Below are 56,872 nucleotides of genomic sequence, written 5' to 3'. Positions count from 1 at the left end.
CAGCCGGCCACATGACCGGCGAGCACCTGGGAGGGCGTGTGGTCGCCGAGCTTGATCCGGGACCAGCCGGTCGCCGAGGCGAGGATGAGGGCCAAGGCCGCACCGAACACCGGGACGGGTGCCAGCAGGGCCAGGCCCACGTAGGCCGCGACGGCGGAATGCACGGAGAGTTTCCAGACCAGGTTCGCGGCCAGGCAGATCAGCAGCCCAATGAACACGCCGCCGATCTCGCCGAAGAGGATGGCCGGGGCACCCAGCAGGAGCAGGACCAGCGCGCCAACACCGATGGACACCGCCGACGCCGCCTGGATCGGGGCGCGCTGCGAGCGCACCCCCACGTGGTGGTCGGTGACGGAACCGCGGGCCTTGAGCCAGAGAATTCCGCAGAACGGCAGGCCCACGGTGAAGACAGCCGCCGTGATGCCCTGCAGCCAGGTCACGTCCGGACGAAGCAGCGGCTGCAGCAGCAGCAGGATTCCCACCAGCACGGCCGGGGCCGTGGTTTCGGTGACGATGCGCGCCAGCCGCAGGGACGCTGACGCGGACTGGCCGGCTGCGGCCTGCTGGGTTTCTGGCATCCGTCGATTCTACGGTGAGCCGGTTGCCCTTCAGCGCGTCAGCCAGCTGCGGCTGCCACGAATCCCAGCTGCTTGTCCACGACGTTTGCCAGCGGCTTCCCCGCCAGGTACGCCCGCAGGTTGGCTTCGAACTGCGCGGCCATTGCGGGCAGGTGCGAACAAGAATCCCCGGACAGGTGCGGAGTGATCAGCACGTTCTCCAGGCCCCAGAGCGGGCTGGACTGGGGCAGCGGCTCGGGGCTGGTTACGTCCAGCACCGCCCCGCGGATGCGGCCGTCCCGCAGCATGCCCTCCAGGGCGCACTGCACCACCAGCTCTCCGCGGCCCATGTTCACCAGCACGGCGGAGGGTTTCATCGCCGCCAAAACCTCGGCGTTGAGCATGCCCCGGGTGTCTTCGGTCAGCGGCGCGACGAGCACAATCCAGTCGTAATTCCCCGCCACCGCGGCGAAGTCCGCGCTGGCGTGAACGGCACCAAAGTCCGCATCGCCGTCGCGCGCTGTCCGTCCCAGACCGTCGGCTTCGATGCCGACGGCGCGCAGCAGCCGGGCGGTCGACCGTCCGATGCTCCCGGTTCCGGCGACCAGCGCCCGGGTTCCGCCCAGGTTGGAGGTGCCGAAGTGCTGCCAGCGCCGTTCCGCCTGGTTCAGGCGCGCCTGCGGGAAGTTCTTGGCGAAGTGCAGGATCCCTGCCAGTGCGTATTCGGCCATGGCGGCGTCGAAGATCCCGCGGGCGTTCGTGACGGTGACATCAGAGGCGGCAAGTTCCGGGAACAGCAGCCGGTCCACCCCGGCGGCGGGCAGGTGCACCCATTTCAGGGCATCGGCCCGGTCCCAGCCCGCGCGCAGGCCGTCGGCGAAGTAGTTCCACAGGTACACAATCTCCGTGCCGGGCAGTGCGGCAGCCAGCTCATCGGCGTCGGCGGCCAGCCGTACGTCGGCGAGCTCGCGCAGGTTGTCGAGTCCCGTGACCTCGCGGTTGCCGGTAAGGATAGTCAGCACTGGTTTAGCCATGCGCTCAGGCTAGGCGATCGGCGCCGTCCGGCCTGCATCCGTTACGGCCGTGCCGCGCTCCGGCGATACCCGGTCAGGCCAGAACGTGGTGCCGGCCGAGCGGCAGCACCAGCGGCTTTCCGGAGGCCGGGTCGGTGATGACCCGGTTCTCCAGTCCGTAGACCTCACGGACGGTGTCTTCGGTGAGTACTTCGGCGGGCGTGCCGGCGGCGAGGATCTTCCCGCCGGCCATGGCCACCAGGTGGTCGGCGTAGCGGCCGGCCAGGTTGAGGTCGTGCAGCACCATGACGATCGTGGTGCCGCGGCTGCGGTTCAGGTCGGTGAGCAGGTCCAGGACTTCCACCTGGTGGCTCACGTCCAGGAACGTGGTGGGTTCGTCGAGCAGCAGCAGGTCCGTCTGCTGGGCCAGGGCCATGGCGATCCAGACGCGCTGGCGCTGCCCGCCGGAGAGTTCATCCACGGAGCGCTCGGCCAGCCCCGCGGTTTCGGTGGCGTCCAGCGCGGCGGCGACGGCGGCGTCGTCCTCTGCGTTCCACCGGGCCAGGAGCTTCTGGTGCGGATGCCGCCCGCGGCCCACCAGGTCCGCGACGGTGATGCCTTCGGGCGCCACCGGGGACTGCGGCAGCAGGCCCAGGGTGCGGGCCAGCTGCTTGGGCGGTATCCGGTGCACCTCCTTGCCGTCCAGCAGTACGTGCCCTTTCTTCGGCGCGAGCAGCCGGGACATTGAACGCAGCAGCGTGGACTTGCCGCAGGCGTTGGCGCCGATGACGGCGGTGACCTGCCCCGGCGGAACCAGCAGGTCCAGGGACTCGATGACCGTGCGGTCTCCGTAGCCAAGGGTGAGGCCTTCGACGGCGAGGGTGTGGGCAGCGGTCACAGTGAGGCTCCTGCGCGGTTGACGCGGACAATGAGGTAAACGAGGTACGGGGCGCCGAGCACGCCGGTCACCACTCCCACCGGGAAGCGGGTGCCGAAGGCGTATTGCCCGCAGAAGTCGGCCACCAGGACCAGCAGCGCACCGACCAGTGCGGCTGGGACCAGCAGGGACGGGCCGGGTCCCACCAGCCGGGCGGCGATCGGCCCGGCGAGGAACGCGACGAACGCGATGGGTCCGGTGGCCGCCGTCGCGAAGGAGATCAGCAGCACCGCGGCAACAATGATCACCAGCCGGGTGCGGCCCACGCGCACGCCAAGGGCCGAGGCGGTGTCATCGCCCAGCCGGGTGGCGCCGAGGTTGCGGGCCTGACCCAGCAGCACGGGTCCGCAGACCAGCAGCGCGGCGAGCACGGGCAGGGCCTGGTTCCAGGAGGCGCCGTTGAGGCTGCCGGTGAGCCAGCGCATGGCTTCCTGCAGTTCCCAGTCGGGCGCCTGGTTCAGGATGTAGGCGGTGACGGATTCGAGCATCGCGGCGATGCCGATGCCCACCAGAATGAGCCGGGTGTCCGCGACGCCTGCTTTATAGGACAGGGCGTGGACCACCAGCGCGACGGCGAGCCCGGCGGTGATCGCGAACAGGGACACCGAGGCTCCGCCCAGGCCCAGTCCCACGATCGCGAAGGCCGCACCGGCTCCGGCCCCGGAACTGATGCCGATGATGTCCGGGCTGGCCAGCGGGTTGCGCAGCATGGTCTGGAAGGCGACGCCGGCGAGGCCGAAGCTGGCTCCGGCGAGCACTGCCAGGGCGGCGCGGGGAAGGCGGAGGCGCCCGACGGCGAAGGAGGCACCGGCCACGTCCTCGCCGAACGCCACGCGCAGCACGTCGCCGAGCGGATAGAAGGTACGGCCGGCCATCACGCTAAGCGCAAAGACGGCAAGGATTAGGAGAGTCAGGAACGTGACGACGGTGCGCAGCCGGACGCCGCGGTTGCGGCGGCCGCGGACGACGGCGGCGATCGTCGTGCTGCTGCCTTCCCGGTCTGGGGCGTTCGGGGCTGCAGTGTCCGGGGATGTGGAGGAGGGAACGTTCACAGGGCTCGGACTTTCTGCCGGCGGACAATCCAGATGAAGAACGGGGCGCCGATCAGCGCGGTGATGATGCCGACGTCGATCTCCGCCGGGCGGGCCACGATCCGGCCCAGCACGTCCGCGGCGGTGACCAGTGCCGCGCCGGCGACCGCGGAGAACGGCAGCAGCCAGCGGTGGTCCACGCCGGTAAGCAGCCGGCAGGCGTGCGGCACCATCAGGCCAACGAAGGCAATGGGTCCGGTGACAGCGGTGGACGCACCGCACAGCAGGACGGCGCCCAGGGCTGCGGTGCCGCGGGCCAGGGCCACGCGTTCGCCGAGTCCGGCGGCGAGCTCATCGCCCAGGGCCAGGGAGTTCAGCGAGCGGGCCGTGACCAGGCAGACCAGGAATCCGACGGCCAGGAACGGCAGCACCTGCCCGATAGCATCGAAGGTTCCGCCGCCCACGCCGCCGATCTGCCAGGACCGTACTCCCCCGGCGAGGTCGTTCCGCGGGAGCACCACGGCGGAAATGAAGGAGGCCAGGGCCGCGGAGATGGCGGTTCCGGCGAGCGCGAGCTTGAGTGGGGTGGCGCCGCCGCGCCCCAGTGAACCCACGGCGTACACAAACAGTGCGGTGATTCCGGCACCCAGGATCGCGATCCAGACAAAGCTGTTCGCGGCGGTCAGCCCGAAGAACGCCATACCCACCACGACGGCGAGCGAGGCCCCCATGTTCACGCCCAGGATGCCCGGATCGGCCAGCGGATTGCGGGTCACGCCCTGCATCACCGCTCCGGCGACGCCCAGCGCGGCGCCGGCGAGCACGGCCAGCAGCGTGCGCGGAATCCGCTTGGCTACGGCTGCTTCGCTGAAGCCGTCCGCCGAGCCGCCCAGTGCGGCAACAATGTCCGCCCAGTCGACGTCGCGCGCCCCCACCGTGACGGAGGCCAGCATCAGCAGGCCCAGGACAACGACGGCGGCGGCGAGCCAGAGGGCGCGCAGCCGCCCCGGGCGGCGCCCCGCGGGACCGGAAGCGAGGGACTCCGGGGAGTCCTGGGTTCCGGATGCGGGGGCAGCGTTCGGGGCGGCTGGGCTGGAGGGGTGCGTCACTTGGCGGCGTCGGCTGCTTCTGCGAGCACGGTCAGGTAATCGTCGAGCACCCAGCTGATCGCCAGCGGGGTGGGGTTGGCGGCGGTGCCCAGCGGGTTGTCACCGGGCAGGGTGACGATCGCGCCGTTGGCGACGGCCGGGATCTGGGAGAGCAGCGGATCGGATTCGAGTGCGGTGACCAGTTCCTCGCCGCCGTAGGTGACGATGATGTCCACGTCGGCGAAGGCATCGGCCTGCTCGGCGCTCTGCGTGAGGGAGAACTTCTCGGTTTCGGCGGAGGCCTTGGCGATGCTTTCTGCCACGCTCATGCCCAGGTCTTCGAAGAACAGGGTGCGCGGATCGTGCGTGGTGTAGAAGCTGACTTCGCTGAGGTCCGTGGTGTCAACGTGGGTCATGAACATGGCGGACTTGCCGGCCAGCGCCGGGAACTTGGCAGCGGCGTCGGTCATTTCCTGCTCCAGGTCAGCGACCAGCTGCTCGCCTTCCTCGGCCAGGCCCAGCGCGGTGGAGTTGTATTCGACCATTTCGCGCCAGGAGGTGCCCCAGGCGGTTTCCGGGTAGGCCACCACGGGAGCGATTTCGCTCAGGGTGTCGTAGTCCTCCTGGGTCAGGCCGGAGTAGGCGGCCAGGATGACGTCCGGCTGGGTGTCGGCCACGGCTTCGAAGTCGATGCCGTCGTTCTCGTCGAACAGCACGGGTGCGTCGCCGCCGAGTTCGTCCAGCTTTTCCTCGACCCACGGGAGGATGTCGTCGCCGTCGTCGTCGCCGAAGTTCGCGGCTGCCATGCCCACAGGCACAATGCCCAGGGCCAGCGGCACTTCGTGGTTGGCCCAGTTGACGGTGGCTACGCGCTCGGGCTTTTCGTCGATGACGGTGGTGCCGAGGGCGTGCTCGATGGTGATGGTTTCCCAATCGCCCTCGGATGCGGCCTGGCTTTCCGGCGGGGTGGAGGAGCAGGCGGCGAGGGATGCGGTGAGCAGGGCGGCGGCTGAGAGCGCAGCGAGTTTGGAGGAGCGCAAGAGTCGTTTCCTTTGATGCAGGTTCGGGCCGGTCCCGATTGGGGCCGGCGGAAGCCTTCCTGCGACGCTCCGGATACGTACTTAGGTCAGGCTAACCAAGGACAGCCTAAGCTGACCAGCGGCGGGTGCGCAATTTGGTTACAAAAAGGTGGCCTAATTAGCGAAATGTTGGGTTTGGGCCCGTACCCCTTTCCCTGGCATCGGCCTATAGTTTCGGGAAATCACTTTTCTGTGAGGAGCCGCCGTGAATCCGTATGAACCCGTTCCTCCCGCTGCACTGAAGGACCTTGCCGAGCGCCTGGCACGGTTCCGTCCGGTGCCTGAACCCCGCATGTTCAACCGCAGCCGCGAGTCGCTGGGTTTCGGCGGAGAGCAGCTCACTGAACTGGTGGAGTACTGGCGGAACGGATTCGACTGGCCCGCGCAGGAGGCCTGGATTTCGGCGCTGCCCTGGGAGCAGACGGAGCGCTCGACCGTGCCCGTGCGGGCTGTGGTGTCCCGCGCCAAAGCCGCCTACGGGTCGCCGTCGTCGCCCGTTGTGCTTTTGCTGCACGGCTGGCCGGATTCCGTCCTGCGGTTCCAGCGGCTCTTTCCGCTCATGACGGACCTGACCTATGTGGCGCCGGCGCTGCCCGGGTACCCGTTTGCCGCTCCCGTGCCGGCCGGCGGGATGTCCACGGTGGAGATGGCCGATGCGATTGCCTCGGCGATGTCCGAGTTCGGGTTCGCCCGCTACGTGGCGTCCGCCGGGGACGTCGGTTCCGATGTGGCGGAGGCGCTGGCAGTGCGGCATCCCGACGTCGTGACGGCACTGCATCTGACGGATGTGTCCCAGTACCACGTCAACCTCGCGCCGCCGGAGGACATGGACGACGCCGAGCGGGAGTACGCTGCCCGGGCGCGGCGGTGGCAGGGGGCCGAGGGCGGGTATGCGCATGAGCAGTCCACCCGGCCTGTGACGCTTGCGGCGGGGCTTGGGGATTCACCGGCCGGACTGGCGGCCTGGATTGGCGAGAAGCTGGTCCGCTGGACGGATTCGGACGGGACGCTGACGAACGCGTTCAGCCTGGATGAGGCGCTGACCTGGATCAGTGCGTACTGGTTTACCGGGTCGATCGGGACGTCGTTCGCTCCCTATGCTGCGGGCCGTCCGACGGGCTGGGCGCGGATCGAAAGCCCGACCGTGTTCACGCTGTTCCCGAAGGACCTGGTGAACGCACCGCGGCAGTTCGCCGAGCGGTATTTCAATGTTGCGGGGTGGACCGAGTTTGAGAGCGGCGGGCATTTTGCTGCGTGGGAGCGGCCGTCGGAGTATCTGACTGGGGTGCGTGCGGCGGTGGAGATGGGGTTTGGGTAGTTTTCCGGCCGCTTTCGCTGCCGGTTTATGCTTCTGCTGCCGGTTTACGCTCTTGCTGCCGCTTCTAGCCTGCAGCAAAAGTGCGAAGCGGCAGCAGAAGTTCGAACGGGTCGGTCACGGCAAACAGAAAGCGCTGCCGGGCCGCCCCGTGATGGGACGACCCGGCAGCGACGAGGGAACTAGACCTCCGTGGTCACCTTCCACGACGAGTGGATGTAGTTTGACCACGCCCGGCGTCACCTAAGCAAAGGGTCTGACAATCGAAGGTCATGAGCTCTCGCCGAACGTAAGTGGAGCAGACCGCGGAGGTTACCGCCAAGTGTCCGCACCGCATGAGGTGCCTGCTACTCGCGGGTTTCGCTGATCGGTCAAGAACCCGGACCGGATTTGCTGCCGTTCCGCACTTCAGCTGCCAGTTCGCGGTTTTGCCACCGGTTGGAAACGGCAGCAGACGTGCAAACTGGTCGATTTTCGGCAGAGCGCGACTCAGCCGAAAGACGTCACTCAATCCCGTCCCGGATGATCGGGCAGGTCATGCAATGCCCGCCGCCCCGGCCGCGGCCCAGCTCGGCTCCGACAATGGGGATCACCTCGACGCCGGCGTTCCGAAGCGCAGCGTTGGTCTGGGTGTTCCGGTCATAGGTGAACACCACTCCCGGCTCCACGGCGACGGCATTGTTCGCGCTGTCCCACTGCTGGCGTTCGGTGGCGTGGTAGTCCCCGGCGGTCTCCACGAGGCGCAGCTGCTTGTAGCCCATGGCTTCGGCCACTACGTCCACGAAGCGGCGGTCCCGCTCGTCCCGGATTTCGAGGCCGGGGGCCTTGTCCGAGGGGTGGATGGTGAAGGGGTGGATGCCGTCCACGATCGCCGGATGGATGGTGGCCAGGTCCCGGTCCGCGAAGGTGAACACGGTATCCAGGTGCATGGCGGCGCGCAGTTTCGGCATCCCGGCGACCACGATCCGTTCCGCTGCCTCCTCCGCGAAGAGAGCCTGCGCCAGCTGGGTGATTGCCTGCCGGGAGGTTCGCTCCCCCATACCAAGCAGCACGGTGCCGTTGCCTACGGGCATGACGTCGCCGCCTTCCAGGGTGGCCTGGCTCCAGTCCTGTTCGGCATCGCCCCACCAGATCTTTGATCCGGTGTAGTCCGGGTGGAACCGGTAGATGGCCTGCATCAGCAGGGTTTCGTCGTGCCGGGCCGGCCAGTACAGCGGGTTCAGGGTCAGTCCGGAGCCAATCCAGCAGGTGGTGTCCCGGGTGTAGAGGGTGTTGGGCAGCGGCGGCAGCAGGTACTCGGGCCGGCCCTGGGATTCCCGGATGAGACCGACGTAACCGCTGCGGTAATCGACGGGAAGGTCCGACGTCGTCAGGCCACCAATGAGGTACCGCGCCAGTTCCGGTCCGGAGAGTGAGTCCAGGAAGGCGCGGGTGCCGACGACCAGGCCCAGGCCCACGCGATTGGCGATGATTTTGCGGTCCAGCAGCCAGGTCCGCGCGTCGGGCAGGTCCATGGTCTGGCCCAGCAGGTCATGGAGTTCGACGACGTCGACGCCGCGGCTGGTCAGCTTGGCAACGAAGTCCGCGTGGTCGCGCTGGGCGTTCTCCACCCACAGAACGTCGTCGAACAGCAGGTCTTCACGGTTGGTGGGGGTCAGGCGTTCGTGGGCCAGGCCCGGTGCGCAGACCAGGACCTTGCGCAGCCTGCCCACCTCGGAGTGGACGCCGTAGGACGTAGCCGTGCCTGCGGCGGTCGGGGAAAGCATGGATTCTCCTTGTGTTGGAAAGCCGGACCTACTGTCCCTGTTCCGCCTGCGCCCGGCGGCGGAGCGCTTCGTTGACGGCAGGGTCATCCAGCTTGCGCAGCCAGGTGAGCAGTTCCGGTCCGGCGGCCGGATTGGCGGCGACGGCGGGGCGTGCGATTGGCTGCTCGGCGGCAAGTTTCTGCAGGCGCTGCGGAGCGGTTCCGGGGTCCTCTGCTTCTGCCAGAATGGCAACCTCAGCGGGATCCACGTCCCGCGGCCGGCTGACCGAAGCTCCGGCATTTACGATGCCTGACGCCGGGACGTTCATCAGCGGAGTTGTCCGGCGGGTGGACGGGGCGTTCTCGTCAGCGGGATGTTCCTGCATGTCTTCGTGCACGGGATGCTCCTTTGTAAGTAGCCTTATGAACATCCTTGCAGAAGGTGCCCTGGTCTCCGAATCGGCGGATGCCTACGGGCAGAGCGCACCCTGCAGCCCCGCCCTGGGAAGGCGGATCAGCGCAGGTGCTCCGGCCCCAGCTCGGCAACACTGGTAACCCCGATCAGCTGCATCACCAGGGTCATCTCCGTCCGCAGGATTTCCAGCGCCCGGTCCACGCCCTGCCTTCCGCCGGCCATCAGCCCGTACAGGTAGGCCCGGCCGATCAGCGTGAAGTCTGCGCCGGCGGCGAGGCCAGCCACGATGTCCCCTCCGGACATGATCCCGGAGTCCAGGATCAGCTGGGCTTCGGGCCCGACGGCGGCACGGATCTCCGGCAGCACCTTCAGCGGAACCGGGGCACGGTCCAGCTGCCGTCCGCCGTGGTTGGAGACCACCAGCGCGTCCGCCCCGCGGGCCAGGACGTCGACGGCGTCGGATGCGGACTGGATGCCCTTCACGATCAGCTTCCCGGACCAGTTCTCCCGCAGCCAGGCCAGGTCCTCCAGGTTCAGCGACGGGTCGAACATGGTGTTGACCTGCTCCGCCACCGATGTCCGCTCCCCCTCGAAGTTGGCGAAGCCCAGCGGCTTGGTGGTCAGGAAGTTGAACCACCACTCCGGCCGGTACGAGGCATCCAGGATCGTCTTCGCCGTCAGCGTCGGCGGTAGGGTCATGCCGTTGCGGGTGTCGCGGTGCCGGGCGCCGGAGACCGGGGTGTCCACGGTGACGATCAGCGCCCCGAACCCGGCAGTCTCCGCGCGGCGGATCAGCTCCAGCGACCGGGGACGATCCTTCCAGAGGTAAAGCTGGAACCAGCGATCGGCGTCGGGCGCTTCCGCAGCGACGTCCTCAATGGACACTGTGCCCATCGTGGAGAGCGAGAACGGAATCCCGAACGACGCCGCCGCCTGCGCACCGGCCACCTCACCGTCCGAGTGCATCAGCCGGGTCAGGCCGGTGGGCGCGATGCCCACCGGCAGCGCCGCATCCGCACCGGCGATTTTGGTCCGCAGGTCCACCGTTGAGACATCGCGCAGCACGCGCGGGTTGAACTCGACGGCGTCGAACGCGGCCCGGTTCCGGCGCAGCGAATGCTCGGCGAAGGATCCGCCGTCCACGTACTCGTATGCCGCCGTCGGGATCCGCCGCCTGGCGATGTCCCGCAGGTCCGCGATGGTGTTGGCTTTGGCCAGGCGGGCTCGCCGCCGGTCGGGGTCGAAGGCCTTGAACTGGACGAGTTCGCGGAGTTCGGAGTACTGGGGAATTCGGCGCTTCATGGTTGCTTTCGGGAGGTGCGGTTAGTCAATAACGGTGTCGGCGGCGTCGAGCATTTCCTGCGGAAGGGTGACGCCCATGCGTGCCGCCGCGGACTTGTTGAGGACCAGCAGGGATTCGGTCTGCTTTTCTACCGGCATGCCGGCCGGGTCCTCGCCTTCGAGGATCTTGATGGCCATCAGGGCGGTCTGGTAGCCGAGCTGTTCGTAGTCCAGTCCGTAAGTGGCGACGCCGCCGGCTTCCACGGACGCTGAATCGCCGACGACGAGGGGAATCTGCTTGGTTTCGGCGGCTTCCACGACGCTGTCGATGGCGGCGACGACGTGGGAGTCGGTCGGGACGTAGAGTGCGTCAACGTCCAGGGACTGGGCGGCCTGCTGTACCTCGGAGGTCGCGGAGACGGCGGCTTCCTTCAGTTCCATGCCGAGCTCTTCGGCGGCTTCGCGGGCCAGGTCCACCTGCACGCGGGAGTTCACCTCGCCGGAGGAATAGACGACGCCGATGGTCTTGGCATCCGGGGCCAGTTCCTTGATCAGGGCGATCTGGTCTTCCACCGGGCCGAGGTTGCTGGTGCCGGTGATGTTGGCTCCGGGTGCTTCCCAAGATTCGACGATGCCGGCTTCCACCGGTTCGGTGACCGCGGAGAAGACCACGGGGATGTTGCCGACGGCCTGGGCGACGCTCTGGGCTGCCGGGGTGGCGATGGCGAAGACCAGGTCAAGGTCCGACGACGCGAAGCCGGCGGCGATCTGGGTGGCGGTGGCCTGGTCGCCCTGGGCGTTCTGGTAGTCGTACTCCACGCCTTCGCCTTCGGGGTACCCGTTTTCGCTCATGCCCTTGATGAAGCCTTCGCGGGTGTCGTCGAGGGCCTCGATGTCCATTAGCTGGGAGATGCCGATCTTGACCGGCCCGTCTCCCCCGCCGTCGCCGGTTCCGGTGTCGGACCCGCAGGAGGTGAGGAACAGTCCGGTGGTGATCAGGGCGGCGGTACCGAGGGTGCTAAGTGAACGCTTCATTGCGTTGCCTTTCGGGTTGTCGGCGTGCTGGTGGGGATGGAGGTGCAGGATCAGAGCGGTCCGGCGTTGTAGAAGGTGCGGATCATGGCGGCGTTGGCTTCAAGGAGATGGTCGTGCATCAGCTGCTGCGCTGCTTCGGCGTTGCCTGTTGCGACGGCGTCGAAGATCGCTTCGTGCGCGGTGCGCTCCTCTGTGGAGGAGAAGTGGTCATGGGCCATGGGCATCAGGTGATAGAAGCGCATGACTTCGTCGGTGAGGCTGCGGTCCATGGCTGCGGCACGGGTGTTGCGGGAGGCATGGGCGCAGGTGACATGGAAGTCACGGGCCGCGGAGAGCCGTTCGTCCAGGGAGTTTCCGTCGCGGAACTGGTCCTCAATCCGGGCGCGGAGTTCGGTGACGAGTTCGGCGGTGACGTTGCGGGCAGCTGCGGCAACCAGCGGGGGCTCCAGGATGAGCCGCAGGTCCATGACTTCACGGACGTCGTGGAAGCTGAGGCTGCGCACCATATAGCCCTTCCGCGGCAGCACGCTGACCAGGCCTTCGACGGCGAGCATCTGCAGGGCTTCGCGGACGGGGGTCTTGGAGACCCCGTATTCGCGGGCGAGATCGGGCTCAGTGAAGATCTGTCCCGGCCGTAGTTCGGCGCGGATGATCTGCCGCCGGATCATGCTGCGGATCCGTTCGGGCTGGGACTGGGGTGCGTCCTTGGGTGCACTACTGCCTGTGGGCAGCGGATGGACGTTCTCGGCGGGCGTCATGATGTGACCTGCATGACAAAGATGCTACAGATATATCTCAGGGATACAAGAGTCCTCTTGAGGCGTAGGGCACGGAAATGTCGACCCTCCCGAGAGCAGGACGACCCGACGGCGACAAGGGCACCAAGACCCCCATTGTGACCGGGAGCGATTGGCGCCGTGGATGTAATTGACTGCTCCGGCATGACCCATGACGTCGCAGGCGACACACGCATGCCGCAGCTCGGCCGCGCGGGTGCTGTCGACGTTGTGCCGTATGCGTAGACCACCATGGCGGCGGGTGTGCGGAGAAGGACGCCCTCCCCACCGTCCATTCCATGGGCTTCTCAGTGATGCGGGTGACCGTGGCCTTGCGGTGGATCTTCACACCGTGGGAGGTGGCGTCCTTGACCGCGGTCCAAGCGGCGAGGCGGGCCCAGCTGCTGCTTCTCATGCAGCAGGGTGACGCGGCGTCCGCGTTCGGCGAAGAATTCGGCCAGTTCCAGACCCACCAGGGAGCCGCCGATCACCACCACGTCCTTGCCCTTAGGCAGCCAGAACCTGGTGAACTGGCGCACGAACTCGGGGCTCTTCGTCACACCGGAGAGCCGGTCCACCCCTCAGCACAAGCCCGCATCCAAGCCCAATTTGCCATGTTCAGTGAAGGACCGAACATCGTACTAGACAGCCGCTTACCACCGCGTCTATTCACTTGCGAACACCGAACAAGGTGCCCAAAGACGAGTAGGCAGAGTACACCCCAGCGGGCGCCGCGACGGCGGTTCGCTGGATGCTGTGGGGCCTTGCCGCCAAGGTAGGCAAGAAGTTTCACCCAGCGCGGACTACCGTGGACTCCAGCGGTCAACGCCAGCCTCCTGGTGCTGCATCGGGCTATGCCTGCAGTGCCGCACACCACAAGTCGACACTTCGTGGCATACACGAGGCAGAACAGCCTCCCATCGATGCCCCGTAGCATGGCGGGTGTTTATGTCATACATGGCAGACTCGATAATCCACTCCCCGTGTGGCTTGTTACATCACGTGCCCTGCAGCCCGATAGAATCTCAGGCATGGCAGAACCACTACGACTCATCGATCTCTTCGCCGGCGCTGGCGGAATGACCGAAGGATTTGAGTCCACAGGAAAATTCGAAACCGTTGTCGCAGTGGAGCATGATCAGCACGCAGCAGCTACCTACGCGCTAAACCATCAGGCCGAACGTGTGTTCGCAGGAAAAATTGAAGACTGGCTGACTGAGGGGCTGGTCCCCAAAGCCGATGTTATTATCGGCGGCCCACCTTGCCAGGGATTCTCAGCATTAGGCAAGCAGGACGTGCAAGATGAACGAAATTTTCTATGGCAGAAATACGCCGAGACAATTATTGCAGCACAACCTAAGTATTTTGTAGTCGAAAATGTTCGGCAATTTTTAAAGTCTTCCCAATACGAGGAGTTTGAGCAGTGGACTCAAGAAGGGGGGCCACTAGAGGATTACATTCTTCAGCCCTACCTTTTGAACGCTGCTGACTTCGGCGCCTATCAATCTCGAGTTCGAAGCATAGTGATCGGGCGCCGGAGGGAACTGCCCGCAGTTCCCGATCCTCGCGGTCCATTCGCGGGTTCGCATCGCACGGTACGAGAAGCTTTCGACTCAATCCCTGAATACATCGAGGCAACTGAATTCCCCAGAACATCATTTGAGTATAACGGTCAGCAGCTACCGGGCCCCTATAAATCTTCTGAGCTCCATGTGACCAGGAATTATACACAGCTTTCACTTGATCGGTTCAAAATGATCCCAGCAGGCGGAAATCGGTTCAATATTCCTCACGAATTACTGGCGGAATGCTGGAAGAAGCACAAAACGGGCTCGGGCGACGTCATGGGACGGCTGCACGCTGACCGCCCCTCGGTAACTATTCGAACGGAATTCTTCAAACCCGAAAAGGGAAGGTATCTACACCCTAACCCGCGAGTTCACCGAGCCATCACCCACTTTGAGGCGGCCCGACTGCAGGGGTTCCCAGACGATTATAAATGGGCAGGCTCTAAGACTTCCATTGCTCGGCAGATCGGCAACGCGGTGCCAGTGCAATTGGCAAACCATCTGGCGAACCTAATCGCAGAGCAGTTCCGGCGCGCACCTTCTCACCTCGACGGGGAGGCGGTGGCGGCCTGAGTCAGGGTAAGTCACGACGGAATGGCGTTGACAACACACTAAACACTGGTGAGCATGTCGTCTAGCTGGACAGCGTCGACATACAACCATCCATCGGGGGAAAATTGCTACACGATTCCTGGGCTGATACTGGAAGCGAACTAAGTCGCTTTGTGGAAAGCGAGACACGTCAAGCGCTCAATGCATACATAGCTCGCCCGGACCTCGTCCGGGAACATAGCAATATAGAACAGGCTATTACTCAGAGCGGTTATGGGCGAAAGCAACTCAACGAGTTGATTCAAAATGCAGCCGATGCTGTAGACGCGCCAAACGGCAGAATACGCGTCGTCCTGACGAGAGACACACTGTATTGCGCGAATGAGGGCTCACCGTTCACCGAAGCGGGATATCGCACACTGATGCTGTCTCACTCATCGGAGAAGCGAGACGATCAAATTGGTCGTTTCGGACTTGGTTTTAAGTCCGTTATTCAAATTTCAGACTCACCTCAGATCTTCAGCAAAAGCGGTTCTGTCCGGTGGGACCGTAGTCATAGTACCGAGTTGTTGGCACCTTTATCCCCTGGACTTGACTCGTACCCAGTCTTGCGTATTGCAACTCCGGTGAGTCCTCGGGAGTCGGCACAGATTGATCCCGTCCTTGACGAACTCGTGTCCTGGGCAACGACGGTTGTGAAGCTTCCGTTGCTTCAGCAGGCAGCATGGCTAAGTCACGAGATGCGACAGTTCCCGCATGAGTTTCTGCTGTTTTCCCAGAACATCGGTTTTCTCGAATTCGATGACAGAGTCGAGGGAACTGTCTCGACATGGTCTGCGAGACGGAATGGTTCAGATGTGGTACTGGAGAACGGAGATGGTCGAGAGAAGTGGAAGATCTTCCGGCACCAGCATCGCGTCAGTCCACAGGCAGCCGTTGAGGCGGGGTCCATCGCAGCGCGGGAGACGGTGGACGTAACGTGGGCGGTTCCGATCACCGGTAAGCCCAGGCGACAGCTTGGAGCTATATGGAATTATTTTCCTACAAGTCACAAGACATCCCTGAGAGGCATCGTGAACGCGGCCTTCAAGATGAATGAAGACCGACATAGCATGCTACATACGCTTTATAACAAGGAAATCTTACAAAAGACCGTCCCGCAGATGGTCGCTGGCGCGATAGCTGCTTTCCAAGACGAGGCAGATCCCGCCAGCTATCTGGATCTCTTACCTGCGCGCGGGCGGGAGGCCCTGTCGTGGGCCGATTCGACCCTCAATGAACCAATTTTTGTTGCCTTAGCGTCCGTACCATCCTTGCCAGATAGATCAGGCATTCTGCGACCCATCTCTGAACTCCTGTTTCCTCCAGACCTAGAGGATGCAACACGTCTCGAGGAGATGTGGGATCAGTGGGTGGGACGAAATCGCCCCTGGCTCCACCGGTCGGCTTCAGCATCCAAAGAACGCCGACTTATGGTGCGACGGCTACTAGCTCTTGCAAACAAAGCGCGTTCCCCCATCGAACAATGGCTCGAAGAAGTCACCTACGGCAAACAGTTAGATGACTTCGAGAATGCCCTGCGGATAGCCGTCGAGATTGATAAGCATCATCCGGACCATAGAACCGCCATGCGTCGAAGCCGAATCATTCTGATGCAGAACGGTGGCGTGCGTGCGCCCATCACGACCAAGGCCTTCCTCCCGATTGATGAACAGGACAAAGGGGAGAACCTCGTCTCCTATGAGCTACTGCATCACGGTGATGCGAGCGCTCATCTGAGGGCACTCGATTTCCAGGCCCTCGATGACAGAGGAAAGGCGGACCGAGTTGCCCGTCAGGTGGCAAAGGACTATGAGGACGAAGGGGCGGCTGAATCCCTGTGGCGACTTTCTAGGTCCCTCCCTGTCCCAGAGATGCTGGCGATCATGGGCGACCGCATAGACGTCAGTAGACTCCGAGTTCGTGCAAAGGACGGTCGCTGGTACCCCACTACTGAGGTTTGGCTACCCAATGGACTGTTTTCCAACAGCAGCGGGGACGAGCACCTCACCGTGGACGACCTCTTCCATCGGCACGACCTCACACTTCTTAAGAACCTCGGGGTCAGAAGCACCTTGGCTGAGCCGGCCACAGTACGCAGTGGAGCGACCTACGATCTATGGAAGTCGGCCGAAGCTGCACGCCTCTCTGCAGAATCAAGGAGTTCACCGGTTCCTGTATCTGAGGCATCGCTACGTTTCGGGCCAGTTCTCACCACTGATGGCCTCCATCTGCTGACCAAGGCATCCGCACGCACGCGGGAAAAGGCCACACAAAGGATACTGTCTAACGTCCAGTACAAGACGAAGATTGAATACAGCACAACATATAAAGATCCTGAGCTTATCGATGGTCCTGACATGTGGTGGGTCCGCCACTATGGTGTACTGCAAACGCGTCTAGGCCTGGTGGACGTCAAGTACTGTGTGGGATCAGTGGAAGGAATCCCAGTCGGGTTTGTTCCCTATCCCGGACCAGAAAATGCTGAGAAGCTCCAACTGCCGGACTCAGCTGACGCGGTGAACTGGAGCTTCGTCCTCCCTCTAGCCGAGCAAGAACTCCCCACCGGCCGTGTACACGAGCTGTACGGCCTTTTGGCGAAACTAGGCGTCCGCAGGCCTAAGGAACTACTAGTCGGACGGTCAAACGGCTCAACCACCCGATATCCCGCAGAGTTCATCACCGTAGCGGAAGATGAAGATTCCCATAAGTTTCTCTTGGAAAAACCCGAACTTGGCGTGCTCCATACGGGCAACACAGAGCTCACAACAGCGCTTTCCGAGAACTGGAATCTGAATGTTGTCAAGGTGGAATTTTTCAGCGCGTTCGAGCATGAGAGAGACGAAGAAGCAGAAGTATCTACCATCGGATCCCTGTACCCGTTCCTTCATCAGGTTGAGCACAAAATTAAGCGGAGTACAAAATGCATTCCCTGCAAATCCCTCCGCACCGTCCGCTCAAACAGCTACAACGTCGAGCAAGACATTGAAGCTCATGACGCAGTGCGCGTCGGGTCAAGTTTTTACTATTCTTCTTCCCTATCGAGCCGCCGGCTGCTCACGCATCTATTGCAGGACGCTGGCAGCACTTACCGGGGAGCCGAAGTTGAAGCAGAGATGCGCCGTCTTCACCAAATCCAGCGTACCCTTCCACCGCCGTTGCCAGAACCTGAGCCAGCGCCGGACCGGCTTAAGACACATGTCAGTGGTTACATACCAATAGACGGGGCCAGAGATCTTAGTGACCAAATGAAACTCATCGAACGAGCGGTCCTACGCCACTTGGATACTCCGGAGGCAAATCTTTTTGATCTTCGACTGCACTTTGAGATGGACACATCCAGCGGAATCAATGAAGAAACGGTCTATATCGTGAATGAAAACATCACGAAGCTTAATGGCCAGGCCAGGTTTGAGGAATAACAGCATGAATGGATCCCAGCCCTCCCAACCAGAATGGTCACTGGAAACAGTCCTCCCCGCTCCCTCAACCATTTCAGCCATCGGCACCCACCACAATCTGACAAGTGCGCTAGCTGACATAGTGGACAACTCCATTGATGCCCAGGCCTCCCACATTCGTATTCGCTTTATCCAGAACGGGACAACCATCCTCGGCCTTCAGATAATCGACAATGGAAGAGGTCTCACGGCGGACGACGCCAGACGCGCGATGACGTTTGGCGCACGGCGTGACTACTCACCTGAAGATCTTGGGCACTTCGGAATTGGCCTCAAGGCGGCCTCCCTGTCGCAAGCAACAGCGTTTGAGATTTACTCTCGTCAAAAATGGGCTCCTGCTGTCGGCCGCCGAATGGATCGCTCCGTGAAGGAGAACTACAGCGTGGGAGTAGTGGATCCCGGGTACGCAGCCGAACGGCTGGACAACGTACCCGGTGTCGAACTGACCAGCGGCACTTTGGTCGAGTGGCACGGCTTGAAAGATGTCATCCATACATCCGATGCAGGTGAATTAGCTGAGTGGAGGAATACCAAGCTTCGTTCCATCCGGGAACACTTAGGTCTCACTTTCCACCGATACTTGCAGCGTGGCGGGGTGGAAATCATGCTGGACACTTTCGATATAGAGCGCAACCGCACCCTGCCCCCTCTGAATGTAGACCCCATTGACCCCTTCAAGGACTCCATTCGCCAAGACGGTTATCCACGTAAATTCTTGGTTGATCTGCCAAACGATGCAACGTGCACGGTCGAGACGCATCTATTTCCTCCAGACTTGGTCACACCAACCTTCAACTTGTATGGAGAACCCGGAGAATCTCGCCAAGGGATCTATCTTTATCGAAGCGATCGTCTACTCTCAGGCGGGTACAATTGGGCAGGCCTTCGCAGCCCAAGCAAAGAGTATGCGCTAGGAAGGATGAAAATTGATATTACTTCGGAAAATGAGCCATACATAGCATTGAATCCGGAGAAAATTAAACCCGTCTACTCAGCAGATTTCATCAGAGCTATTTCCCGGGCTTACTCACCAGGCGATACCCCCTTTGACCTGGACCGCTACTTCGAAGACCTTCGAAGCCATCAAAAAGCATTTAAGAAGCCAAAACGTCATGAGATACACCTCGTGGAACCAGCTGTGGGGCTGAATGCACCAGTCCTGTCCGCCCTCGACGGTCTCCAGGACTTCGCCGATCTAGAGTCCATCGACCTACGATTCGTCACGCTTCCTCCCACAGAGCTCTTTCGTGCCGACAGAATCAACCGCCGAATCGATGTGAACGCAGATTTAATGCGAAATATCTACGGCACCGGCACAAGACTGAGTAATCGTGACGGACAGCTTCTGAAAACTTTTCTCTACTTCCTCCTGGAGGGAGATTTCAAGGTGGAACAACGATGGACCGGGATGCGAGAACACAGACATCGTATTTTGAATCACGTCTTACTTGTGGCCCTCGTAGAAGATTTCGGCTTGGATTGCGCCACCAATCCTGCGGCAACCAAGGAGAACTAATGACGTATGGATCACCGGAGGATAACCGGAGACTTGACCCCCAGACCATCAACCGTTATTTCAGTTCTTCGCATACTGTCGTGCACTTGATTTCCCAGAGCCCTCGATGCGAGCTTCACATCGAACCGTCGACGGAACACATGGAACTGCACGGTCAGGTGGATAGCTCTCGTCCGGATCTGAGTCAGTTCGAGAACATAGAGATTTCCTTCGCCGCAGATGCCGCCGGTGAATACTTCGTTCTTCGCATCGCTGCTAACGATATGTGGTACGCAGCGTACAATTTCATAGCAAGAATAGTTGAGGAACTGCAGCGAGGTCGTCTTCTCGCCGACGCTATATCAAGGGGTCTTACTGAGTACCAGCTGCTCCTTCGAAGCCGTAATCTCCTGAGTGCAGAAAAACAGGTAGGACTCATAGGCGAACTGTTGCTCCTAAAGTATCTCTGCACGATTCACCCAGGACGCGCACTGTCTTCGTGGTTAGGGCCGGAGGCCGAGCAGCACGACTTCTCGTTTTCGGAATTTGACTTAGAAGTGAAAACCACGAGATCCGAACGGCGCATCCACCGCATCGGATCGGCTACTCAGCTCGAGCCCAGCCTAAACCGCCCCCTTTTATTTCTATCGGTTCAAGTCACTTCAGCTGGCGACTCGGCGAGTGCACTTAGTCTTCCTGCCCTCGTCGATGAGATTCAAACCGCACTGGGGACCAACCAAGGCCCTTTCGACGACTACATGTCAAATCTGGGATGGCGAATACTTGACGTGGAATCTTACCAACATAAGTATATGCTTCGTTCGCGTCCAAACTTCTACAGTGTGGACCGCTCTTTCCCCGCGCTTCAGGATTCCACCCTGCGCCGCCTCGTGCCTAACTACGCGCATATATCCGATATTTCTTACCGCACAGATGTCTCTCACCTAAATTCTGTAGCTGTTCCAGAGCCGCTAAGCGGATTCCCCGCTTATGCACGCACTCTCTCAGGGGGTTTCGATGTTTCAATCTGAAACAATAAATGACGCGATCATCAGTGCAATATCTATGATTGCTGAAAAAGGTCCAAAGCCGCTTCTCAAACGCGTCAATTTCTCGCTGGAAGAAGATAGTGCCGACATGATCACAAGTGAGCAGCTCACTGAACTTCTCACCATCGAAGGCGATCCCAACGACTCCACGCAGGTTGAGTTTCGGTTAGCCCTGTCAAGGTGGGACCAGTCAACAGACTCCCCTTGGCTCAGCGAGGCGCCGGCGTCCGCCATAACCCCTAAGGGTAGAGAACGGCGCGCGTATGTACTCCACAAACTAGGATTCCCCGAGGACCATTTTGAGAGAATCAACTTCTCCTACCCCGTCATCAACGCGGGTGTAATGGTCACGAACCCAACGGACGGTCGCTGGCCTTGGTATACGTCCGATCGACGGACGCGGAGCCACTACTGGGATGTGTACCAAGGAGTGCTCAAACGCCGAGGGTTCGGGCCGGACGCTATCGTTGCCCTGGACGAGTCCACCACTCAAATTGTCAGTAGGTTTGCCGATCCCACTTGGGACGAAACATATCAGACGAAGGGTCTCGTGGTAGGGCATGTCCAGAGTGGCAAGACTGCGAATTTCACCGGGACCGTGGCTAAAGCCATTGACGCTGGTTATCGTTTGATCATCGTCCTCACCGGCACTCTTGAGCTTCTCCGAAGCCAAACACAACGCAGGCTCGACAAAGAACTGGTCGGCTTCGAAAACATCGTCGGCGGCATTGATCTCACGGACGAAGTCTTAGCCCGCGAAACTATTGACTACATCGCTAACCAGGATGCCGATTGGCTGGACGGCGACAAGTTCGTGAAGTTTGGTTATGACCCCGAGAGCGTCCCAGGCGTGCCACACATAATCCGTCTCACAAAGAGTACGGACGACTACAAGTCGCTTCGAGCTGGGCTAAGCACATTGGACTACAAATCACACATCCGCAATCCGGAGCAGAAGATCTATCATCCGGACAATCTGTGGGACACCCCTGTCCGCCTAGTAGTAATCAAAAAGAACGCGGCGGTTCTACGAAAACTTATTAAAGATCTAAAACAAATTAGGGGTAACACACAGGATTATCCGGCACTGATTATTGACGACGAGGCCGACCAAGCTGGCATAAACACCAAAAAACCGCCTGTAAAATTGTCCAAAGAGGAGCAAGAAGAAGAAAACAAGCAGACGAGAGAACGGACCACGATCAACAAGCTCCTCTCAGAACTGCTTGGAATCCTGCCACGAGCTCAATACGTGGGATACACTGCAACTCCTTTCGCCAACGTCTTCGTTGATGCATCAGATGTTGAGGATATCTATCCCAAGGACTTCATTCTTAGTCTGACTCCGCCCGCAGCATATATGGGCGGCGGGTCTTTCCACGATCGACATCTCGTCCATGCTCCAGAAGAGGTTAAGACCCCCGCAACTAGTAACCAGGCCGCATATGTAAGAAATATCTACTCGACACCCGATACGCCTGGCATTCGAGTCCGCGAAATGCAAGACGCCTTAGATTCGTTCGTACTCTCAGGGTCAATCAAGCTCTGGCGAGAGGCTAAGGGGTCTCGTGGCAACTTCGGTCACCATACGATGTTGTTTCATGAATCAGTGAAGCAGGCCGATCACAACGCTCTCGCAGATGAGATCCATTCCCTGTGGAAGCGATCTGATTATCTGGGTTTTGACGGGTATGACCGCCTGTTGAAACTTTGGAATGAAGATTATGCCGTTGTAATGCGCGAGCTCGCTACCAGAAAGGATTCCGAGTTACCTGACCCTAAGACCCATCTAATACCCTCTTCATTTGACGACGTTGCGGTCTATCTTCCGGAAGTAATTAAACGGATTGAAGGTGGCGTTCGACCAATCGCTGTCGTTAATGGGGATAAAGACAGTGAGTACACGCAAGCTGGAGCCGATTTCCAAAAAGGTTCAGTTTGGAAAATACTCGTAGGTGGTGCGAAGCTGTCCCGGGGCTACACGATAGAGGGACTCACGGTGACCTGGTATTCACGACGAGCGCTGGCCGCTGATACTCTTATGCAGATGGGCCGGTGGTTTGGGTATCGCCCTGGATACAGAGATCTGGTTCGCCTGTATATAGGGCGAAACGTTCCGGCACCAGATAAAAAATCACAGCCCTACGATCTGTACGAAGCATTTGAGTCGATGATTGGCGACGAGGAAGAATTCCGGGACCAGCTCGAGCAGTTTGCAGAACTTGATGAAGATGGACTCCCCCAAGTACGCCCTCGTGAAATACCACCTTTGGTCTACCAAAGTTTGCCCTGGCTAAGGCCAACGGCTCGAAGCCGAATGTACCACGCGAAGGTTGTTCAATACGCTAAGGGAGACCGTTTCAAGGATTTCTTCTACCTTCCACCCCGTGATCCAGATCACAACCAAAATCTCACGAATTTGACAGCAATTGCTCCTGTCCTTCGTCTCCTCAACGAGGTCGAGTTTTTCGAATACAGAACTGCAACTGAGCAGTTGTCGTCCTATCAAGCGAAGACCGGCACAGTCCCAGCCGAAGTAGTCCTTGGGTCGTTAAGTAACTTTGTGTGGGGTAAACCGGGTTTCGCTGACCCTGATATCAAATTTGTTCAAGAGTCCATCAGTAAGGGCACCATTACGGACTTTAAGGTCGTCATGCCTATACCGAAGGATCCAGTGAATCGGGTAATTGACCTTGATGCGATAGCGGGAATCCGGTTCCCAATTATTGAGCGAAAGAGACGCGAGCGCGGCGATTTCTCCGGATCGTCTCGGTGGACGCGTCAGCCTCTCGAAAAGAATTATACGATGAAGAAAGAACCAGGTGATTTGTCCTCTCACACTACTGGCGCTGTCATCGTCACCCTCGCGGCGGATCAATGGGGGGAGCTTGGACCGTTTTCCGATCCCAAGGCACTCAAGGGAGATACAGTCAGCCCGGAAGATGTTGCCCCCCTCTTCTCTTGGGCTCTGCCTCACGCGGCAGCACCTAAAGGAAAAGCTGGGTTTAGCGTAGTCTCCCCCGAAGGACCGCAGTAACACCCAGCCCCTGGCGCGCTGACTGGGGAGGTCAGTGCGCCAGGAGAAGCTAAGGCGTGGACGGTTGACTGACGTGCGCGAGCTGACAGGATCTTATGTCTTTTGGGCCCGGCCGGGCCTGCGGGGGTCCCCTTAGGATTGCGTGCTTCCAAAGAGGAAGCCGGGATCAGCCCGGCACTAGTTCTGGATCTGGTTTGACTAACATGCTTGCGTACCAGGACTACGTGACACTCATCGATTTGCACCTAGTAAGGGCCTGGATGGCGACCATGAGCCGGCCCTATCCCTTCCTTGAAGCAGAATTCGGGTCGAAGTAATACCTCAAGTGCTCACGCAAGGCAGGGTCGCAGACATACACGTAAGTGCCTAGAATTCCCCGAGTGAGAAGCACCGCGTAGATGTTTCTGACGTACTGAAGGATGTCCTCATCGCCGTAGGTAATGCCCCGCTTGGAATTGTTCTCACGCCCCTTTACATCGAAGTACTTGGAGCGATCAAAAACAGTCCTTCCACTAGTGGGGTCGTACCGGAGGTCCTCACCGATGATGACGCCCGCATAGTTTAAGTCATACCCCTGAACGGTGTGAATTGACCCAACTTCGTTCTCAGACCCGGGGCGGTTGATCCAATCTCTCTGCGTAGAGTTCCAGCGAAGTTTCTCCCCATCTTGTTCGATATCAAACGCAGCTTTGTCCGTTTTACTTCGCCATCTCCAAGCATACCCTGCGACCAGACGAGACAAGCCATACTCGCTGTCGCGACGAAGTATTTCACGCTTCATTTTCCCCAAGTCGGAAAAGAAACGCAGATCGTAACCATCGAAACGTTCCGCAGAATGAGGTGGGGCGCTGCTCAGGATCGCGCGTACGTAGCCGACATAATCCTGGTCCGCAGATATTCTCATTTGCGAACGCAGACGGTATATGCGGCCGGTGGCTGACGCTTCCTCCAGAAGAGATGCGGTCAAGGCTGCGGGGAGATCTGCCGGCCTTACGGTCTGTCCGGTATCAAGCATGAGGATATTGGTTTTACTCTGCTGTCGGATCCAATCCAGCTGTGTGAAGTCAGGATCATCCCTGCCAAAGAGCCTTTGGTTGATTTTCGCAAATTTCTTATTGAGAGTACCGGAAGCCTGGTTTGCTCGTTGATTCAGGCGGTGAGCCTCATCAACGATAAGTAGATCGAAAGGCTCCCTGCTCTCACCGACCTCGAACGGCGTCAGTACAAGATTCTTATCGAGTCCAGGCGTAAGAGCGAACACTCTGGCAATGGAATCACGAAGTGATTGCTGAGGTACTACCAGCCCGATTCTCAAGGACTTCAACAGCTCGGCATGGCCAGCTGTGAAGAAATCACTGAAAATGGAGTCATGGTCGAGCGGATCTTTCGGATCATGGCCTGCTATGTCCTTTAGCAACTTTATGAGATATATAGCTACGACCGTTTTTCCCGTTCCAGGAAGACCCTGAACTACTACAGTATTGGGTCGGTTCTGTTCAAGATCTTCGAAGAGGCCTTCCAAGATATCTTCGACGGCCAGTGCCTGATCGTGGTTGAGCGCCTTGAAAGGAGACAGCTTGAACAAGTCACTGTTGATTATTTCAGGAAGGCTGCGTTGAAAAAGATGCTCCTGCGACCGAAGCATTTCAAACACCCGATCGAATGTTTCCTTGTAGGTTCCCCGGTCGTAGTAATCAGCGTCGGTAATGCCAGCGTTGTGATTAAGCACTTTAAGCCGGCCCTCGCCCGAGAACATTCGAATCAGAAACGATTCGAGGTCCAAGCACGCTGACTTATTGAAGGTCGAATCCAGGACGACACGTGCCCATCTGAGACGCCGTTTGTCCGCGGAGGCGAGGTGCTGCCGCATCCTTCCCTCCGCATTGAGCGATTCCCCCACGTAAACTTCGGTGTCGTTGTTCATTACATATACAACGGGCCAGTTACGGTGGAGGGGGTCTGCTTCTCCCCACGCTCGCACTTCTTCAGATTCGAGAGGGAACCGTTCCAGCCTAAAGCCGGTCATATTTCTCACTTCTGCCACGGGCTTTGGCTACGGGGTACTTCTCCCGGGTCGTCGCGAGTTTTTCCATCACTATGGTGTCGGGATCAACGTTGAGACGGTCCGCTAGCAGGAAACAGTACGTCAATACATCTGCCAGCTCGTCCTTAGCAGACGTCAAATCTGCGCCGCCCCACTGGAAACACTCGAGGAGCTCGGCGGATTCAACACTGATGCTCTTCGCCAGATTCTCAGGAGTATGAAATTGTTCCCAATCCCGCTCCCTCACAAACTCTTTCAGAGCCCTGAGTACCGCTTTCTCGTCACGCATCCCTAGAATTTATCAGCACCCATCTCTCTGTCAGGGCTATCACGCGCCGGGCGGCCTCGTGATAGCCCTGTGTTTGCTCCTCTGAGGGCGTCAAGCCGAGCTATGCCAGCTTGCACTTCGGTATAGCGCACTCCACCGATCCTCAGCATCCACCCGGTTCACGTCCAGATAAGAGCCGGCAGACCAGCAGAAGGATCGGCGCCAGCAGGCCCGCCGTCTCAGACGTCGGCACCAGGCCGATGCAGCCGGTGGCGAGCGTCATCAGGGTCACGGTGAGCACCATGTCCTTCTGCCGGCCACCGGTGCAGGTCCTTTTGGCCTCCGGGCCGCTGGAATCAAGAGTGTCAGCTACCGCCCACCCCGCCGGAACCCCGCAGCCTGCACCGCCAGCAGCGTAAACGCCCCGAGCAGGCCAAGAAGGAAGGGGGCCGGCCCCATGCTGGAAAGATTCATCACGAACTCACTCGGCATCTCGCCGGTCGCGATTCCGGTTGTTGGATCGAAGTCGGGCACCGGGAAAGCTCCGGTCAGCCAGGCGAGTCCGTGTGCCAGGAGCAGCCCAACCAGGACCCACGCCGCAGCAAGCGAATAATTGAACCTGCTCCGCGGTGGCGCCGGGAAGCTCTGCGGTGTCTGATCCCGGGCATCAAGGGCGGCACGGTCCTCCGTCCCGGCACTGACGCCGGCCGCAACGGCGCTTGCACCCCCAACGCGCTCCGCACCGGCGTCGGGCACTGGACCGTCGTCGACGATCTGGACAGGACGCTGTTCCCTGCCGTCTTCCGGTCGCCGGTAAAAGTCGTGGTCTGCGCCCTCAGGCGTCTGTGTATTCCCCATGGCGGTGAGCCTACTGGAACCCGATTACCAGATGGCCTTGCCCCGCCGGAACCGCACACCTTGCATCACCAGCAGCGTGAAGGCGCCCATGATCCCGAAAAGCAGGATCTCCGGCCCCATCTGGTAGAGGTTCATGACGATCTTGCTTGAGGCAGGGGTGAGCTGGTTGGTGCCCGTGGGGTCGTAGTACATCTGCGGCATGGGGTAACTGCTCACGACCCACCACAGCCCGACTGCCAGAAACGCACCAACCAGGGACCACGCCGCTACCAGCGCAAGGTTGACCCGCTGCCAGACCGGGGCCGACGGCGCTCCCCCACTTCGCACTGCGGCGGCGTCGGGCCCTGAACCTCCGCCTCGCACCGCTCCGGCGTCGGTCCCCGAGCCGTCATCGACGATCTGCACCGAGTAGTGGCCGGCCCCTCCGGGCGTCTTCGGATTCCCCATGCCCGGCAGCCTACTCGACCCCGCCTACCGGGCACTCCTCCCCCGCCGGGCAAACCCGACGGCAACTGCCAGCAGCAGCACCAGGCCCTTGATCACCTGCTGCCACGCGGCGTCCACGGACAGGATGGACAGGCCCTGGTTCAGCACACCCATCACCAGGCCGCCGATCACAGCCCCCACCACCGTGCCCACACCGCCCTGCACCGACGCACCGCCAATAAAGACGGCAGCAATCGCGTCCAGCTCAAACCCGGTACCGGCTGAGGCCACGGCACCGCCGGCACGCGCAGTGCTCACCACGGCGGCCAGTCCGGCCAGGAAACCCATGTTCACGAACACCATGAAGTTCACTGAGCGGGTCTTCACCCCGGACATCATGGCCGCGTTGAGGTTCCCGCCCATGGCGTAGATGTGCCGGCCGAACACGGTCCGGTTCAGCAGGAACGAGTACGCCAGCACCAGCCCGGCCAGGATGATCAGGATGATCGGCGTCCCGCGGTTATAGGCCAGGAGGTAGCAGAGGTACATGATGGCGGCGACTGCCACGGCGTTCTTGAACACGAACGACGCCGTGCGCTCCCGCGGCAGGTCAAGCTTGCGCAGGTCGTTGCGGGCCTTCAGCTGCTGCACCACCAGCGCCACGGAGGCGAGCGCACCAATCCCCAGCGTGAGCAGGTCCGGGGTGCCGGTAGCCGGCAGGGTTCCGGAGCCGATGGCGTTGAAGGGGCGCGGCAGCCCGGAGATGGTTCCGCCGGTGAGCAGGATCAGCGCGACGCCGCGGAACACCAGCATGCCCGCCAGCGTCACGATGAACGCGGGTATCCCCACAAACGCCACCCAGAATCCCTGCCACGCCCCGATCGCGGCGCCCACCACCAGGGAAAGAATCACGGCCGCCCACCAGGGCATGCCCCAGCTGTTCATCGCCAGCGCGGCCACCGCCCCCACGGTCGCCACCACCGAGCCCACGGAGAGGTCGATGTGCCCGGCGATGATCACCATGACCATGCCAATCGCCAGGATCAGCACGTACGCGTTCTGTTGGATGAGGTTGCTGACGTTGCCCGGATAGAGCAGCCGCCCGCCGGTGAGGATCTGGAAGAGCACCACGATCACCACCAGCGCGGCGAGGATGCCGTACTGCTGCAGGTCGATCCGCATCCGCTTGCGCCCGGTGCCGCCGGCGGGCGGCGGGGCCGGGGTCTTGGCCTGTTCCGGCGTTGTTGTGGTCACTTGCCCTGTGCTCCTTCAATCCTGGCGGCGGTCATGTGCCGCATCAGTTCTTCCTGCGTGGCGTCTTCGCGGGGAACTTCGGCGGTGAGCCGGCCCTCGGCGATGGTGTAGATGCGGTCGCAGAGCCCGATCAGCTCGGGCAGCTCACTGGATATGACGACGACGGCTTTGCCCTGCGCCGCCATCTCGTTGATGATTCCGTAGATCTCAAACTTGGCGCCGACGTCGATGCCCCGGGTCGGTTCGTCCAGGATCAGCACGTCCGGTCCGGAGTAGATCCACTTGCTCAGCACCACCTTCTGCTGGTTGCCGCCGGAGAGGTTCGCGACGACGGATGCCACGGACGGGGTGCGGATGTTCATCTTCTGCCGATAGTCATCCGCCACTGAGTACTCACGGTGTTTGTCGATCACGCCCAGCCGCGCCAGTCTCCCCAGCGCTGCCGCGGACACATTGACCACCACGGAGCCGATCAGGTTCAGCCCGTACCGTTTGCGGTCCTCGCTCACGTAGGCCAGTCCGTGCCGGATCGCTTCGCTCACCGAGCGGGTCTGGATTTCGACGCCGTCCTTGAACACCCGCCCGGAGACCCCGGTCCCCCAGGACCTGCCGAAGATGCTCATGGCCAGCTCGGTGCGCCCGGCGCCCATCAGCCCGGCGAACCCGACGATTTCCCCGGCCCGCACGTTGAAGGACACGTTGTCCACCACCACGCGGTCGACATCGATCGGGTGGTGGACCGTCCAGCCCTCCACCCGGAACTTCTCCTCGCCGATCTGCGGCTCCCTATCCGGGAACTGGCTGTCCAGCGGACGGCCGACCATGGCGCGGATGATGCGCGTTTCGATCTCGGCGTTGTCCTCCACCGGAAAGGAGTCGATCGTCTTGCCGTCGCGGATGACCGTGACGGTATCCGCGATGGCTCGGATTTCCTTGAGTTTGTGGGAGATGACGATCGAGGTGATCCCGCCTTCACGCAGCTGGTCGATCAGCCCCAGAAGGTGCGCCGAGTCGCCGTCGTTCAGTGCCGCCGTCGGCTCATCAAGGATCAGCAGCTTCACTTCCTTGGAAAGCGCCTTGGCGATCTCCACCAGCTGCTGCTTGCCGACGCCGAGCTCCAGGATCTTCGTGGCCGGGTTCTCGTCCAGGCCCACCCGCTTCAGCAGGGCGGCGGCTTTCAGGTTGGTCTGGTTCCAGTCGATCACCCCGCCGCGCTGCACCTCGTTGCCCAGGAAGATGTTCTCCGCAATGGACAGGAACGGGCTGAGCGCGAGCTCCTGGTGGATGATCACGATCCCGTCCCGCTCGCTGTCATTGATCGAGTTGTAGCGAACCTCCTTCCCGTCCAGGGAGATGGTGCCGTCGAAGCAGCCGTGCGGATACACCCCGCTGAGCACGTTCATGAGGGTCGATTTCCCGGCACCGTTCTCGCCGCAGATCCCGTGCACCTCACCGCGCCGGACGTCAACGGACACGCCGTCGAGCGCCCGGACGCCGTTGAATTCCTTCACGATGCCGTCCATTGAAAGGATGACGTCCTGATCGATCATGTCTTGCCTGTTCTTTCCGGAGGGTGCGGGGCGGGATGCCCTAGAGCCCGACGTCGACGGCCTCCACGAAGCCGGAGTCCACCAGCTTCTCCTGCACCTGGTCCTTAACCACGACCTGCGGTTCGAGGATGTAGGTGGGGACCACCTTCACCCCGTTGTCGTAGGTTTCGGTGTCATTGACGTCCACCTCTTCGCCGTTGACGATCTGCTCGATCATGGTGTCCACCTGGGCACCCAGTTCGCGGGTGTCCTTCCAGACGGTCATGGACTGCTGGTCGCCGAGGATCGCCTTGATGTTCGCGACGTCGCCGTCCTGTCCGGTGATCACCGGCCAGTCGGTGCCGGGCTTGTAGCCGGCGCTGGAGAGGGATTGCTCGATGCCCAGGGCCAGGCTGTCATTCGGGGAAAGCACGACGTCGACCTTGTCGCCGCCGGTGTAGAAGGACTGCAGGCGGTTGTCCATTTCCGCCTGCGCGTCCGCGGAGCCCCAGCCGAGGATGCCGATGGTCGCCCAGTCATCGTTCGAGGCCGGGGACTTGCCGGAGGGAACCACCAGCTGGCCTTTCTCCACGTACGGAAGGAGCACGTCCCAGGCACCGGAGAAGAAGAACTTGGCGTTGTTGTCATCCGGGCTGCCGGCGAACGGTTCAAGGTTGTACGGGCCCTCGCCGTCGGCCAGGCCCAGCTGCTCCTCGATGTACTCGCCCTGGAGCTGGCCCACCTTGTAGTTATCGAACGTGGCGTAGTAGTCCACGGCGTCGGTGCCGTTGATCAGCCGGTCGTAGGCGATCACGGTGACGTCCTGGCTCTTGGCGTCTTCCAGGACTGGGCCCAGGGTCTCACCGTCGATCGCGGCAACCACCAGGATCTTCGCCCCGCCGGCCACCTGGTTCTGGATTTGGGAGATCTGCTGATCGGTCTTGTCATCGGCGTACTGCAGGTCAACGGTGCAGTCCCGGGCTTCGAGGTTCTCCTTCAGCCCTTCGCCGTCGTTGATCCAGCGTTCCAGGCTGCGGGTGGGCATGGAGATGCCCACGTTGCACTCGACGCCGTCGCCGCCTTCACTGTCGCTGTTCGTGGTGCCGGCGGGGGCGCAGGCCGCCATGCCTGCTGCCAGGCCGAACGCCAGGAAGAGGGCCGAAACATTCTTTCTTTTGCTCATGGTCGAACCTTTGAAAAGGATCCTGCCGCCGGCAAGGAACTGCGCGGCGAGACTGCGGGAAACATCCTTGTGACCCGGACGGCTGGATCGAGCGGATACAACGCTGTAGCGCCCTGCCGGTACCCCTACCGACAATTTGTAGGCGAGCACAACATATGCCTGTGACGGCGATCACGGCAAGGGGTTTCCGGAACGTTATCCAAACGCAATGCGGTGGTCCCGTTCGGGCTCCTGTCAATAGGTGCCCTCAGTACTGGCGGGCAGAATCGGCACTGCCAGGGAATTTCAGGCAGCCTTGGCCAATTCATCCGATTTCGGTTCTCGGAAAAATACCTGTTTCGTACTCTGTGGCGGGTCCTAATTACTCGATGAACCGGAGGTTCGATCGTGAAAAAGACCCTGACTGGACTCACTATTGCGGCCGCATTTGGCTTCACGGCACTGGCAGCTTCCCCGGCTGCTGCGGCTCCGCCTTATGCGAACTGCGACGCCGCCGCTGCTGAAGGCGTTTACAACATTGCCGAAGGCCAGCCCGGCTATGAGCCGAGTCTGGACCGAGATGGAGACGGCATCGCTTGCGAAGGCCCCACGCCGTCACCCGCTCCGCCTTCTCCATCACCCACCACGACGACGCTGCCCCCCGTCGACAACCAGATCGGGAACACCCCGAAGGGCGGAGCCAACACAGGTGCACCCGCTGACGAGGGCACCGACGCCACAGGCGTTCTCCTCGCGGCTGGTGGAGTTGTCGCCGTCGCAGGCATCACTGCCGGACTGCGGCGCAAGTCCGGAAACCACGCCTAGCCTGCGTTGGGACGACACGTAGAATCCCGCGGCAGCGGCCGCCGGAGCCGAATGGTTCTGGTGGTCGCCGCCGCGGCGTTCCTCCTTGGCGGCGCAGGCGACACGAGCACACCCGATGATGCGGGACCCCGCTACTTTGCGCTGCCCCAAACGCCGGCGCCGGCACCGGCAGGTGATTCCCTTCGTCCGCTCCCTGCACTTCCGCAGGATGCGCCACCCGACGCCGCGACCGCACCTTCATCACCGCGCATCGTCTCCCTTCCCGCGATCCAAACCAGCTCGGAGCTGTTGAAACTCGGTCTGCTGCCGGATGGAACGCTTGAAGTGCCTCCGGCAGATCCGGGTTCCCCTGCCGGCTGGTACACGGGTTCACCCGCTCCCGGCGAACCCGGACCCGCGATCCTGCTCGGCCACGTCAATGCCAACGACGGCGGGCCCGGAGTCTTCGCCAGGCTTCGAAGCCTTGTCCCGGGAGACCAAATCACAGTGCAGAAGGAAGACGGAACGGAGTCTGCATTCACCGTCGTTCGGGGTGAGCAATACGCCAAGGACAAATTCCCTACCGAAGCGGTCTACGGAAACACCGCCGGGCCTGAGCTGCGCCTGATCACCTGCGACGGGTTCGACAGCACCACCGGACTCTGGCAGGACAACTACGTCGTCTACGCTGTCCTGGCCGACGGCTGACACCGAAGACCAATCAGCAGGCTCGGCCTGAACCGGCCACCGCCGTTGGATCGTCCGGCGCGGCTCCCGGTGCATCCTCTGACGCAATAACGCTCCTCTCCCGGCGGCTAGCGCATCCCCTGACGCAATAACGTGGCTCTACCGGACCCAATCCAGCATTAATGCGACACAGGATGCGCCGGGCACGCGTCAAAGAGCATCAGCGCGACACAGGATGGACCCTGGTCCGCCCAAAGCAGCGGTACCGCACCGCAGGACGCACGGACAGGCCACGATCGGCCAGGGGGTCAGCCCGCAGCACAGGTCCAGACCACAAGGCCGGCCCCGGCCACACGGCGTAACATCCCCTGACTTCTCCCAGATTCGGCCCATAGGGTTGGTGCTTCGCTCCGGCCACTCCAACCGAAGGAACCGCATGTCCCCCGCTGCCACCGCAGAAATCGCAGAGACCGCCAAGACCATCGACGCCGCCACCCTGAAGTCGCTGCTCGAGGAGAACCCGAGCCTCACCGTCATCGACGTCCGCAATCCCGCAGAGTTCGAGTCCGCGCACATCGCCGGCTCCCACAACATTCCCCTGCCCATGCTCTCCGCCCACACGGTTGAGCTCGCCGCCCGGCTGGATAACGGCGTCGTACTGCTGTGCCAGTCCGGTGTCCGCGCCCGGCAGGCGCACGAGCGCCTCGCCGCAGCAGGCCTCCAGGGCGGGCAGGTGTTGACCGAAAGCGTGGCCGACGTCGAGAAGGCCGGCGGTTCCGTAGTGCGCGGCCGGCAGGTCTGGGACATGGAGCGCCAGGTGCGCTTGGCCGCCGGAAGCCTAGTGGGGCTCGGCCTGCTCGCCGGGCGCATCGCGTCCCCGAAGTTCCGTGTCCTGGCCGGCGGCATCAGCGGCGGGCTGGTGTTCTCCGCGCTCTCCAACACCTGCGCCATGGGCAAGGCCCTGGCCTACCTGCCCTGGAACCAGGGCGCCTCCGAGCCGTCATGGGAAGAGATCCAGGCGAACCTGGACCGCTAGCGACTGAACGATTCCGTCTGCTGACGGCCCGCTCCGCCCCAACGGAGCGGGCCGTTTTCAGGTTAATCATCTATTTCCGCGGGATTGATATTTCACCCCAAAAACCCCTCCAGCATCACCAGCACCGTTGAGTTACCAGCGCCGCAGGGCTAACCTCGGGTTCCTTCGGCGACGACGCCGCCCGCCGGGAAGTCGTGGATCAAAGGAGAACCATGCGCTCGATAGCCAAAACACTCATGGGAGCCGCGGCCATTGTGCTGGTGCTCAGCGGCTGCTCGGGAGACAGTTCCGGCAGTGACGGGGACGCCCAGACCCTGCGCATCGCCTACAAAAAGGCCGACCCGGTGCTCGAGGAACTGATGCAGAACACCAAAGAGCAGTTCGAAACGGAGAACGAGGGTGTCACCGTGGAACTGACACCCATCGAGGGCAACGACGAGGACTACGCCACCAAGCTCGCCCTTTCCCAGCGCTCCCCTGACACCGCACCGGACGTGTTCGTGGAGGACTCCTTCAAGCTCCGCGCCGACGTCGACGCCGGCTATGTCCTGCAGCTCGACGACTACCTCTCGGACTGGGAGGACTGGAACACCTTCAACGAAACCGCCAAGCAGGCCGGACTGGGCGACGACGGCGGGACCTACGCGGTGCCGCTGGAAACGGACACCCGGGTCATTTGGTACAACCAGAACGTGCTCGGTGGCGCCGGCATCGAGCTGCCCTGGCAGCCCGAAACATGGGATGACCTGCTCACCATGGCCCGCACCGTGAAGGCCGCTAATCCCGAGGTGGTCCCGTTCAGCATGTACGCCGGAACCATGCAGAGCTTCTACGAACTGCTCTACGGCACCGAGGACGGCACCCTCTACGACGAAGACGAGCAGAAGTGGGTCACCGGGTCCCAGGGATTCACCGACTCACTGGCCTTCCTCAAGACCATCTACGACGAAGAACTCGCCGTCACCCCGGCCGAGGCACTCGACCCCAACGTCTGGCAGAAGATCGTGGGCGAAATGCTGCCGCAGGACCAGATGGGCGCCACGGTTGAAGGCTCCTACGCCCCGCAGTTCTGGCAGGAAGGGGCCGACTACGAATGGCCCGAATATAGCGAGGTCATGGCGACGACGCCGTTCCCCACCCAGAACGGGCAGGAACCCGGAGCCGTGAGCATGTCCGGCGGCTGGACCCTGGCCGTCGGCGCGGGCACGGAGAACCCGGACCTTGCGGTGGACTTCGTCAAAACCGCCATGGACTACGAGAACTCCCTGGCCTACACCGTGGACGCGTCCAAGATTGCCGTCCGCACCGATGTGGCCGAGGCACCCGAATACCAGGACATGAACCCGTTCGCCGCTGAGGTCACCGAAGTTCTGGACGTCAGCAACTACCGTCCGGCCACCGCGGACTTCGCGGAGATCGACACCGCCGTCCTGACGGCAACCCAGGAAGTCGTGGCCGGCGGCAAGTCTCCCGAGGAAGCCGCCAAGACCTACGACGAAACCCTGGCGAAGATCGTCGGCGAAGAGAACGTCATCGAGAAGTAGCCCACGGTGTCCACCTCTGCCTGGACCCGGTCCTCCCCCACGGAGGACCGGGCCGCTCCGGCCGGTCCGCGGGCCCCGTCCCACCGGGGGCGCCGGGTGGGCCGGCTCCTGCCCCTGGCCCCCGCCGTCGTTCTGCTGCTGGTCTTCCTGGGCGGGCCGATCCTGTGGGCGTTCTACGGGTCCTTCACCGATACCGGGCTGACCGGTGCCAGCGCCCGCAACCCGGAATGGATCGGTCTGGAGAACTACCGCAGCCTGTTCGCGGATCCGCTTTTCCCGCAGTCCCTCTGGCTCACCTTCCTCTTTGTGTTCTGCTCGGCGGTGATCGGGCAGAACTGCCTGGGACTGGGGCTGGCGCTGCTAATGCAGCGTGCCAACCGCGTGGTGGCCGCCGTCGTCGGCGCCTGTGTGGTGGCAGCCTGGGTGCTGCCCGAAATCGTGGCTGCCTTCATCACCTACGCGTTCTTTTTCCGCGACGGCATGCTCAACCAGCTCACCGGGCTGGCCGGGGTGCCGGCGGTGGACTGGCTCTACGAACACCCCATGTTCGCCCTGATCATCGCGAACATCTGGCGCGGCACGGCGTTCTCGATGATGAACTACCAGGCTGCGCTGAACGACGTCCCGCCGGAAGTCACCGAGTCCGCAACGATCGATGGTGCCGGGGGTTTCGCGCGCCTGCGCTTCATCACCCTGCCTATGATTCGGCGGAGCATCGCCACCAACCTGATGCTGATTACCCTGCTGACCCTGGGCACGTTCACGCTGATTTTCGTGGTCACCCGCGGCGGCCCGCTGAACGCGAGCACGACCCTGCCGATCATGGCCTATGAACAGGCCTTCCAGTTCGGCGATATTGGCTACGGAACGGCCATCGCCGTCGTCATGCTCCTTATCGGCGCCGTCTTCTCCATCGCCTACATCCGCATGCTGCGGGAAAGGAAGGACTAGGCAATGGCCGACGTCGCTGCCCCCTCCGTGCGCTCCGCCGGCCTTCCGGCGCGTACCCGGCGGACACCCGCGCACCGCCGGAAGGCAGGACGGGTGTCCAACGTGGTGCTGGTGCTCTTCGCCGCAGTTTTCCTGCTGCCGCTGACCTGGCTGCTGGCCGCATCATTCAACGCCGATGCCAGCTATGCACTCACCGCCCCGTCGGCCCTGACGCTGGATAACTTCCGCGCGATCCTGAACGCCCAGCAGACCTTCCTTCCGCTGCTGAACAGTTTCCTGCTGGCCACCGGCTCCGCGCTTGTCACCGTCACCGCGGCCGTGCTGGCGGCCTATCCGCTCTCCCGCTACCAGCTGCGGTTCAAGCGGCCGTTTATGTACACGGTGCTGTTCGGCACCTGCCTGCCGATTACCGCCATCATGGTTCCGGTCTACAGCCTGTTCGTGCAGCTGAATCTGCTCGATTCCCTCGGCGGCACCATCTTGTTCATGGGCGCCACGTTCCTGCCGATCGCGATCTGGATGACGAAGAACTTCATGGACTCGGTCCCGGTCAGCCTGGAGGAAGCGGCCTGGATAGACGGGGCCTCCTCGATGAAGGCACTGTTCTACGTGGTGCTGCCTCTGATGCGTCCCGGGCTGGCGGTGGTGTTCATCTTCGTGTTCCTGGAAGGCTGGGGGAACTTCTTCGTTCCGTTCATCCTGCTCTTTGCCGAGAGCAAGCAGCCCGCCTCGGTGAGCATCTTCCGTTTCTTCGACCAGTACGGCGGGGTGGCGTACGGCGAGCTGGCGGCCTTCTCCATCCTCTACTCGCTGCCGGTCATCAGCCTGTACATCGCCACCCGTGCTCTGGGCGGAAGCTTCGCGATCAGCGGGGCGATGAAGGGCTGAGCCGGTTACTTGCCTTGGTCCCCGCCCGACGCCGCTTCCCGCCGGTACCCGCTGGGCGTGAACCCCAGCACCTCGCGGAACACGTCCGTCAGGTGGGCGTGGTCGGCATAGCCAAGCTTCGCGGCGACGTCGGCAATGCCCAGGCCAGGATCGGTGCGCAGCCGCTCGGCTGCCTCCTGCAGCCGGTAGCGCCGGATCATCGCCAGCGGCGGCAGTCCCACGTGCTTCCGCGCGATGCGCTGCAGGGTCCGTACCGACACCCCCAGCAGGTCAGCGGCCTGGTCCACGCGCGTCAGCGACGGATTCGCCTCGATCAGTTCCTCGAACCTGTTGGCCAGCAGGGACTCCGGCGGAGGCTTAGGCAGGGTTGCTTCCACCCAGCCCGACGCCTCCGCAACGGCTGCCGCGCGGCGGGCAGCGCCGCCGTCGTCAGTCCCTGCAGCCATCGCCTCAGTGACAGGGATCCGAAGCCCGGGCACGTCCAGTACCGCATCGGCGTCTTTCAGCGCTCCCGGGTCGGGGCAGAGGAACGGAACCGCTGCCGGGCGAAGGAGCAGGCCGACGGCCCAGCCGGTGCCGGTGAGGTCGCGGAAGGACCGGCGCGTTGCCGGTCCGTACAGCCTGGCACCGTCAGGTTCGATCACGAGGTTGAGCGCGGGGAAGGGCAGGACTTCCTGCCGCGAGGTCCTGCCCGGTGCGAGGTCCCATTCGGGGATCCAGAACCAGCGGATCCGGTCCGCGAGCGCAGCCGGCGCGGGTATCCGGTGCAAAGAGGGCAGCCGGGCTGGATACAGCGGGCCGCGCCACTGGTCCTCCACAGCACGCTCCCTTCCTGCACAGCCTGCCTAGGGCTCGGAAAATGAGCCGGTTGTCGCGAATTGCCAAGCCACCGGAGCGGCGGGGTTCCTAGCCTGATTCCATGACTACAACCCAGAACCAGAACAATCACCCTGGAGTGACCGGCCGGCACACCACCGGCGGAGTTCCCCACGGCCTGACCAGTCTCACACCGTTTGTTGCCGTCCCGCGAGCCGCGGAGGCAATCCGTTTCTATCAGGATGTCTTCGGCGCACGGGTGGTCGACGTGACCGAGATGAACGGCGTAACCGTTCACGCTGACCTGGACCTGGGCAGCGGCCACCTCCAGCTGGGCGAACCCAACCCCGACTATGGTTTGGTGAACCCTCCGGAGCCCGATGCTGCCTGTTACTCACTCGGCTTCTACTGTGCCGACGCCGACCAGGTGGTCTCGCGGGCCGAAGCGGCAGGGGCGGTGGTCCGGGAACCGCTGGCGACGTTTGTATCCGGGGACCGGTTCGCCAGCATCCGGGACCCGTTTGGCATCCGGTGGACCATCATGACCCGTGTGGAGGACCTGTCAGAAGAAGAGAGCGCAGCCCGTGTTGCCCAGTGGGCGGCCCAGCAGGGCTGAGCCGCCCAGTGAAAATTAGGGCAGGCGCCAGTACACGTTGTCGTTGTTCTCTTCGGCGAGGATCATGCGCATGCCGAGGCGGGCGTCCTCCCCCAGGGCGCTGTCCGGAACGTCGAAGCAGCCTTCAACCGTCACGGTGTCCCCCTTGCTGAGCAGGTCCTGGTCAACGGTCCGCTGGCCGAGGCTGCTGGAGCAGCCCATGACGGTGTAGATCCTGCTGTCGGTTCCAATGAGTTCCGGCGGCAGGTCCAGCCAGGGGCGGCCGTCTCCGGTGCCGTTGTACACAGCGCTGAACCGGGCAATCACGTAGTTGTAGTCCGGCGCACCGGCTGCGGGGTCCCGCTCCTGGACTTCAGCCGCGGCGTCACGGTCCAGTTCAACCAGGGTGACTGTGTAGTCGCCCACGGTCACTTCATCGCCGGCTGAGTTGGCCGGCTCGGCGACGATTTCGCTGATGTAGCTATCCGAGTACTGGTAGGAGAAGTCTTCCTTCTCGGCTTCAGAGAGTTCGTCGGAGTAGTCCTCGATCTCCGTGAAGGTCTCCGTCCCTGCCTCGGTCTCGCTCTCCCACAGCCCTGCATCCTTCAGCGAATCCACGACGACGGTGTTCACAACGATCGCGGCGATGATGGACACCGCTGCGATCGACAGCGCCGCAATGGACAGCGGCTTGGAGATGTTGCGGGCCTTGATGCCCTTCAGCAGTGCCGGGATTCCCAGACCGACCGCCACGATTGCCAGCGGGAAGGCCACGACGTTCAGGAACGGGATCCAGCACACGAGCAGCGCCAGGATGGCCAGGACCAGGGCAGCAATCGCCAGGCCCTTGCCGGGTGTGGACGGCGGCGGGCCGTAGCTGCCGTAGCCGGGCTGGTTCGGATACCCGGGGTGCGACGGCGGGCCCTGCTGTCCGGGGTAGCCCATGTTTGCGCCCTGGTTGGCGTAGGGACCCTGCTGGCCCTGGTAACTGGGGTATCCGGGGTTTCCTTGCGGGGCCTGCTGGCCCAGCTGGCTTGGCTGGTCCTGGTAGCTGGGGTACCCGGGGTTTCCACCCTGGCTCGGGTAGCCCGAGGTGCCGCCCTGGTTGGGGACGGGCGCACCGGGGACCTGGGCATAAGGGTTGTACTGCGGTACCGGGGGAAGCTGGCCGGTCTGGTACGGAAGCGACGGTCCGCCTGCGAATCCGCCGGGCGCTGCAAAACCGTCTCCCTGCAGCGGTTCAGTCTGGGCAGCTTCCGGTGCCTGAGGCATTCCCTCCGTGGCAGTTTCCCGCACCCCGTCCGAAGCAGGTGCCGTGCTGTCCTCCGGGCGCTGCGCCTCAGTGGGCGTGCCGCTGTCGTGCGGACCGCCGTCGTGCAGGCCTCCGTCGTGCGTGCTGCCGTCGTGCGGACCGCCGTCGTGCGGACCGCCGTCGTGCGGACCGCCGTCGTGCGGACCGCCGTCGCCGGCGCCTTCGTCCGCCGGCCCGGGCTGTCCCTGGTCCCTATCCATTCGTTCCCCCAAAAAGTTTCGTTCGATTATCAGGTTCATACGGCGTCAGCCGCCGCCCCTATCCTAGCTAAGGCGGGAGTCCATATTGCCTAGTCACAGCCCTACCGCCGCCCTTCCGGCAGACAGGGCGCGTACGAGTTGGTGGCCGGCACCGGTTAGCCGGAGTCTACGGCTGCCAGTAAAACTCCTCGGCCACACCCTCCATGCCGAGGATCACCCGGCTGTCCTCCCCCAGCGTGCCCTGCGGCAGGTCGAAGCAGATTTCGTAGTCGCCGCTGTCCTCCCCGTACAGCGCCGGACCACCTGAGCCCCCGAGGCTCGTGCCCGTGGAACAGTCCACCGGCGCGTACGCGAGGCCGTCGGTTGCCACGAGCCGGGGCGTCAGCTCGAATTCACGTTCGCCCATGATTCCGCCGTCATAGCGCAGCGCGAACGTGAACAGCACAAAAACGTCCTCCCGGGGTTCAGCGGCCGGGCTGCGCTGCTGAATCGTGGAGGCTGCGTCCCGGTCCACTTCCGAGAGCCTGACCTCGTAGTCCCCCATTTGTGTTCCCACACCGGACGGGACAACCGGTTGCGCGAGGATCTGGTCCAGGACATCTTCCGGCAGCAGGTAGGTGGCGGCACCCGGGGCCCCGTCAGGGCCGTCAGCCCGGGGCGCCGATTCCCGCAGCGATTGGGGGGAGCCGGGCGAATTGTTCCAGGCGTTGATAGCCCAGGAATTGACCGCCCAGGCCAGCACTACGGAGAGCACTGCAACCCCAATGGATATAACGGCCATAACCCGTGCCGGACGCGGATTCACCCGTGCCCTCAGCAGTGCGCCTATGGCCAGCCCGATAGTAACCGCACAGGTTACGAACGCGTAGACATTCAGGAACAGAATCCAGCAGCTCACCAGGCCCGACGCGGCCACGGACAGGGCACTGATTGCCAGCCCTTTGCCCGTAGGCCCGGGCGGACGGAACCCCGGTCCCGTCCCCGGGTAGTACCCGTGACCTGCGCCCCCGTATGGCCCACGTGCGTAGTTGTTCTGCATATCCTTCTCCCCCGGAATTGATCGTGCCCAGTACTGGTTCACGGGCCGCCGGGCTAGGGCAGCCGCCAGTAGACGTCCTCGTTGTGGTCCGCGAGGATCATGCGCAGGCCAACGCGGCTGTCCTCAGCGAGAGCTGCCTCGGGCAGATCAAAGCAGATTTCATAGATTCCGCTTTCGCCCGGGGCCAGACGGGGCCGGTCAGAGGAGCTCACGCCAAAGTCCATGGAACAGTTCAGGACGCTGTGCAGCCGTTCGTCGGAACCGATGAACTTCGGTGTGAAGTCCAGGTCCGGACGGCCGGTGCTGGTAGTGCCGGACGAGCCGTTGTAGACCACGCCGAACTCGAACAGGACATACCCGTGGGTCGGTTCTCCTGCGGAAGGGTCTCGCTCCAGCACCTCTGCCGATGCCTCCCGGTCAACCTCCGTGAGCGTGACGGTGTAGTCCCCAACCTGCACCCCTTCACCCGCTGATGCGGCGGGCTGCTGGATGAGATCATCGAAGTAGGGGCCGGAAATATCGCCCGAGTAGTCCTTGTCCGGCAAACCCGGCTGCGATTCCGGTTCGGTGTCACGGGCTGGCCCGGCCGGCGTGGCAGACGGTGGCGCGGACGGTGGAGCGGGTGTCTCGGTCAGCACGGGCACCGGCGCTTCACTCCGGGCATAGCCTTCGTCCTCGTCGGGGAAACCGTATTGGACAGTCACGTTGATAATGACCGCCACAATCATGGACACCACGGCTATGGACAGCGCAGCGATAGAGAGGGGGCGAGCCGCGTTTCGTGCCTTAATCCCCTTGACCAGCGCAGGTATGCCCAGGCCGAGGGCCACCAGCCCGGTCAGGAAAGTAATGAAGTTCAGGAACCAGATCCAGCTGAAAAGCAGTCCGAATCCGGCGACGCAGAGGGCCGCGATCGCCAGCCCTTTGCCCGGGGTCCTCGGCGGATAGCTGCCGTATCCCGGACCGTTCCCGTACCCCGCCGGCCCTCCCGGCCCTGGACCCTGTCCCGGCCCAAATCCTCCGGGTCCGCCCGGGCTGCCGTATCCGCCTGGGGCTCCGGGTCCGCCCGGCCCGCCCGGGCCGTTGTAAGCAGCCGGGGCTGAATAACCGGCCGGCCCCTGCCCGAATCCCCCCGGCGGAGCGAAGCCCGGCGGAGCAAAACCGGGGCCGCTTCCGTACGCCGGATGCTGCGGTGCCGGTTCCGGTCCCTCTGCCTGCTCCCCTGCACGATCAGGTCCGGCTTCGTTGCCGGTCCGGTCTTCCCCGGGCGCGGGCCATCCATGTTCCTTGTTCAATTCGTTCCCCCAACGATGTGACTAAGACTAAGAGAGCGGGATGAGTTCCACTCACCGGCCGCCCGCCACCATCCTAAGCATGCTGGCTGGCAATGCCGCACACGAAAGGCCCGCCCCGCAGCAAAGCGGAACGGGCCCCGTCAGAGAGCTGGACTAGGAGAGAACGGCCACCGCGGCGTCGTAATCCGGTTCCGTGGTGATTTCAGGGACGAGCTGCGAGTGCAGCACAGTCCCGTCGGCATCGATGACGACGACGGCGCGGGCCAGCAGGCCTTCCAGCGGGCCTTCTGTCTGGGTCAGGCCAAAGTCCTCGCCGAAGCTGCTGCGGAACGCCGAAGCGGCGACCACGTTGTCGATGCCTTCGGCGCCGCAGAAACGGCCGAGCGCGAACGGCAGGTCCTTGGAGACACAGACGACTGCGGTGTTCTCGAGTCCGGCCGCAATCTCGTTGAAGCGGCGGACGCTGGCGGCGCAGACACCGGTGTCCACGCTGGGGAAGATGTTCAGGACTACCCGGCGGCCGGCGAAGGCTTCGCTGGACACCTGGGAGAGGTCGGTTCCGACCAGCGCGAAGGCGGGTGCGGAGGTTCCGGCGGCGGGAAGTTCGCCGGTGGTGCGGACGGGGTTCTGCTTAAATGCGGTAGTTGCCATGCTTTGTGTTTATCACGTTCGCGTCCGCCGGCAGGGCGCTCGGTGACCTGCGGAAACGTACGGCCCCGCAAATCCAGCGAGAAAGTTGCCGCGAAGGGGTTCCCTCCTGCGTGCACGGTGTTTTACTGAAAGTGGTTCCTTAAGGCGGGACCAGAACAGGTCCACTTGGCCGGAACCAGTAGGTTCATCGGCCGGACCTTGGAACGACTCCCTGGCCATGGCTGGGGAGCCGTTCCATGTGCGGCCCGCCTACGCCGGCCCGCCCGCTACTCCCCGGTGACGCCGTCGAGCAGTTCGCGGATGATGTCCAGGTGCCCACAGTGCCGTCCGGTCTCCTCGACCATGTGCACCAGCACCCAGCGGAGGTTATGCCCGGCACTGTGGTCGGCCTTGCACATGTCGTCCAGCCCGTAGCGTGCCGCCGCTTCGCGGGACTCGGCGCAGGCGGCCTGGTAGTCGGCGATGATTTCGGCCAGGCTGTCCTGCTCGCTGACCCGGAATTCGGCGTCGGGATCGTCGCTGCTCCAGCGGGTGGGAATGCCCGTCTGGCCATCCAGCTGTGCACGGAACCACCAGCGTTCGACGTCGGCGAGGTGGCGAAGCAGGCCCGAGACAGTCAGCAGGGACGGCAGGACCCGGCGGGCGGCGTCGGCATCGCTGAGGCCCTGGGCCTTGTGGACCACGCTGGCACGCAGGTAGTCCAGGAAGCCGTTGAGGGTGCCCCGTTCGTCGGCTGCGTCGGGCGGATCAATTCGGTCGTCTGTAAGCATCCGCCCAGCGTAGCGGCGCGTAAGGTGCGCCGAAAAAGCCCCGCCGTCACAATCCTGCGAGTCGCAGGACCAGGGCCAGGAGCATCAGCACCACTCCAACTCCGGCCACTATCCATGCGGCCGTTCGGGTGGTGAGGCGCATCCAGGATTTCCTCCGCGTCGCTGCGGAATACAATCCGGTGATGAGCAGGATGAGCCCCGTCATCCCTGCATAGCCCGGTGCTCCGTTGTCCTCTCCCTGGGCCAGGACAAAGAGGAGCAAAACGAGCCCGAGGGCGAGGCTCGGCCAGTGGAAACCGGTGTCATCGTGAGAAGTGCCGGCAGCCTGGCTGTGATCCATTGAGCTCATGGCCTGTCCTTTCCCGCTGCAGCGGGCCCGGGATGCGCGCCCGACCAGAACAAGACACGGTACTCCCCCTGACCGGCCGCGTCGCCGGGAGCCCCCTGTGAAGTTCCTGAGTGGGTGAATTCATTCGGCGAAAAAGTTGGTCCGCCCCTCTTGCAGGGTTCTGGCTGCGGGCGTACCTTCGGTCGTAATCAACTCATCGGTTGATCAACAGGCGGGTTGGATACCGAAGATCCGCAGACATACAGCGACGCGAAACGTTGGCCCTGCACATGAACGAAGCCCCAGAAGACGTCCTGCTCGACCGGGCTTTTCTAGCCCTGGCCGATCCGGCACGACGGCGCATCATCGCCCGGCTTTCCCGGGGCCCGGCAACGGTCAATGAACTCGCCGAACCCTTCGAAATCAGCAAGCAGGCGGTTTCGAAGCACATCCAGGTCCTCGAGCAGGCGCAGCTGGTCACGCGAACCCGTGACGCGCAGCGCCGGCCCGTCCACCTGAACCCCGCACGGCTGGAGGCACTGACTGCGTGGATTGACCGGTACCGGCTGGTCATGGAAGGGCAGTTCCGCAGCCTTGACGCTGTGCTCCACCAACAGGCCGCCGAGCGCGGCCGGCAGGCAAAGGACAAACCGCTATGACCAACGCACTGCAGCTCTCCGTCCCCGACGGCGTCCCCTTCATCGACTACTCACGCGAGATCGATTTTCCCGTGGCGGACGTGTTCCGAGCCCACGCTGATCCCGACCTGGTCAGCCAGTGGCTCGGACCGCGCGGCACAAAGATGGAAATGGACCACTACGACTTCACCACCGGCGGCACCTACAAATACACGCACACCGGCCCTGAAGGCATCCCGTACGACTTCACCGGCATCTTCCACACCGTCCGGGAGAACGAGTTCGCGATCCAGACGTTCGAGTTCTCCGGTTATCCCGACGTCGTCAGCCTTGAATTCAATACCTTCGAGGATCTGGGCGACGGCCGGACCCGCATCACCGTGCATGCCGTCTACCCCACCCAGGAAGCACGGGACGGCATGGCGGCCTCCGGCATGGAGGAAGGCATGACCGATTCATATTCCCGGCTGGAGGAGCTCCTGGCCACCCGGACCGACGTTCCGCAGGAGGCATCATGACCAACGCACTGGAAGTCACCCTTCCCGACGGCGCCCCGTACATCGACTACACCCGCGAGTTCGACTACCCGGCACTCGATGTCTTCCGCGCCCACGTCACGGCGGACTCCTACGCGGAGTGGGTTGGGCCCGAGCGCCTGCAGACCCGCATCGATGCGTTCGAGGCCACTCCCGGCGGGTCCTACCGCTTTGTCCAAAGCGACGACGACGGCGGTGAGTTCGCTTTCCGCGGCGTGTTCCACAACATCCGGGCCGGGGAGTTCATCCTGCAGACGTTCGAGTATGAAGGGTATCCGGACCAGGCCAGCTTGGATTTCCTGCGGTTCGAGGACCTGCCCGGCGGCCGGTCCCGGCTCAGCGGACATTCGGTCTACCCATCAGTCCAGACCCGGGATAACTTCGTGTCCTCGGGTATGGAATCGGGCATGGCCACCGGCTATGACAAGCTCGAGCAGCTGCTCGCGTTCGCCACGGCCTGATTCCGTACCACCAGCTTGGGAGGAACCATGGATTGGACCCTGGAAGTGATCCGCGTACCGGTCAGCGACCTGGAGCGCAGCATTGAGTTCTACTCGGACCGGGTTGGCTTCGACCTGGACCACCACACCGTCAACGAGCACATGGCCTTTGCCCAGCTCACTCCCCCGGGTTCGGGATGCTCGATCGTCATCGGCAGCCTGCCGGGCGAGGAGCAAATGGAGCCCGGTTCCCTGAAGGGGCTGCAGCTGGTGGTTCCGGACGCCCAGGCCGCCCATGATGAACTGCTGTCCCGCGGTGTGGACGCCAGCGAGGTGAGCGTCATGGACGAACGCGACGGCGGAACCCTGTTCGGGTTTTCGGATCCGGACGGCAATTCATGGGTGGTGCAGCAGATCAGGGCCCGGGCTGACCATCCGCTGATTCCCTACAGCGCGCGCCCCCAGCTGGGCGAAGGGATCTAGGGCGCGTTTACCGAAGCGGGCGGGACCGCATCAGCCTGCCAGTGCTGCTGCGACCCGCTCGATTCCGTAATCGAAGGCCCTGTCCAGGTCTCCGCCCAGCCGGAACGCGCCGGCCAGTTCCATGGTGATGAACCCGGTCAGCCACGCTGTCATGAACCGCGCAGCCTCCAAGGCGTCAGCTTCACCCACCGCGTCCCTGGCTGCAGCCAGGACCGGCTCGCTGGTCCTGGCCAGGTCTTCTGCGGAGGCAGTGCGCGTCTGGATCAGCCGAAATCCTTCCGGATGTTCCTGCGCGAAGGAGCGGTAGGTGCGGGCCAGACCGCCCAGCGAGTCCTGGCCCTGGAGCCGCTCCCGCAGGTCTTCGAGTGTGGCCGCGGCAATCATGCCCAGCAGCGCGTCGCGGTCCCTGACCCGCTTGTAGAGCGAGGGGGACCGCACACCAACCCGGTCGGCCACGGCATTCATGGTGACGCACTCGGGCCCGCCCTCTTCCAGGGCTGCGCGGCCCGCTGCGACGATGGCTTCAAGGGACGTACGCTGCGGGGAAGGCATGGATCTCCTGACGAACTGTTGGCTATTGACATTAGCCATCATAGCTAATTATGTTAGCCATGTAACCCGGACACACCGGAACGCCTCGAGGAGAACCCCATGAAGCTCGCACCGAACCTCTACCGGATTGGCAATGACATTGTTGCCGCGTATCTGGTGGTGACCGACGAAGGCATCACCGTCGTCGACGCCGGCCTTGCCGGACACTGGCGGGATCTGGAGCATGAGCTCGCAGCACTGGGCCGGACTCTGGACGACATCCGCGGCGTGGTCCTGACCCACGGGGACACGGACCACATCGGCTTCGCCGAGCGGCTGCGGCTGCAAACCGGCGTGCCGGTGTACATCCACGCCGCGGACGCTGCCCGGGCACGGGGAACTGAACGCTACAAGCCTGCTCCCGGCTCGGCGGGCAGCATGCGTCCCGGTCCCACCGCGAAGTTCCTCGCCTACTCCGTGCGCAAGCAGGGCTGGCGCACCACCTACCTCACCGACGTCGTTCCGGTCGCGGACGGTGACGTGCTGGATCTTCCGGGTTCACCGCGCATCATCGGACTTCCCGGGCACTCCCCCGGCAGCGTGGCTGTCCACGTTCCCGCGGCCAAAGCGCTGTTCGTCGGCGACGCCCTCACCACACGCAACGTCCTCTCCGGACGGACCGGACTGCAGCCCTCCCCCTTCACGGATGACCCCGCGCAGGCCCTGGAGACACTGGACCGGCTCACGCCGCTCTCTGACGTGGACTGGATCCTGCCCGGCCACGGCACACCCTGGAATGGTCCGGTCAGCGAGCTGGCCGGTTCCGTGCGCGCCGGGGCCTGAGCAGGAACCTCAGAGCCTCACGGTCAGCGGCCCTTCCAGGGGCCATTGCCCTTTCCCGGTCCGTGCCCGTGGCCGTCTCCATGACCCTTTCCGGGACCCTCGCCCTTGCCGGGCCCGTGACCCTTGCCGGGGCCGTGCCCCTTGCCGGGCCCGTGTCCGTGGCCGGTGCCGGGGTTCCAGCTGCGGTCGTTCACGAACTCGGCCGGGCGGTAGTTGATGAAGTCCGTCTCTCCGAGCCCGAGTGACTCTGCTAGCCGGTCCAGCTGCCGCGGCTCGGCGAGGTTGGCCCAGCGTCCCATTTCCAGCCGCTGGTCCATGGCTAGCACGGCCGCCACGCGCTCGGCGTCCGTGAAGGTGCAGTGCCCGGTCCGTTCGATGAACGACTGCCGCAGCAGCGGCGTCGCCCGCGCTTCCCGGACGGTTTCCTCATATTCCTCCATGTATTCCACCGGGGCCAGGATGTCCGCCAGGGTGTGCATGGTGAGCACCGGGATCTGCAGGTCGCCCTTGGGTGTGGAGGTCTGGTCCATCCACTCCAGCGCGTCTTCATCCGGTTCGATGTCCGCCGCCCCGGTCAGCGTGCGGAGGTCCCGGTTCAGGTCCAGTCCGGCCGAACGGTAGAGCGCGTCCACCTGCTGCCGCTGGGCGGACTGCTGCAGCAGCGCACGGTAGTCCACGCCCTGGTTCCAGCCGCTGTCGCCGTCTGCGGCGGTGACGATCGAAACCCGGGATCCCACCACAAAGGGAATGGTTTGGAGCAGCCAGTTGTATTGCGCTTCCTGCTGTGCCGCGTAGTCCCGTGCCCCGGGGGCGGTGTCCCCGCTGAACCAGGTGGGGGTGTTCATTAGGGCCGCCGCGAGCGCCAGCCGCGCCCGTCCGTCGGGCGTGGTCTGGGCCTGCTGGACGGCCTGCATCAGGGCGGTGATGGTCACGCCTGCCTCTGCCGAAGAGCGGAAACCGGTCAGCTGCAGCTCCTGGCCCGGCAGCAGCAGTTCGGCGAGCGCGTGCACCCCGTCAAGCTGGTAGTTGTTCAGGTTGATGCCCCCGCCCAGCAGCCCGCAGGTGCTGACCGCGCCGTCCACCCCGCTGTCCGGTGTCTCCGCGATGAGACTGCTGACCAGCCCGCCCATGGACGTGCCGAACGCTATGGTCCGGTCCGGTTCCCCGGCCTGCGCCGAGAACGCGGCAAGGGTGTCCAGCTGGTCCTGCACAGCGGTGCCCAGTGCCCACCCGGCGGTGGCGTACGACGACGCTGCTACCGCAAATCCGCGGTCCGTCAGCGCCTGCGCGGTGGAGTCGAATCCCGGATCCCAGGCCGGGTTGTCCGGCCCCGGGCGGAAGCCGTGGCTGTAGAGCACCAGCTTCCCGTTCCAGTCTGCCGGCACTTCCGCCGCCCAGGTGGCTCCGTTGGCGAGTGTTCCGCCCAGCTCTGTTGCCGGTTCCGCTGCCATGGCCGTTGCCGGTGCTGCCACCAGGGCCAGGGACAGGGTTACCCCAAATGTTGTGAGTTTTCGCATGCGTTGTTCCGATCCTTCCTGCGCCGTTGCAGTTCGTCGCCCCCCGCTGCGGCCATCCTTCACGACGGCGGGAAAACAGGCAAGGAAAACGCAGGTCCGGATCAGGCCGGCCGGTTTAGAGCACGCCGATGTCCTCGTTCCACAGGGTGGGATAGTCGGTCATGAACTCTTCCATCAGCAGCGCACAGGCCGGGTCGTCCAGGACGTCCACCTGCACCCCGCGCTGGCGCAGCAGGTCCTCGGCTCCGCGGTAGCTGCGGTTCTCCCCGATGACGACGCGCGGAATCCGGTACAGCAGAATCGCGCCGGTGCACATTTCGCAGGGGGACAGTGTGGTGACCATCGTTGACCGTGAGTAGGAGCCGGCGGGCAGCCTGCCGGCATGTTCCAGGCAGTCCATTTCCGCGTGCCGGATCACGCTGCCCAGCTGCTGGCGGCGGTTGTGCCCGGTCGCCACGATGGTGCCGTCGATGAACAGTGCGGCACCTATGGGGATTCCCCCTTCTTCCTTGCCCTTGCGGGCGGCGTTCAGGGCGGGCAACAGCAGCTCCGATGTCATTTCCCCACACTAGGACGCAGCGTTCCGGCGCGGAAGGCCCGCCGCCTCAGGCGGTCCGGGATCGCCGGGCGCCAGCCACCAGCTCCCGGACCGCCGGCGCCACTTCCGCACCGAACCGGGTGATGGTGCCGGCGTCGTCGGACGCGAGGATGAACCCGGAAATCCCGTGCTCCAAAGCCATGTCGGTGAGTTCTTCCACCCATTGGGTCACAGGCCCCTGAAGCAGTCCACTGCCCGTTGCCTTGAACGAGCCGCTGATGTTCAGCAGCCGGCGCACCGCGGCAGGATCCCGTCCGGCGGCGGCAGCGGCGTCGTCAATCCGGGCGTTCAGCGGCACCAGGTCGGACGGCCCGCCGCGCAGGTAACCCAGCGACGACAGCCAGCCGTCCGCCGCTTCCCCGGTGAGCCGAAGCATGCGCGGCTTATAGGCACCAAGCCAAATGCCGACGTCGTGCGCCGGCGTCGGACCCCGCTTGGCTCCGTTCACCTGGTGGATCCTGCCCTCCACGCGCAGTGGAGCTGAACCATCCGTGTTCCAGACGCCGCGGATGATGCGCATTGCCTCTTCCAGCCCCGTGACCGCATCCCCCGGCGACAGCCGCTGCCCGCCGGCAGCAACGATCGCGTCCCAAAACGCACCGGTGCCAAGTCCCAGTTCGAGCCGTCCGCCGCTGAGCAGGTCAAGGCTCGCGGCGCTGCGGGCGACCACCACGGGCTGGCGCAGCGGCAGGTTCAGCACGTCCGGCACCAGCCGGATCCGCGAGGTGCGCGCCGCGGCGTAGGAAAGCAGGGTCCAGGTGTCCAGGAACCTCGGCTGGTACGGGTGGTCCTGGAACGCGGCCAGGTCCAGCCCGGCGGATTCGGCCGTGACGACCAGCTCCACAGCCTGCTGGGCGGGAGAGGCAACGGGGGTGATGAAGGCTCCGAAGAGCAGGTCGCGGCCATAGTCGGGCATGTTCGGGCTCCTTCGGGGAGGCTGTCTGCCGGTGGTGCCCGACAGTCTAGTGCCGGGTGCGCCGATGCGCTCCGGGGTTTGTAGGCTGGAAGGCGTGCCTCCTCTTTCCCCCTCCCCCGCCGGTGCCGGCCGTTTTGCCCCGAGTCCGTCCGGTGAACTCCACGTCGGCAACCTGCGGACAGCCCTGCTCGCCTGGCTGTTCGCCCGCAGCAGCGGACGCCGCTTCATCCTCCGCGTGGAGGACCTGGACCGTGCCCGGGCAGGGGCCGAAGAGGTTCAGCTGCGTGATCTTGCCGCCGTCGGGCTGGACTGGGACGGTGAGGTGATCCGCCAGTCCGACCGCACCGCCGTGTACCTCGAAGCCATCGCGAAGCTGCGGGCCGAGGGGCGGGTCTACGAGTGCTTCTGCACCCGTGCAGAGATCTCCGACGCGCCGCGGGCACCGCATTCCCCTCCCGGGGCGTACCCCGGTACATGCCGTAACCTCTCCGAGGCTGAACGCGAACGACGCCGCCGCGAACGCCCGCCGGCGCTGCGGCTTCGCGCGGATGTGCAGGAGTACACGGTCCATGACGCCCTGCTCGGCCCCTACACCGGAGTGGTGGATGACCTGGTGCTGCTGCGCAACGACGGCGTCCCTCCGTACAACCTTGCCGTCGTCGTCGACGATGCTGCCCAGGGCATCGACCAGGTGGTCCGCGGCGATGATCTCCTCTCCTCCACACCCCGGCAGGCGTACCTGGCATCCCTGCTTGGCCTGCCTCCGGTGGAGTATGTCCATGTTCCGCTGGTCCTCTCCGAGAGCGGCAAGCGGCTGGCAAAGCGCGACGGCGCGGTCACCCTGGGTGCCCTGGCGGAACTGGGAATTTCCGCGCCGGAAGCGGCGGCAATGATCCTTCAGTCGCTGGGACTTCCCGGCACCCTGTCCGAAGCGCTGGAGGCTTTTGATCCGGCCCGGCTGCCGCGGGAACCGTGGATCTTCACGCCGCCGGCGGCTCCGGGCGCTTCCTGAGATCCGGGGTGGTGCGCCGTGCGGAGTTGGGTGTTAACTGGGGCGCATGCCCCTAACCGGTGAATATGTCCCCAGTACTTCCAAGCGTTCGCGCGACCAGGCCGAGGAAATCGAGTCCTCGGGCGGCACCCGCGGCACCACCCTGAACGGGCGCCCGGTGATCCTGCTGACCACCAAGGGTGCCAAGAGCGGGAAGCTGCGCAAGACCCCGCTGATGCGGGTTGAGCACGACGGCGATTACGCGGTGGTCGCGTCCATGGGCGGTGCCCCGAAGCATCCCGTCTGGTACTTCAACATCAAGGCCCATCCCCTCGTGGAGCTGCAGGACGGGCCGCAGAAGTGGGACATGACGGCCCGCGAAATCACCGGCGAGGAGAAGGCAGTGTGGTGGGAGCGGGCGGTCGAGGCCTACCCGCCCTACGCCGATTACCAGGCCAAGACCGACCGTGAGATTCCAGTGTTCGTGCTGGAGCGGATGGAAGTGGCCTAGCCCGGTTCCCCGGGCACGGCTTCCCCTGGTACGGCTTCCCGGGGTACGGCTTCCCCTGGTAGGGCGGGCAGGTCCAGCTGCATCCAGCTGACGTCCTGCCAGGCGCCGTGTTTCCAGCCCACGCGGCGGAACACGCCAACGGGCTCAAATCCGAGCGCCGTGTGCAGCCTTTCACTGGCTGGATTGGGCAGCGTCATACCCGCCACTGCCGTACGGTAACCCAGTTGCCCGAGTCGTTGAAGCAGCGCTGTGCAGAGGGCGGATCCGAGGCCCCTCCCCGTAGCTGACTGGGCCAGATAGACGCTGGTTTCCGCGGTCCGCGCGTAGGCCGCGCGGCTTCGCCAGCTGCCTGCATACGCGTAGCCGGCCACCCCGCCCTCATGCTCTGCCACGAGCCACGCGTGCCGTTCCTGCGCTGCGGCGATCCGCTCCCCCATCTCCTGTGCCGTCGGAGGGTCCGTCTCGAAAGACACCGCAGTGCTCAGGACATAGGGAGTGTAGATCGCTGCGCACGCGGCGGCGTCCGCGGGTGTAGCGTCCCGGATGATAGCTCGCATGGGCTTGATGCTAGCGAACCCCTCAAAGCGCGACAGTCCGCGTAAACCACAACCGGTAGCGGAAGCCGCCGATCCTGAGCGTGAATACAGGCGCATCAACTTTGGCCCGTCTGCGGTATCCTGCCGTTCGAGGCAGCCGGTCCCCGCGTCGCTGCCCGTGCCTCAGGCGTTCCGCGGACTTTATCCTCTCCGCATAGTCGAGTTTGGCAAGTTCAATTTCAAGCAGGCCCATGTCCGATCTTCCTCTGCGTTCTCATCCACGGCCGGGCCCGCAGGACTCCTGCGAATCCCGGTGCGGAACTGCCTCCACGCTAGGCGCGCCCGGGGAACTGCTCGACCGATATCAGGACAGCTTGGGTCCGCGATAAAACACCATGCGGACATCTTTGGTCCTCATAGCTGCAGAGACTCAGTGCAGCGTCAGGACGTGCAGCCGACGCCGTCGCCGTCGCCGTCGAACTTCGGATCCCAACCCGGGTCTCCGGGGCGGATGGGTGCCGCACCCGCTGCCTTGACGGCCACGCAATTGGCGTACACCGGCGTCGTGCTTCCCTGTCCTTCGGGCGTATCCGGCCCCGCACCAGCAGGAGCGGTCCGCGGCGCGGTTCCTTCGCGCGCCGGCACGGGTTCGCCCGGGCAGGATGCCAGGACTGCGGCAACCGCGTCGTGTTCGGCCTGGGTCATCCACAGCCGGTATTCGGCCTTGACGGCCGTCTGGCGCGCGACGTACTCGCAGCGGAACGCCTTGTTCGCCGGAAGCCAGGTGGCGGCGTCGGAATCCGATTTCGCACCGTTGGCGGGGCCGTCCGCGGCAAAAAGGTTCAGCGGATCGTTGGCGAGCTGGCGGCGCTCTTCCGCGCTGAGCTGCTGCGCGCCCTTCTGCCACGCGTCGGAGAGCGCCACCACGTGGTCAATCTGCACGGCGGTGCTGGTGGTGTTTCCCCGGACAAAACTGATGACGGTGCCGGTGTAGGGATCCGCGAAGGTGCCTGAGGCGACCACGCAGTCCTGGGTTCCGGGTTTGAAAGTCTCGTCTGTCAGATCGCGGGCGAGGATGTCATTGCGGGTATCGCAGCCGTTGTGGTCGACGTCAGCCCAGGCAGGTCCGAACTCCTCGCGGCTGTAGCCCGTTTTCGGTGCACGGCCCTTGATGGGAATGCTGCCGAGCTGTTCCAGCGCTGTTCCGGCCTGGACCTCAGCTTGCGGCGGTGCGGCAACAGATCCGGATTCCTGTGGAACGCAGGCGGTGCCGAAGAGAATCAGGGGAAGGGCGGCGGCGGAAAGCAGGGCGGAGCGCAGGTATTTCATCGCCATCAATTATCCGGGCCGTGTGCTTGATTCCCGTGCAGGCTCGCGGGCTGCCCTTCCGCTGCTGCCAGCGGGCCGCGTAGATTCGCAGAAGGACATCACTCTCGCAAGGAGATTCTTATGGCCACGGGCAAAAACGGTTCCCGGTCCGGTACCAAAACTGAAGACGGGCCGGCGGACAAACTCGAGGTGCCCGGGACCGCGTCCGACGGCGAGGGCGGCCGCGTCTCGATCGCCGAGGACTATGCAGCCGAGCTTGATGAGCTCGGTGAGCTGGACTCGAAATCGGGGAAGGTCCGGAACAAGGGCGACGACGCCTGGCGGCACAACTATCCCTATGACAAGAAGCTCAGCCGGCGCAGCTACGAGCGCCAGAAGCGGCAGCTGCAGATCGAGCTGCTCAAGATGCAGCTGTGGGTCAAGGACACCGGCCAGAAGATGCTCATCATCTTCGAGGGCCGCGACGCCGCAGGTAAGGGAGGCGCGATCAAGCGTTTCAATGAGCACCTGAATCCCCGCGGTTCCCGAGTGGTCGCGTTGGAGAAGCCTACGGACCAGGAGCGCACGCAGTGGTACTTCCAGCGCTATATCGCCCGTCTTCCCAGTGGCGGGGAAATCGTGATGATGGACCGCTCCTGGTACAACCGTGCCGGCGTCGAACGCGTCATGAACTACTGCACACCGGCCCAGTACCTGGAGTTCATGCGGGAGGTTCCCGAGCTGGAACGCATGCTGGTGAATTCAGGCGTCCTGCTGCGCAAACTGTGGTTCTCCGTGGGCCGTGCAGAGCAGCTGGCCCGCTTTGCTGCACGCGAAACGGACCCGGTGAAGCAGTGGAAACTCTCCCCCACCGATCTGGCCAGCCTGGACAAATGGGATGACTACACGCAGGCAAAGGAGGCAATGTTCTTCTACACGGACACGGGCGATGCGCCCTGGACTGTGGTGAAGTCCAATGACAAAAAGCGCGCCCGTCTGGAAGCCATGCGTTTTGTCCTGGCCAGTGTCGATTATCCGAACAAGGACAAGAGTGTTGCGCGCGCTCCGGATCCGCTGATCGTTGGCCCGGCGGCGAGCCATTATGAGGAAGGCGAGGAGCCCGACGGACTGTTTCCGGTAGTCAAGCCGCAGCCCTGAGCCGGCTTTGCCTAGAATGAAAAGGTGACTGCCACCCCGGAATCCGCATGAGTTCGCGCCTGCATAGCCTCGTCATCGAATCTTTGGGGCGGCGGATCGTGTCCGGCGAGCTCCAGGCTGGGGACACCATGCTCTCCGAGCAGCTCGAGACCGAGCTGAGGGTCTCCCGTTCGGTGGCCCGTGAAGCTGTTCGCGTGCTGCAGTCGCTGGGCCTTGTGGAGACCGTGAAGCGGATCGGCATCCGGGTTTTGCCGGAGACATCGTGGAACGTCTTCGATCCGTATATTGTCCGCTGGCGCCTTGCTGCGAAGTCGGGCAAGGGTGCCCAGCTGCGTTCACTGACTGAGCTGCGTTCCGCCGTCGAGCCTGCCGCTGCCGAGCTGGCGGCGCAGTACGCTCCGGAAGACATGGCCGCTGAGCTCATGGCTGTTGCCGCGAAGATGCGGGCCGTGGGCCGGGCCGGCGACCTCCAGCAGTTCCTGGAACTGGACATTCACTATCACGCCCTGGTTCTGGCTGCGTCAGGCAACGAGATGTTCGGGCAAATGCAGTCCATGATCGCCGAAGTGCTTCGCGGGCGGACGGACTACGGCCTTATGCCCTCGCATCCGCATGAGGAGGCGCTGCAGTGGCACGTCGACGTCGCCAACGCCATCCAGGCGGGCAACCCGGATGCCGCCCGCGACGCAATGGACCAGATCATGCGCCGGACCAAGTCAGAAGTCGAGAGTGTCTGGAGCGATGAGCCACGCATCTTCACGCCGCCGGAGCGACCGGGGGCTGTGGAGGGGTAGTTGCTGGTGGGGTGCGGGGTCGCGGGTGTGGCGGGGCGCGCGGCGCGCGGGCGGTGCGGGCGGTGCGGGGTGGCGCGGCGCGCGGGCCGCAGGCTCGGGACGGCGCGGCGCGGAGCCGGCGGAGCGGTTGGGGGCGCGGCCTCGGGGCGGCGCGGCGCGGCGGGCGGTGCGGGCCGCAGGCTCGGGGCGGCGCGGTTGGCGCGGAGCAGCCGGCGGAGCGGTTGGGGGCGCGGCCTCGGGCGGCTGGCCGCTGGCGGCTGGCGGCGCGAGCAAAGCGCGTGACGTGCGAGCAAAGCCCGTGACGTGCGAGGCACGCGGCGGGCGAAAGCCAGGTGGATTGCGCAGCATGGCCCGAAGCGCGCAGCCCTGGGTGGTCCGTGGCGGAAGATGAAGTGGCTACGGCAGCGGGGGCGGCGAGGGTGCGGCGGTAGCAGTACGGCTGCGGCCAGGCTGCCGCTCCACCGCAACTCCAATAGAATCGCTGATCTTTTCCTCCCCAACGACCGCATGTCCTCGCGCCCAGAAGCCTTTATCCACATTCCTACGCAGTACTGGCCTCGGCCCTGCGACGCGTTCGTAGCCTGTGGAGCATGTTGGAAATGGAAGCAGCACCCGCCATGCGGCATCCAGCGGTGTCCGATCCGCTGTCTGGGCTGTCCGGACTGTCCGTGCCTTTTACGCCGAGGCCGTGCCGTCCAGTTGAGGAAGACCGGGCAGGAAAGGCAGAGGAACGTTCGGCATGTGCACTCCCTGAGTCCGCGCCCGCTGCCCACGGTCTGTTGGACAGCCTGAGAGCGTGGCTGCACTGCCTTCAGGACCCGGCGACCGGCAATGACCTCGCCGATGCCTGGGCGGACCCGGAACTTGTGGATTTGATGCGGGTGTTGGAAGAACTCAAGTCTGCTGCTGCGGCGGTGCAGGCCCGTGCGGCGGCGGTGTTTGATGCTTCCCAGCGCCGGGCCCAGTCCCGGGCCGGTGTGCCGGCCGGCCAGCTCGGCCGCGGTGTCGGCGCGCAGATCGCCCTGGCCCGCCGGGACTCCCCGCACCGAGGCAGCCGGCACCTCGGTTTCGGCAAAGCCCTGGTCCACGAAATGCCCCACACCCTCAATGCCCTCTCTGCGGGTGTGCTCAGTGAATGGCGGG

54 protein-coding genes and 1 pseudogene (1 of these 55 only partly in view) are annotated in these 56,872 nt (G+C 63.6%); 22 read left to right on the top strand and 33 right to left on the bottom strand.

Annotated features, from left to right (window positions below; translation table 11 throughout):
• The 6 genes from NGB94_RS05990 to NGB94_RS05965 form a co-directional block, all read right to left on the bottom strand.
• A protein-coding gene (locus NGB94_RS05990) for a phosphatase PAP2 family protein (RefSeq protein ID WP_325789696.1) crosses the window boundary here: on the bottom strand, positions 1-578 show its 5' portion. It extends 34 nt beyond the left edge of the window; only the first 578 of its 612 coding nucleotides appear in the window; it begins with the start codon at positions 576-578; its stop codon lies beyond the left edge, outside the window.
• 38 nt (positions 579-616) lie between these two features.
• Positions 617-1,591 (bottom strand): D-2-hydroxyacid dehydrogenase, encoded by a 975-nt coding sequence (locus NGB94_RS05985; protein WP_325789695.1) that lies wholly within the window; start codon positions 1,589-1,591, stop codon positions 617-619.
• Between the two features lie 73 nt (positions 1,592-1,664).
• Positions 1,665-2,468, bottom strand: a complete 804-nt coding sequence (locus NGB94_RS05980) for an ABC transporter ATP-binding protein (RefSeq protein ID WP_325789694.1) — start codon at positions 2,466-2,468, stop codon at positions 1,665-1,667.
• A complete protein-coding gene (locus NGB94_RS05975) occupies positions 2,465-3,559 on the bottom strand; it encodes a FecCD family ABC transporter permease (RefSeq protein WP_418910614.1) in 1,095 nt (364 codons plus the stop codon). The genes NGB94_RS05980 and NGB94_RS05975 overlap by 4 nt, the downstream gene beginning before the upstream one ends.
• Complete coding sequence (locus NGB94_RS05970; RefSeq protein WP_325789693.1) at positions 3,556-4,647, bottom strand: iron ABC transporter permease; 1,092 nt, start codon at positions 4,645-4,647, stop codon at positions 3,556-3,558. The genes NGB94_RS05975 and NGB94_RS05970 overlap by 4 nt, the downstream gene beginning before the upstream one ends.
• On the bottom strand, positions 4,644-5,666 hold the full coding sequence (locus NGB94_RS05965; protein ID WP_325789692.1) for an iron-siderophore ABC transporter substrate-binding protein: 1,023 nt from the start codon (positions 5,664-5,666) through the stop codon (positions 4,644-4,646). The genes NGB94_RS05970 and NGB94_RS05965 overlap by 4 nt, the downstream gene beginning before the upstream one ends.
• A gap of 244 nt (positions 5,667-5,910) precedes the next feature.
• Here NGB94_RS05965 and NGB94_RS05960 point away from each other — a divergent pair, with 244 nt between their 5' ends.
• A complete protein-coding gene (locus NGB94_RS05960; protein ID WP_325789691.1) occupies positions 5,911-7,023 on the top strand; it encodes an epoxide hydrolase in 1,113 nt (370 codons plus the stop codon).
• A 500-nt stretch (positions 7,024-7,523) separates the two neighbouring features.
• On the opposite strand, the gene NGB94_RS05955 is transcribed toward NGB94_RS05960, so the two are convergent.
• From NGB94_RS05955 to NGB94_RS05930, 6 genes are all read right to left on the bottom strand, one after another.
• Positions 7,524-8,786 carry an arginine deiminase gene (locus NGB94_RS05955; RefSeq protein ID WP_325789690.1) on the bottom strand — a complete coding sequence of 421 codons (1,263 nt, stop codon included), beginning with the start codon at positions 8,784-8,786 and terminating at the stop codon, positions 7,524-7,526.
• Positions 8,787-8,814: 28 nt separating this feature from the next.
• Positions 8,815-9,162 carry a hypothetical protein gene (locus NGB94_RS05950; RefSeq protein WP_325789689.1) on the bottom strand — a complete coding sequence of 116 codons (348 nt, stop codon included), beginning with the start codon at positions 9,160-9,162 and terminating at the stop codon, positions 8,815-8,817.
• A 116-nt stretch (positions 9,163-9,278) separates the two neighbouring features.
• Positions 9,279-10,481, bottom strand: a complete 1,203-nt coding sequence (locus NGB94_RS05945) for an alpha-hydroxy acid oxidase (protein WP_325789688.1) — start codon at positions 10,479-10,481, stop codon at positions 9,279-9,281.
• A 21-nt stretch (positions 10,482-10,502) separates the two neighbouring features.
• Complete coding sequence (locus tag NGB94_RS05940) at positions 10,503-11,495, bottom strand: ABC transporter substrate-binding protein (protein ID WP_325789687.1); 993 nt, start codon at positions 11,493-11,495, stop codon at positions 10,503-10,505.
• A 50-nt stretch (positions 11,496-11,545) separates the two neighbouring features.
• Positions 11,546-12,253, bottom strand: coding sequence for a GntR family transcriptional regulator (locus tag NGB94_RS05935; RefSeq protein ID WP_325789686.1), 708 nt, complete (start codon positions 12,251-12,253; stop codon positions 11,546-11,548).
• 326 nt (positions 12,254-12,579) lie between these two features.
• On the bottom strand, positions 12,580-12,831 hold the full coding sequence (locus NGB94_RS05930; RefSeq protein WP_325789685.1) for an FAD-dependent oxidoreductase: 252 nt from the start codon (positions 12,829-12,831) through the stop codon (positions 12,580-12,582).
• Positions 12,832-13,302: 471 nt separating this feature from the next.
• Between NGB94_RS05930 and NGB94_RS05925 the strand changes: the two genes are divergently transcribed.
• The 5 genes from NGB94_RS05925 to NGB94_RS05905 all read left to right on the top strand — a co-directional run bounded on the left by NGB94_RS05925 (position 13,303) and on the right by NGB94_RS05905 (position 23,472).
• Entirely contained in the window at positions 13,303-14,412 is a 1,110-nt protein-coding gene (locus NGB94_RS05925; RefSeq protein ID WP_325789684.1) for a DNA cytosine methyltransferase, read from the top strand.
• Between the two features lie 152 nt (positions 14,413-14,564).
• A complete protein-coding gene (locus tag NGB94_RS05920) occupies positions 14,565-17,852 on the top strand; it encodes a sacsin N-terminal ATP-binding-like domain-containing protein (RefSeq protein ID WP_325789683.1) in 3,288 nt (1,095 codons plus the stop codon).
• Positions 17,806-19,407, top strand: coding sequence for an ATP-binding protein (locus tag NGB94_RS05915; RefSeq protein WP_325789682.1), 1,602 nt, complete (start codon positions 17,806-17,808; stop codon positions 19,405-19,407). Before NGB94_RS05920 ends, NGB94_RS05915 begins: the two co-directional genes overlap by 47 nt.
• Positions 19,407-20,417: a PD-(D/E)XK motif protein gene (locus NGB94_RS05910; RefSeq protein ID WP_325789681.1), complete on the top strand. Its 1,011-nt coding sequence runs from the start codon at positions 19,407-19,409 to the stop codon at positions 20,415-20,417. Before NGB94_RS05915 ends, NGB94_RS05910 begins: the two co-directional genes overlap by 1 nt.
• Entirely contained in the window at positions 20,404-23,472 is a 3,069-nt protein-coding gene (locus NGB94_RS05905; RefSeq protein ID WP_325789680.1) for a Z1 domain-containing protein, read from the top strand. The genes NGB94_RS05910 and NGB94_RS05905 overlap by 14 nt, the downstream gene beginning before the upstream one ends.
• A gap of 280 nt (positions 23,473-23,752) precedes the next feature.
• Here the strand turns inward: NGB94_RS05905 and NGB94_RS05900 are convergent, their stop codons facing one another.
• From NGB94_RS05900 to chvE, 8 genes are all read right to left on the bottom strand, one after another.
• Entirely contained in the window at positions 23,753-25,516 is a 1,764-nt protein-coding gene (locus NGB94_RS05900; protein WP_325789679.1) for a DNA/RNA helicase domain-containing protein, read from the bottom strand.
• On the bottom strand, positions 25,485-25,805 hold the full coding sequence (locus tag NGB94_RS05895) for a nucleotide pyrophosphohydrolase (RefSeq protein WP_325789678.1): 321 nt from the start codon (positions 25,803-25,805) through the stop codon (positions 25,485-25,487). Before NGB94_RS05895 ends, NGB94_RS05900 begins: the two co-directional genes overlap by 32 nt.
• A 142-nt stretch (positions 25,806-25,947) precedes the next feature.
• On the bottom strand, positions 25,948-26,088 hold the full coding sequence (locus tag NGB94_RS05890; RefSeq protein WP_325789677.1) for a hypothetical protein: 141 nt from the start codon (positions 26,086-26,088) through the stop codon (positions 25,948-25,950).
• Between the two features lie 65 nt (positions 26,089-26,153).
• Positions 26,154-26,642 carry a hypothetical protein gene (locus NGB94_RS05885; RefSeq protein ID WP_325789676.1) on the bottom strand — a complete coding sequence of 163 codons (489 nt, stop codon included), beginning with the start codon at positions 26,640-26,642 and terminating at the stop codon, positions 26,154-26,156.
• 24 nt (positions 26,643-26,666) lie between these two features.
• The gene (locus NGB94_RS05880; protein ID WP_325789675.1) at positions 26,667-27,089 is read right to left on the bottom strand and encodes a hypothetical protein; all 423 of its coding nucleotides are present in this window, start codon (positions 27,087-27,089) and stop codon (positions 26,667-26,669) included.
• Positions 27,090-27,113: 24 nt separating this feature from the next.
• Positions 27,114-28,322: a multiple monosaccharide ABC transporter permease gene (gene mmsB, locus NGB94_RS05875; RefSeq protein WP_418910613.1), complete on the bottom strand. Its 1,209-nt coding sequence runs from the start codon at positions 28,320-28,322 to the stop codon at positions 27,114-27,116.
• Positions 28,319-29,872: a multiple monosaccharide ABC transporter ATP-binding protein gene (mmsA, locus tag NGB94_RS05870; RefSeq protein ID WP_325789674.1), complete on the bottom strand. Its 1,554-nt coding sequence runs from the start codon at positions 29,870-29,872 to the stop codon at positions 28,319-28,321. The genes mmsB and mmsA overlap by 4 nt, the downstream gene beginning before the upstream one ends.
• Positions 29,873-29,912: 40 nt before the next feature.
• Positions 29,913-31,034, bottom strand: a complete 1,122-nt coding sequence (chvE, locus tag NGB94_RS05865) for a multiple monosaccharide ABC transporter substrate-binding protein (RefSeq protein WP_325789673.1) — start codon at positions 31,032-31,034, stop codon at positions 29,913-29,915.
• 387 nt (positions 31,035-31,421) lie between these two features.
• Here chvE and NGB94_RS05860 point away from each other — a divergent pair, with 387 nt between their 5' ends.
• From NGB94_RS05860 to NGB94_RS05835, 6 genes are all read left to right on the top strand, one after another.
• Positions 31,422-31,838 (top strand): excalibur calcium-binding domain-containing protein, encoded by a 417-nt coding sequence (locus NGB94_RS05860; RefSeq protein ID WP_325789672.1) that lies wholly within the window; start codon positions 31,422-31,424, stop codon positions 31,836-31,838.
• A gap of 51 nt (positions 31,839-31,889) precedes the next feature.
• The gene (locus NGB94_RS05855) at positions 31,890-32,525 is read left to right on the top strand and encodes a class F sortase (protein WP_325789671.1); all 636 of its coding nucleotides are present in this window, start codon (positions 31,890-31,892) and stop codon (positions 32,523-32,525) included.
• Positions 32,526-32,940: 415 nt separating this feature from the next.
• Entirely contained in the window at positions 32,941-33,540 is a 600-nt protein-coding gene (locus tag NGB94_RS05850) for a rhodanese-like domain-containing protein (protein ID WP_325789670.1), read from the top strand.
• A gap of 212 nt (positions 33,541-33,752) precedes the next feature.
• The gene (locus NGB94_RS05845; RefSeq protein WP_325789669.1) at positions 33,753-35,084 is read left to right on the top strand and encodes an extracellular solute-binding protein; all 1,332 of its coding nucleotides are present in this window, start codon (positions 33,753-33,755) and stop codon (positions 35,082-35,084) included.
• A 6-nt stretch (positions 35,085-35,090) separates the two neighbouring features.
• Positions 35,091-36,035, top strand: coding sequence for a carbohydrate ABC transporter permease (locus NGB94_RS05840; RefSeq protein ID WP_418910612.1), 945 nt, complete (start codon positions 35,091-35,093; stop codon positions 36,033-36,035).
• A gap of 3 nt (positions 36,036-36,038) precedes the next feature.
• Positions 36,039-36,923, top strand: coding sequence for a carbohydrate ABC transporter permease (locus NGB94_RS05835; protein WP_325789668.1), 885 nt, complete (start codon positions 36,039-36,041; stop codon positions 36,921-36,923).
• Positions 36,924-36,928: 5 nt separating this feature from the next.
• On the opposite strand, the gene NGB94_RS05830 is transcribed toward NGB94_RS05835, so the two are convergent.
• Positions 36,929-37,741, bottom strand: a complete 813-nt coding sequence (locus tag NGB94_RS05830; protein WP_325789667.1) for a helix-turn-helix domain-containing protein — start codon at positions 37,739-37,741, stop codon at positions 36,929-36,931.
• Positions 37,742-37,842: 101 nt separating this feature from the next.
• Between NGB94_RS05830 and NGB94_RS05825 the strand changes: the two genes are divergently transcribed.
• Positions 37,843-38,355: a VOC family protein gene (locus NGB94_RS05825; RefSeq protein WP_325789666.1), complete on the top strand. Its 513-nt coding sequence runs from the start codon at positions 37,843-37,845 to the stop codon at positions 38,353-38,355.
• A gap of 15 nt (positions 38,356-38,370) precedes the next feature.
• Here NGB94_RS05825 and NGB94_RS05820 read toward each other — a convergent pair whose 3' ends face one another.
• The 6 genes from NGB94_RS05820 to NGB94_RS05795 all read right to left on the bottom strand — a co-directional run bounded on the left by NGB94_RS05820 (position 38,371) and on the right by NGB94_RS05795 (position 43,950).
• Positions 38,371-39,846 (bottom strand): hypothetical protein, encoded by a 1,476-nt coding sequence (locus NGB94_RS05820; protein WP_325789665.1) that lies wholly within the window; start codon positions 39,844-39,846, stop codon positions 38,371-38,373.
• Between the two features lie 166 nt (positions 39,847-40,012).
• Positions 40,013-40,627 (bottom strand): hypothetical protein, encoded by a 615-nt coding sequence (locus tag NGB94_RS05815; RefSeq protein WP_325789664.1) that lies wholly within the window; start codon positions 40,625-40,627, stop codon positions 40,013-40,015.
• A 311-nt stretch (positions 40,628-40,938) separates the two neighbouring features.
• Positions 40,939-42,180: a DUF4190 domain-containing protein gene (locus tag NGB94_RS05810; RefSeq protein ID WP_325789663.1), complete on the bottom strand. Its 1,242-nt coding sequence runs from the start codon at positions 42,178-42,180 to the stop codon at positions 40,939-40,941.
• 153 nt (positions 42,181-42,333) lie between these two features.
• Positions 42,334-42,831 (bottom strand): thiol peroxidase, encoded by a 498-nt coding sequence (gene tpx, locus NGB94_RS05805; protein ID WP_325789662.1) that lies wholly within the window; start codon positions 42,829-42,831, stop codon positions 42,334-42,336.
• Between the two features lie 266 nt (positions 42,832-43,097).
• Positions 43,098-43,601 (bottom strand): DinB family protein, encoded by a 504-nt coding sequence (locus tag NGB94_RS05800; protein WP_325789661.1) that lies wholly within the window; start codon positions 43,599-43,601, stop codon positions 43,098-43,100.
• Positions 43,602-43,647: 46 nt separating this feature from the next.
• Positions 43,648-43,950, bottom strand: a complete 303-nt coding sequence (locus tag NGB94_RS05795; RefSeq protein ID WP_325789660.1) for a hypothetical protein — start codon at positions 43,948-43,950, stop codon at positions 43,648-43,650.
• A 269-nt stretch (positions 43,951-44,219) separates the two neighbouring features.
• On the opposite strand from NGB94_RS05795, the pseudogene NGB94_RS05790 reads away from it, so the two are divergent.
• The 4 genes and pseudogenes from NGB94_RS05790 to NGB94_RS05775 form a co-directional block, all read left to right on the top strand.
• A pseudogene (locus NGB94_RS05790) lies at positions 44,220-44,537 on the top strand (ArsR/SmtB family transcription factor); the annotation flags it as partial.
• A 47-nt stretch (positions 44,538-44,584) separates the two neighbouring features.
• Positions 44,585-45,085: an SRPBCC family protein gene (locus NGB94_RS05785; protein WP_325789658.1), complete on the top strand. Its 501-nt coding sequence runs from the start codon at positions 44,585-44,587 to the stop codon at positions 45,083-45,085.
• A complete protein-coding gene (locus NGB94_RS05780) occupies positions 45,082-45,564 on the top strand; it encodes an SRPBCC family protein (protein ID WP_325789657.1) in 483 nt (160 codons plus the stop codon). Before NGB94_RS05785 ends, NGB94_RS05780 begins: the two co-directional genes overlap by 4 nt.
• 27 nt (positions 45,565-45,591) lie before the next feature.
• The gene (locus tag NGB94_RS05775) at positions 45,592-46,026 is read left to right on the top strand and encodes a VOC family protein (protein ID WP_325789656.1); all 435 of its coding nucleotides are present in this window, start codon (positions 45,592-45,594) and stop codon (positions 46,024-46,026) included.
• Positions 46,027-46,056: 30 nt separating this feature from the next.
• Here NGB94_RS05775 and NGB94_RS05770 read toward each other — a convergent pair whose 3' ends face one another.
• Entirely contained in the window at positions 46,057-46,578 is a 522-nt protein-coding gene (locus NGB94_RS05770) for a TetR/AcrR family transcriptional regulator (protein WP_325789655.1), read from the bottom strand.
• Between the two features lie 99 nt (positions 46,579-46,677).
• On the opposite strand from NGB94_RS05770, the gene NGB94_RS05765 reads away from it, so the two are divergent.
• Complete coding sequence (locus NGB94_RS05765) at positions 46,678-47,400, top strand: MBL fold metallo-hydrolase (protein ID WP_325789654.1); 723 nt, start codon at positions 46,678-46,680, stop codon at positions 47,398-47,400.
• A 23-nt stretch (positions 47,401-47,423) separates the two neighbouring features.
• Here NGB94_RS05765 and NGB94_RS05760 read toward each other — a convergent pair whose 3' ends face one another.
• The 3 genes from NGB94_RS05760 to NGB94_RS05750 form a co-directional block, all read right to left on the bottom strand.
• Positions 47,424-48,917: an alpha/beta hydrolase gene (locus NGB94_RS05760; RefSeq protein WP_325789653.1), complete on the bottom strand. Its 1,494-nt coding sequence runs from the start codon at positions 48,915-48,917 to the stop codon at positions 47,424-47,426.
• A gap of 115 nt (positions 48,918-49,032) precedes the next feature.
• Positions 49,033-49,476, bottom strand: coding sequence for a nucleoside deaminase (locus NGB94_RS05755; protein ID WP_325789652.1), 444 nt, complete (start codon positions 49,474-49,476; stop codon positions 49,033-49,035).
• 46 nt (positions 49,477-49,522) lie between these two features.
• Positions 49,523-50,431: an LLM class flavin-dependent oxidoreductase gene (locus NGB94_RS05750; RefSeq protein ID WP_325789651.1), complete on the bottom strand. Its 909-nt coding sequence runs from the start codon at positions 50,429-50,431 to the stop codon at positions 49,523-49,525.
• 94 nt (positions 50,432-50,525) lie between these two features.
• Here NGB94_RS05750 and gluQRS point away from each other — a divergent pair, with 94 nt between their 5' ends.
• Complete coding sequence (gluQRS, locus tag NGB94_RS05745) at positions 50,526-51,443, top strand: tRNA glutamyl-Q(34) synthetase GluQRS (protein ID WP_325789650.1); 918 nt, start codon at positions 50,526-50,528, stop codon at positions 51,441-51,443.
• Between the two features lie 46 nt (positions 51,444-51,489).
• Positions 51,490-51,933 carry a nitroreductase family deazaflavin-dependent oxidoreductase gene (locus tag NGB94_RS05740; protein WP_325789649.1) on the top strand — a complete coding sequence of 148 codons (444 nt, stop codon included), beginning with the start codon at positions 51,490-51,492 and terminating at the stop codon, positions 51,931-51,933.
• Here NGB94_RS05740 and NGB94_RS05735 read toward each other — a convergent pair.
• Both NGB94_RS05735 and NGB94_RS05730 read right to left on the bottom strand, forming a co-directional pair.
• Positions 51,930-52,490: a GNAT family N-acetyltransferase gene (locus NGB94_RS05735; protein WP_325789648.1), complete on the bottom strand. Its 561-nt coding sequence runs from the start codon at positions 52,488-52,490 to the stop codon at positions 51,930-51,932. The two genes, NGB94_RS05740 and NGB94_RS05735, sit on opposite strands and share 4 nt — an antisense overlap.
• Before the next feature lie 420 nt (positions 52,491-52,910).
• Positions 52,911-53,804, bottom strand: a complete 894-nt coding sequence (locus NGB94_RS05730; protein WP_325789647.1) for a GmrSD restriction endonuclease domain-containing protein — start codon at positions 53,802-53,804, stop codon at positions 52,911-52,913.
• Between the two features lie 114 nt (positions 53,805-53,918).
• On the opposite strand from NGB94_RS05730, the gene ppk2 reads away from it, so the two are divergent.
• On the top strand, positions 53,919-54,935 hold the full coding sequence (gene ppk2, locus NGB94_RS05725; RefSeq protein ID WP_325789646.1) for a polyphosphate kinase 2: 1,017 nt from the start codon (positions 53,919-53,921) through the stop codon (positions 54,933-54,935).
• Positions 54,936-54,982: 47 nt separating this feature from the next.
• The gene (locus NGB94_RS05720) at positions 54,983-55,729 is read left to right on the top strand and encodes a FadR/GntR family transcriptional regulator (protein WP_325789645.1); all 747 of its coding nucleotides are present in this window, start codon (positions 54,983-54,985) and stop codon (positions 55,727-55,729) included.
• Positions 55,730-56,872 lie beyond the last annotated feature (1,143 nt).

Origin of the sequence: Arthrobacter koreensis, from assembly GCF_035792275.1 — a bacterium.
Taxonomy (GTDB): domain Bacteria; phylum Actinomycetota; class Actinomycetes; order Actinomycetales; family Micrococcaceae; genus Arthrobacter_B; species Arthrobacter_B koreensis_A.
Note: the sequence above shows the minus strand (reverse complement) of the source record. Positions and strands in the feature narration are given on the sequence as shown.

Bases quoted from the DNA above. Each gene is read 5' to 3' on its own strand.
- NGB94_RS05780 (WP_325789657.1), top strand. From the start codon at position 45,082: ATGACCAACGCACTGGAAGTCACCCTTCCCGACGGCGCCCCGTACATC.
- NGB94_RS05955 (WP_325789690.1), bottom strand. From the start codon at position 8,786: ATGCTTTCCCCGACCGCCGCAGGCACGGCTACGTCCTACGGCGTCCAC.
- NGB94_RS05750 (WP_325789651.1), bottom strand. From the start codon at position 50,431: ATGCCCGACTATGGCCGCGACCTGCTCTTCGGAGCCTTCATCACCCCC.
- NGB94_RS05760 (WP_325789653.1), bottom strand. From the start codon at position 48,917: ATGCGAAAACTCACAACATTTGGGGTAACCCTGTCCCTGGCCCTGGTG.
- NGB94_RS05915 (WP_325789682.1), top strand. From the start codon at position 17,806: ATGAAAACATCACGAAGCTTAATGGCCAGGCCAGGTTTGAGGAATAAC.
- NGB94_RS05720 (WP_325789645.1), top strand. From the start codon at position 54,983: ATGAGTTCGCGCCTGCATAGCCTCGTCATCGAATCTTTGGGGCGGCGG.
- tpx (WP_325789662.1), bottom strand. From the start codon at position 42,831: ATGGCAACTACCGCATTTAAGCAGAACCCCGTCCGCACCACCGGCGAA.
- NGB94_RS05775 (WP_325789656.1), top strand. From the start codon at position 45,592: ATGGATTGGACCCTGGAAGTGATCCGCGTACCGGTCAGCGACCTGGAG.
- NGB94_RS05800 (WP_325789661.1), bottom strand. From the start codon at position 43,601: ATGCTTACAGACGACCGAATTGATCCGCCCGACGCAGCCGACGAACGG.
- NGB94_RS05835 (WP_325789668.1), top strand. From the start codon at position 36,039: ATGGCCGACGTCGCTGCCCCCTCCGTGCGCTCCGCCGGCCTTCCGGCG.
- NGB94_RS05895 (WP_325789678.1), bottom strand. From the start codon at position 25,805: ATGCGTGACGAGAAAGCGGTACTCAGGGCTCTGAAAGAGTTTGTGAGG.
- NGB94_RS05890 (WP_325789677.1), bottom strand. From the start codon at position 26,088: ATGGTGCTCACCGTGACCCTGATGACGCTCGCCACCGGCTGCATCGGC.
- NGB94_RS05855 (WP_325789671.1), top strand. From the start codon at position 31,890: ATGGTTCTGGTGGTCGCCGCCGCGGCGTTCCTCCTTGGCGGCGCAGGC.
- NGB94_RS05795 (WP_325789660.1), bottom strand. From the start codon at position 43,950: ATGAGCTCAATGGATCACAGCCAGGCTGCCGGCACTTCTCACGATGAC.
- ppk2 (WP_325789646.1), top strand. From the start codon at position 53,919: ATGGCCACGGGCAAAAACGGTTCCCGGTCCGGTACCAAAACTGAAGAC.
- NGB94_RS05825 (WP_325789666.1), top strand. From the start codon at position 37,843: ATGACTACAACCCAGAACCAGAACAATCACCCTGGAGTGACCGGCCGG.
- NGB94_RS05785 (WP_325789658.1), top strand. From the start codon at position 44,585: ATGACCAACGCACTGCAGCTCTCCGTCCCCGACGGCGTCCCCTTCATC.
- NGB94_RS05905 (WP_325789680.1), top strand. From the start codon at position 20,404: ATGTTTCAATCTGAAACAATAAATGACGCGATCATCAGTGCAATATCT.
- NGB94_RS05735 (WP_325789648.1), bottom strand. From the start codon at position 52,490: ATGCGAGCTATCATCCGGGACGCTACACCCGCGGACGCCGCCGCGTGC.
- NGB94_RS05940 (WP_325789687.1), bottom strand. From the start codon at position 11,495: ATGAAGCGTTCACTTAGCACCCTCGGTACCGCCGCCCTGATCACCACC.
- NGB94_RS05770 (WP_325789655.1), bottom strand. From the start codon at position 46,578: ATGCCTTCCCCGCAGCGTACGTCCCTTGAAGCCATCGTCGCAGCGGGC.
- NGB94_RS05885 (WP_325789676.1), bottom strand. From the start codon at position 26,642: ATGGGGAATACACAGACGCCTGAGGGCGCAGACCACGACTTTTACCGG.
- NGB94_RS05815 (WP_325789664.1), bottom strand. From the start codon at position 40,627: ATGGCCGTTATATCCATTGGGGTTGCAGTGCTCTCCGTAGTGCTGGCC.
- NGB94_RS05765 (WP_325789654.1), top strand. From the start codon at position 46,678: ATGAAGCTCGCACCGAACCTCTACCGGATTGGCAATGACATTGTTGCC.
- NGB94_RS05910 (WP_325789681.1), top strand. From the start codon at position 19,407: ATGACGTATGGATCACCGGAGGATAACCGGAGACTTGACCCCCAGACC.
- NGB94_RS05820 (WP_325789665.1), bottom strand. From the start codon at position 39,846: ATGGATAGGGACCAGGGACAGCCCGGGCCGGCGGACGAAGGCGCCGGC.
- NGB94_RS05945 (WP_325789688.1), bottom strand. From the start codon at position 10,481: ATGAAGCGCCGAATTCCCCAGTACTCCGAACTCCGCGAACTCGTCCAG.
- NGB94_RS05985 (WP_325789695.1), bottom strand. From the start codon at position 1,591: ATGGCTAAACCAGTGCTGACTATCCTTACCGGCAACCGCGAGGTCACG.
- NGB94_RS05880 (WP_325789675.1), bottom strand. From the start codon at position 27,089: ATGGGGAATCCGAAGACGCCCGGAGGGGCCGGCCACTACTCGGTGCAG.
- NGB94_RS05755 (WP_325789652.1), bottom strand. From the start codon at position 49,476: ATGACATCGGAGCTGCTGTTGCCCGCCCTGAACGCCGCCCGCAAGGGC.
- NGB94_RS05850 (WP_325789670.1), top strand. From the start codon at position 32,941: ATGTCCCCCGCTGCCACCGCAGAAATCGCAGAGACCGCCAAGACCATC.
- mmsA (WP_325789674.1), bottom strand. From the start codon at position 29,872: ATGATCGATCAGGACGTCATCCTTTCAATGGACGGCATCGTGAAGGAA.
- NGB94_RS05925 (WP_325789684.1), top strand. From the start codon at position 13,303: ATGGCAGAACCACTACGACTCATCGATCTCTTCGCCGGCGCTGGCGGA.
- NGB94_RS05730 (WP_325789647.1), bottom strand. From the start codon at position 53,804: ATGGCGATGAAATACCTGCGCTCCGCCCTGCTTTCCGCCGCCGCCCTT.
- NGB94_RS05935 (WP_325789686.1), bottom strand. From the start codon at position 12,253: ATGACGCCCGCCGAGAACGTCCATCCGCTGCCCACAGGCAGTAGTGCA.
- chvE (WP_325789673.1), bottom strand. From the start codon at position 31,034: ATGAGCAAAAGAAAGAATGTTTCGGCCCTCTTCCTGGCGTTCGGCCTG.
- NGB94_RS05740 (WP_325789649.1), top strand. From the start codon at position 51,490: ATGCCCCTAACCGGTGAATATGTCCCCAGTACTTCCAAGCGTTCGCGC.
- NGB94_RS05845 (WP_325789669.1), top strand. From the start codon at position 33,753: ATGCGCTCGATAGCCAAAACACTCATGGGAGCCGCGGCCATTGTGCTG.